Source organism: Neisseria sp. P0021.S007 (genome assembly GCF_051956855.1).
In genome coordinates this window covers 1-55,809 of record NZ_JBQCXA010000002.1, presented here as the reverse complement: position 1 = coordinate 55,809, position 55,809 = coordinate 1, and the positions used below count along the sequence as shown (strand labels likewise).

The 55,809-nt window shown below is 50.8% G+C and carries 56 protein-coding genes and 1 other RNA gene (1 of these 57 only partly in view); 25 read left to right on the top strand and 32 right to left on the bottom strand.

The features are described from left to right. Positions 1–58, top strand: the 3' end of a protein-coding gene (locus tag ACTHUR_RS03300; protein ID WP_004519182.1) for a surface-adhesin E family protein. It extends 383 nt beyond the left edge of the window; only the last 58 of its 441 coding nucleotides appear in the window; its start codon lies beyond the left edge, outside the window; the stop codon is at positions 56–58. A 385-nt stretch (positions 59–443) separates the two neighbouring features. Here ACTHUR_RS03300 and ACTHUR_RS03295 read toward each other — a convergent pair whose 3' ends face one another. Then, positions 444–1,013 (bottom strand): L-threonylcarbamoyladenylate synthase, encoded by a 570-nt coding sequence (locus tag ACTHUR_RS03295; protein ID WP_440361265.1) that lies wholly within the window; start codon positions 1,011–1,013, stop codon positions 444–446. Positions 1,014–1,084: 71 nt separating this feature from the next. Continuing rightward, positions 1,085–2,356, bottom strand: a complete 1,272-nt coding sequence (gene purD, locus ACTHUR_RS03290; protein ID WP_440361244.1) for a phosphoribosylamine--glycine ligase — start codon at positions 2,354–2,356, stop codon at positions 1,085–1,087. 139 nt (positions 2,357–2,495) lie between these two features. Between purD and ACTHUR_RS03285 the strand changes: the two genes are divergently transcribed. Next, positions 2,496–2,807 (top strand): DUF4298 domain-containing protein, encoded by a 312-nt coding sequence (locus tag ACTHUR_RS03285; protein WP_049349195.1) that lies wholly within the window; start codon positions 2,496–2,498, stop codon positions 2,805–2,807. A 54-nt stretch (positions 2,808–2,861) separates the two neighbouring features. On the opposite strand, the gene ACTHUR_RS03280 is transcribed toward ACTHUR_RS03285, so the two are convergent. The 5 genes from ACTHUR_RS03280 to ACTHUR_RS03260 form a co-directional block, all read right to left on the bottom strand. Next, the gene (locus ACTHUR_RS03280) at positions 2,862–3,473 is read right to left on the bottom strand and encodes an IMPACT family protein (RefSeq protein WP_440361243.1); all 612 of its coding nucleotides are present in this window, start codon (positions 3,471–3,473) and stop codon (positions 2,862–2,864) included. Positions 3,474–3,534: 61 nt separating this feature from the next. Then, entirely contained in the window at positions 3,535–4,467 is a 933-nt protein-coding gene (locus tag ACTHUR_RS03275; RefSeq protein ID WP_049335686.1) for an electron transfer flavoprotein subunit alpha/FixB family protein, read from the bottom strand. Between the two features lie 10 nt (positions 4,468–4,477). Continuing rightward, on the bottom strand, positions 4,478–5,227 hold the full coding sequence (locus tag ACTHUR_RS03270) for an electron transfer flavoprotein subunit beta/FixA family protein (RefSeq protein ID WP_003686610.1): 750 nt from the start codon (positions 5,225–5,227) through the stop codon (positions 4,478–4,480). 186 nt (positions 5,228–5,413) lie between these two features. Next, positions 5,414–6,382, bottom strand: coding sequence for a lipopolysaccharide heptosyltransferase I (gene waaC, locus ACTHUR_RS03265; protein WP_049335684.1), 969 nt, complete (start codon positions 6,380–6,382; stop codon positions 5,414–5,416). A gap of 46 nt (positions 6,383–6,428) precedes the next feature. Continuing rightward, positions 6,429–7,064, bottom strand: a complete 636-nt coding sequence (locus ACTHUR_RS03260; RefSeq protein ID WP_049335681.1) for a nicotinamidase — start codon at positions 7,062–7,064, stop codon at positions 6,429–6,431. A gap of 170 nt (positions 7,065–7,234) precedes the next feature. Here ACTHUR_RS03260 and tsaA point away from each other — a divergent pair, with 170 nt between their 5' ends. Next, complete coding sequence (gene tsaA / locus ACTHUR_RS03255) at positions 7,235–7,909, top strand: tRNA (N6-threonylcarbamoyladenosine(37)-N6)-methyltransferase TrmO (RefSeq protein WP_049335679.1); 675 nt, start codon at positions 7,235–7,237, stop codon at positions 7,907–7,909. Positions 7,910–8,004: 95 nt separating this feature from the next. Here tsaA and gap read toward each other — a convergent pair whose 3' ends face one another. Continuing rightward, the gene (gene gap / locus ACTHUR_RS03250) at positions 8,005–9,009 is read right to left on the bottom strand and encodes a type I glyceraldehyde-3-phosphate dehydrogenase (protein ID WP_049335677.1); all 1,005 of its coding nucleotides are present in this window, start codon (positions 9,007–9,009) and stop codon (positions 8,005–8,007) included. 652 nt (positions 9,010–9,661) lie between these two features. On the opposite strand from gap, the gene lpxC reads away from it, so the two are divergent. After that, on the top strand, positions 9,662–10,576 hold the full coding sequence (gene lpxC / locus ACTHUR_RS03245) for a UDP-3-O-acyl-N-acetylglucosamine deacetylase (protein ID WP_049335675.1): 915 nt from the start codon (positions 9,662–9,664) through the stop codon (positions 10,574–10,576). Between the two features lie 237 nt (positions 10,577–10,813). Here lpxC and ggt read toward each other — a convergent pair whose 3' ends face one another. After that, positions 10,814–12,583 (bottom strand): gamma-glutamyltransferase, encoded by a 1,770-nt coding sequence (ggt, locus tag ACTHUR_RS03240; RefSeq protein WP_049335672.1) that lies wholly within the window; start codon positions 12,581–12,583, stop codon positions 10,814–10,816. 482 nt (positions 12,584–13,065) lie between these two features. Between ggt and gnd the strand changes: the two genes are divergently transcribed. Continuing rightward, positions 13,066–14,514: a decarboxylating NADP(+)-dependent phosphogluconate dehydrogenase gene (gene gnd / locus ACTHUR_RS03235; RefSeq protein ID WP_004519195.1), complete on the top strand. Its 1,449-nt coding sequence runs from the start codon at positions 13,066–13,068 to the stop codon at positions 14,512–14,514. 195 nt (positions 14,515–14,709) lie between these two features. Here gnd and ACTHUR_RS03230 read toward each other — a convergent pair whose 3' ends face one another. Then, positions 14,710–15,660 (bottom strand): D-2-hydroxyacid dehydrogenase, encoded by a 951-nt coding sequence (locus ACTHUR_RS03230; RefSeq protein WP_004519196.1) that lies wholly within the window; start codon positions 15,658–15,660, stop codon positions 14,710–14,712. 128 nt (positions 15,661–15,788) lie between these two features. Here ACTHUR_RS03230 and ACTHUR_RS03225 point away from each other — a divergent pair, with 128 nt between their 5' ends. Then, positions 15,789–16,007: a DUF2061 domain-containing protein gene (locus tag ACTHUR_RS03225; protein WP_070826381.1), complete on the top strand. Its 219-nt coding sequence runs from the start codon at positions 15,789–15,791 to the stop codon at positions 16,005–16,007. A 164-nt stretch (positions 16,008–16,171) separates the two neighbouring features. Beyond that, entirely contained in the window at positions 16,172–18,322 is a 2,151-nt protein-coding gene (gene dinG / locus ACTHUR_RS03220) for an ATP-dependent DNA helicase DinG (protein ID WP_049335670.1), read from the top strand. A 68-nt stretch (positions 18,323–18,390) separates the two neighbouring features. On the opposite strand, the gene ACTHUR_RS03215 is transcribed toward dinG, so the two are convergent. Next, positions 18,391–18,846 (bottom strand): GNAT family N-acetyltransferase, encoded by a 456-nt coding sequence (locus ACTHUR_RS03215; RefSeq protein ID WP_440361242.1) that lies wholly within the window; start codon positions 18,844–18,846, stop codon positions 18,391–18,393. Positions 18,847–19,012: 166 nt separating this feature from the next. On the opposite strand from ACTHUR_RS03215, the gene ACTHUR_RS03210 reads away from it, so the two are divergent. Next, the gene (locus tag ACTHUR_RS03210) at positions 19,013–19,279 is read left to right on the top strand and encodes a DUF3079 domain-containing protein (RefSeq protein ID WP_003686685.1); all 267 of its coding nucleotides are present in this window, start codon (positions 19,013–19,015) and stop codon (positions 19,277–19,279) included. 82 nt (positions 19,280–19,361) lie between these two features. Here the strand turns inward: ACTHUR_RS03210 and ACTHUR_RS03205 are convergent, their stop codons facing one another. Then, positions 19,362–19,844, bottom strand: coding sequence for a dihydrofolate reductase (locus tag ACTHUR_RS03205; protein ID WP_049335666.1), 483 nt, complete (start codon positions 19,842–19,844; stop codon positions 19,362–19,364). 197 nt (positions 19,845–20,041) lie between these two features. Here ACTHUR_RS03205 and ACTHUR_RS03200 point away from each other — a divergent pair, with 197 nt between their 5' ends. Next, a complete protein-coding gene (locus tag ACTHUR_RS03200) occupies positions 20,042–20,839 on the top strand; it encodes a factor H-binding protein (protein ID WP_049335665.1) in 798 nt (265 codons plus the stop codon). A gap of 89 nt (positions 20,840–20,928) precedes the next feature. Here the strand turns inward: ACTHUR_RS03200 and asd are convergent, their stop codons facing one another. Further along, entirely contained in the window at positions 20,929–22,044 is a 1,116-nt protein-coding gene (asd, locus tag ACTHUR_RS03195; protein ID WP_049335663.1) for an aspartate-semialdehyde dehydrogenase, read from the bottom strand. Between the two features lie 241 nt (positions 22,045–22,285). Here asd and ACTHUR_RS03190 point away from each other — a divergent pair, with 241 nt between their 5' ends. Both ACTHUR_RS03190 and mltA read left to right on the top strand, forming a co-directional pair. Further along, on the top strand, positions 22,286–22,858 hold the full coding sequence (locus ACTHUR_RS03190) for an RDD family protein (RefSeq protein WP_004519205.1): 573 nt from the start codon (positions 22,286–22,288) through the stop codon (positions 22,856–22,858). 89 nt (positions 22,859–22,947) lie between these two features. Beyond that, positions 22,948–24,270: a murein transglycosylase A gene (gene mltA, locus ACTHUR_RS03185; RefSeq protein ID WP_004519206.1), complete on the top strand. Its 1,323-nt coding sequence runs from the start codon at positions 22,948–22,950 to the stop codon at positions 24,268–24,270. 106 nt (positions 24,271–24,376) lie between these two features. Here the strand turns inward: mltA and rnpB are convergent. From rnpB to ACTHUR_RS03150, 7 genes are all read right to left on the bottom strand, one after another. After that, an RNA gene (gene rnpB / locus ACTHUR_RS03180) (RNase P RNA component class A) lies at positions 24,377–24,738 on the bottom strand. Between the two features lie 53 nt (positions 24,739–24,791). Then, a complete protein-coding gene (locus ACTHUR_RS03175) occupies positions 24,792–25,499 on the bottom strand; it encodes a hypothetical protein (protein WP_049344923.1) in 708 nt (235 codons plus the stop codon). 54 nt (positions 25,500–25,553) lie between these two features. Next, on the bottom strand, positions 25,554–25,787 hold the full coding sequence (locus ACTHUR_RS03170) for a hypothetical protein (RefSeq protein ID WP_049322987.1): 234 nt from the start codon (positions 25,785–25,787) through the stop codon (positions 25,554–25,556). 13 nt (positions 25,788–25,800) lie between these two features. Then, positions 25,801–26,385, bottom strand: coding sequence for a Holliday junction branch migration protein RuvA (gene ruvA / locus ACTHUR_RS03165; protein ID WP_049344922.1), 585 nt, complete (start codon positions 26,383–26,385; stop codon positions 25,801–25,803). Between the two features lie 98 nt (positions 26,386–26,483). Beyond that, positions 26,484–27,203, bottom strand: coding sequence for a septal ring lytic transglycosylase RlpA family protein (locus ACTHUR_RS03160; RefSeq protein WP_150540554.1), 720 nt, complete (start codon positions 27,201–27,203; stop codon positions 26,484–26,486). Positions 27,204–27,251: 48 nt separating this feature from the next. Beyond that, on the bottom strand, positions 27,252–27,716 hold the full coding sequence (gene trmL, locus ACTHUR_RS03155; RefSeq protein WP_049335654.1) for a tRNA (uridine(34)/cytosine(34)/5-carboxymethylaminomethyluridine(34)-2'-O)-methyltransferase TrmL: 465 nt from the start codon (positions 27,714–27,716) through the stop codon (positions 27,252–27,254). 64 nt (positions 27,717–27,780) lie between these two features. Further along, entirely contained in the window at positions 27,781–28,497 is a 717-nt protein-coding gene (locus ACTHUR_RS03150) for a ComF family protein (protein WP_440361241.1), read from the bottom strand. Here ACTHUR_RS03150 and bioH point away from each other — a divergent pair. Together bioH and ACTHUR_RS03140 are read left to right on the top strand one after the other, a co-directional pair. Beyond that, entirely contained in the window at positions 28,496–29,242 is a 747-nt protein-coding gene (gene bioH / locus ACTHUR_RS03145; protein WP_308538594.1) for a pimeloyl-ACP methyl ester esterase BioH, read from the top strand. The genes ACTHUR_RS03150 and bioH overlap by 2 nt on opposite strands. 60 nt (positions 29,243–29,302) lie before the next feature. Beyond that, on the top strand, positions 29,303–30,109 hold the full coding sequence (locus tag ACTHUR_RS03140) for a methyltransferase (RefSeq protein ID WP_049322981.1): 807 nt from the start codon (positions 29,303–29,305) through the stop codon (positions 30,107–30,109). A gap of 67 nt (positions 30,110–30,176) precedes the next feature. Here ACTHUR_RS03140 and ACTHUR_RS03135 read toward each other — a convergent pair whose 3' ends face one another. The 3 genes from ACTHUR_RS03135 to ACTHUR_RS03125 form a co-directional block, all read right to left on the bottom strand. Continuing rightward, positions 30,177–30,425 (bottom strand): BolA family protein, encoded by a 249-nt coding sequence (locus ACTHUR_RS03135; RefSeq protein WP_003686612.1) that lies wholly within the window; start codon positions 30,423–30,425, stop codon positions 30,177–30,179. A 126-nt stretch (positions 30,426–30,551) separates the two neighbouring features. Further along, complete coding sequence (locus tag ACTHUR_RS03130; protein ID WP_094192864.1) at positions 30,552–30,881, bottom strand: FKBP-type peptidyl-prolyl cis-trans isomerase; 330 nt, start codon at positions 30,879–30,881, stop codon at positions 30,552–30,554. Positions 30,882–31,019: 138 nt separating this feature from the next. Further along, positions 31,020–32,195, bottom strand: a complete 1,176-nt coding sequence (locus ACTHUR_RS03125; protein WP_049333127.1) for a cytochrome-c peroxidase — start codon at positions 32,193–32,195, stop codon at positions 31,020–31,022. Positions 32,196–32,590: 395 nt separating this feature from the next. Here ACTHUR_RS03125 and efeU point away from each other — a divergent pair, with 395 nt between their 5' ends. The 3 genes from efeU to efeB all read left to right on the top strand — a co-directional run bounded on the left by efeU (position 32,591) and on the right by efeB (position 35,995). Next, on the top strand, positions 32,591–33,415 hold the full coding sequence (efeU, locus tag ACTHUR_RS03120) for an iron uptake transporter permease EfeU (RefSeq protein ID WP_036492490.1): 825 nt from the start codon (positions 32,591–32,593) through the stop codon (positions 33,413–33,415). A 12-nt stretch (positions 33,416–33,427) separates the two neighbouring features. After that, on the top strand, positions 33,428–34,594 hold the full coding sequence (gene efeO, locus ACTHUR_RS03115; protein ID WP_049335642.1) for an iron uptake system protein EfeO: 1,167 nt from the start codon (positions 33,428–33,430) through the stop codon (positions 34,592–34,594). A gap of 135 nt (positions 34,595–34,729) precedes the next feature. Then, on the top strand, positions 34,730–35,995 hold the full coding sequence (gene efeB / locus ACTHUR_RS03110; protein ID WP_128582165.1) for an iron uptake transporter deferrochelatase/peroxidase subunit: 1,266 nt from the start codon (positions 34,730–34,732) through the stop codon (positions 35,993–35,995). Positions 35,996–36,076: 81 nt separating this feature from the next. Here the strand turns inward: efeB and ACTHUR_RS03105 are convergent, their stop codons facing one another. The 3 genes from ACTHUR_RS03105 to ACTHUR_RS03095 all read right to left on the bottom strand — a co-directional run bounded on the left by ACTHUR_RS03105 (position 36,077) and on the right by ACTHUR_RS03095 (position 38,578). After that, the gene (locus ACTHUR_RS03105) at positions 36,077–36,544 is read right to left on the bottom strand and encodes a CinA family protein (RefSeq protein ID WP_296183990.1); all 468 of its coding nucleotides are present in this window, start codon (positions 36,542–36,544) and stop codon (positions 36,077–36,079) included. A 75-nt stretch (positions 36,545–36,619) separates the two neighbouring features. Continuing rightward, the gene (locus ACTHUR_RS03100) at positions 36,620–37,465 is read right to left on the bottom strand and encodes a mechanosensitive ion channel family protein (protein ID WP_440361240.1); all 846 of its coding nucleotides are present in this window, start codon (positions 37,463–37,465) and stop codon (positions 36,620–36,622) included. A 111-nt stretch (positions 37,466–37,576) separates the two neighbouring features. Continuing rightward, positions 37,577–38,578, bottom strand: a complete 1,002-nt coding sequence (locus ACTHUR_RS03095; RefSeq protein WP_440361239.1) for a thiamine ABC transporter substrate-binding protein — start codon at positions 38,576–38,578, stop codon at positions 37,577–37,579. A 64-nt stretch (positions 38,579–38,642) separates the two neighbouring features. Between ACTHUR_RS03095 and ACTHUR_RS03090 the strand changes: the two genes are divergently transcribed. The 4 genes from ACTHUR_RS03090 to glmS all read left to right on the top strand — a co-directional run bounded on the left by ACTHUR_RS03090 (position 38,643) and on the right by glmS (position 43,102). Beyond that, positions 38,643–39,290 carry a pyrimidine 5'-nucleotidase gene (locus ACTHUR_RS03090; protein ID WP_049333140.1) on the top strand — a complete coding sequence of 216 codons (648 nt, stop codon included), beginning with the start codon at positions 38,643–38,645 and terminating at the stop codon, positions 39,288–39,290. Between the two features lie 61 nt (positions 39,291–39,351). Next, positions 39,352–39,627: a membrane lipoprotein lipid attachment site-containing protein gene (locus ACTHUR_RS03085; protein WP_039861930.1), complete on the top strand. Its 276-nt coding sequence runs from the start codon at positions 39,352–39,354 to the stop codon at positions 39,625–39,627. Positions 39,628–39,725: 98 nt separating this feature from the next. After that, positions 39,726–41,099: a bifunctional UDP-N-acetylglucosamine diphosphorylase/glucosamine-1-phosphate N-acetyltransferase GlmU gene (gene glmU / locus ACTHUR_RS03080; protein ID WP_440361238.1), complete on the top strand. Its 1,374-nt coding sequence runs from the start codon at positions 39,726–39,728 to the stop codon at positions 41,097–41,099. A gap of 164 nt (positions 41,100–41,263) precedes the next feature. Further along, positions 41,264–43,102 (top strand): glutamine--fructose-6-phosphate transaminase (isomerizing), encoded by a 1,839-nt coding sequence (gene glmS / locus ACTHUR_RS03075; protein WP_070624839.1) that lies wholly within the window; start codon positions 41,264–41,266, stop codon positions 43,100–43,102. A gap of 78 nt (positions 43,103–43,180) precedes the next feature. Here the strand turns inward: glmS and ACTHUR_RS03070 are convergent, their stop codons facing one another. The 3 genes from ACTHUR_RS03070 to ACTHUR_RS03060 form a co-directional block, all read right to left on the bottom strand. After that, the gene (locus tag ACTHUR_RS03070) at positions 43,181–43,540 is read right to left on the bottom strand and encodes a DUF2628 domain-containing protein (protein WP_004519228.1); all 360 of its coding nucleotides are present in this window, start codon (positions 43,538–43,540) and stop codon (positions 43,181–43,183) included. A 131-nt stretch (positions 43,541–43,671) separates the two neighbouring features. Then, positions 43,672–44,970: a M16 family metallopeptidase gene (locus ACTHUR_RS03065; protein WP_070695219.1), complete on the bottom strand. Its 1,299-nt coding sequence runs from the start codon at positions 44,968–44,970 to the stop codon at positions 43,672–43,674. Between the two features lie 58 nt (positions 44,971–45,028). Next, complete coding sequence (locus ACTHUR_RS03060; protein ID WP_049335628.1) at positions 45,029–46,378, bottom strand: M16 family metallopeptidase; 1,350 nt, start codon at positions 46,376–46,378, stop codon at positions 45,029–45,031. 195 nt (positions 46,379–46,573) lie between these two features. Here ACTHUR_RS03060 and ACTHUR_RS03055 point away from each other — a divergent pair, with 195 nt between their 5' ends. Beyond that, complete coding sequence (locus tag ACTHUR_RS03055) at positions 46,574–47,752, top strand: phosphoglycerate kinase (protein WP_004519232.1); 1,179 nt, start codon at positions 46,574–46,576, stop codon at positions 47,750–47,752. 167 nt (positions 47,753–47,919) lie between these two features. On the opposite strand, the gene yccS is transcribed toward ACTHUR_RS03055, so the two are convergent. From yccS to ACTHUR_RS03040, 3 genes are all read right to left on the bottom strand, one after another. After that, positions 47,920–50,055: a YccS family putative transporter gene (gene yccS / locus ACTHUR_RS03050; RefSeq protein ID WP_049335626.1), complete on the bottom strand. Its 2,136-nt coding sequence runs from the start codon at positions 50,053–50,055 to the stop codon at positions 47,920–47,922. Positions 50,056–50,220: 165 nt separating this feature from the next. Beyond that, positions 50,221–51,450 (bottom strand): PilT/PilU family type 4a pilus ATPase, encoded by a 1,230-nt coding sequence (locus ACTHUR_RS03045; RefSeq protein ID WP_039861910.1) that lies wholly within the window; start codon positions 51,448–51,450, stop codon positions 50,221–50,223. An 86-nt stretch (positions 51,451–51,536) separates the two neighbouring features. Continuing rightward, positions 51,537–52,583, bottom strand: a complete 1,047-nt coding sequence (locus ACTHUR_RS03040) for a type IV pilus twitching motility protein PilT (protein ID WP_004519239.1) — start codon at positions 52,581–52,583, stop codon at positions 51,537–51,539. Between the two features lie 117 nt (positions 52,584–52,700). Between ACTHUR_RS03040 and ACTHUR_RS03035 the strand changes: the two genes are divergently transcribed. The 4 genes from ACTHUR_RS03035 to dksA all read left to right on the top strand — a co-directional run bounded on the left by ACTHUR_RS03035 (position 52,701) and on the right by dksA (position 55,510). Next, positions 52,701–53,396 (top strand): YggS family pyridoxal phosphate-dependent enzyme, encoded by a 696-nt coding sequence (locus ACTHUR_RS03035; protein WP_039861911.1) that lies wholly within the window; start codon positions 52,701–52,703, stop codon positions 53,394–53,396. Positions 53,397–53,472: 76 nt separating this feature from the next. Continuing rightward, positions 53,473–54,270 (top strand): pyrroline-5-carboxylate reductase, encoded by a 798-nt coding sequence (proC, locus tag ACTHUR_RS03030; RefSeq protein ID WP_004519241.1) that lies wholly within the window; start codon positions 53,473–53,475, stop codon positions 54,268–54,270. A gap of 2 nt (positions 54,271–54,272) precedes the next feature. Continuing rightward, positions 54,273–54,830, top strand: coding sequence for a YggT family protein (locus ACTHUR_RS03025; protein WP_004519242.1), 558 nt, complete (start codon positions 54,273–54,275; stop codon positions 54,828–54,830). Between the two features lie 263 nt (positions 54,831–55,093). Continuing rightward, a complete protein-coding gene (dksA, locus tag ACTHUR_RS03020) occupies positions 55,094–55,510 on the top strand; it encodes an RNA polymerase-binding protein DksA (protein ID WP_004519243.1) in 417 nt (138 codons plus the stop codon). The last annotated feature ends 299 nt before the right edge of the window (positions 55,511–55,809 follow it).

Below are 55,809 nucleotides of genomic sequence, written 5' to 3'. Positions count from 1 at the left end.
CATGAGCGGCACGATTACTGAAAAACAATACGAAACAGTGTGCGGACATAAGCTTTAATCCACACTTATTCACAAAGTTATCCACACTTTAAATATTTAAAAGGCCGTCTGAATGCTTTAAATATCAAGTTTCAGACGGCCTTTTTATGTTTTGATGGAAATTTATCTTCAAATTTATCCACAAAATTTGTTTATTCAAAAATAATTTATTACAGCGATTCATTCACGCTCAAAATTTGCTTCATTCTTTGCAAGGGCATTTCACAAAATACTGCTTTTTACTCTATTTACTGACTTACTATCTACTTAATCGAGCTGTATTTACAGACTACCATGCATCAAACTGGATCTGCGCTAAATGCTTTTCACACAGGTATTCCAATCTTTTGGAAAAAATTTTCTTCTCCAAATAAACACCTTTCCTTTGATGATACAGCCCATCTTTAACGCAGCCTTGCCCCTGTTTCTCCGTCAATAATCTGGCTGGGCGTTTTCTGCTTACCTATCAATCCGCCTACAATCCAAACTTTCCTGCCAAACTGTCTTCTGACTTCTCTTTCTGTTTTGCACGCCCGTTTTCCTGCACGATTGCATGAAGTAGAGACTAAAGGCATTTCCAAAACCTGACACAAACGCCTTGCACCTGCGTGCGCTGGAACCCTGACAGCCAATTTACTGCGTCCTTTTCCTCGTAACGAAGGCAATACTTTTTTGCCGGCCGGCAATAAAAAAGTTTTCGGAGCCGGCCATGCTTCATGCAGCATGGTTTGGATATTTTCAGACGGCCTTTGCAGCAAAGGTTGCAACTGTTCCAAGCTATGGCCAATGACAATCATACCTTTGTGTTGAGGTCGTTTTTTCAGATGAATCAATTGGTTGAGTGCTTTGAGCAAAGTAGGGACACAGCCCAAGCCATAGCAAGACTCGGTAGGATAGGCGACCAAACCGCCTTTTTTAAGATGCGCCTGCAGCTTGCGTTGGGCTGCAGCCGATAAAATTCTGGGGAACATCATCATATACCAAGGTCGTCTGAAACTGCGATTGTCGGACAATCTGTGTTCAGACGGCCTATTTCTATTCATTATTAATGGTTGATGGCTTTATCGGCAATATCTTTACGGTATTGCATACCGTCAAAACGGATGGTTTCCAATGCCTCATAAGCCTTGCTCTTAGCTTGTGCAACATCATCGCCCAAACCGACTACACACAACACACGGCCGCCGTTAGTTACCACTTCGCCTTTTTCATTCGTTGCAGTACCGGCATGGAAAACTTTACCAGTTTGATTGGCCTTATCCAAGCCGAAGATCACATCGCCTTTTTTCGGAGAGCCAGGATAGTTTTGTGCGGCCAACACCACACCTACTGCAGTCTGCGGGTTCCATTCGGCAGCAACACTATCCAGTTTGCCGTCGATTGCCGCTTCAACCAAATCCACCAAATCGCTATCCAAACGGCTCATAATCGGCTGGGTTTCAGGGTCGCCGAAACGGCAGTTGAATTCGATGGTATAAGGCGCACCGGTTTTATTAATCATCAAGCCCGCGTATAAAAAGCCGGTAAACTCATGACCTTCTGCTTTCATACCTGCCACAGTCGGCAAAATAATTTCATTCATCGTGCGCTCGTACACATCAGGCGTTACCACCGGAGCAGGGCTGTATGCGCCCATACCGCCGGTATTAGGGCCTTTGTCGTCATCCAGCAGGCGTTTATGGTCTTGGCTGGTTGCCATCGGTAAAACATGATTGCCGTCCACCATAACGATAAAGCTCGCTTCCTCGCCTTGCAGGAAATCTTCAATCACGACGCGCGCGCCTGCATTGCCCATTTTATTGCCCAACAACATATCGTCGATAGCGGCATGGGCTTCATCCAAAGTCATGGCGACAATCACGCCTTTACCGGCAGCCAAGCCATCCGCCTTAATAACAATTGGCGCACCTTTTTGGTTGACGTAATCATGTGCCGCATCGGCATTTTCAAAGGTTTGGTATTGCGCGGTTGGAATCTTATATTTTGCCATAAATGCTTTAGCAAAATCTTTTGAGCTCTCCAGCTGGGCCGCGTATTGAGTCGGGCCAAAAATCTTCAACCCGGCAGCACGGAAATCATTCACCACACCGGCAGCCAAAGGCGCTTCAGGGCCGACTACGGTAAAGGCAATATTTTCATTACGGCAAAAATCAATCAAATCTTGATGTGCTGTCAACGCTATATTCTGTAGTTTAGGCTCAATTGCCGTTCCGGCATTACCAGGTGCAACAAAGACAGTTTTTACCTTAGACGACTGCGCCAATTTCCAAGCCAGTGCGTGTTCACGTCCACCATTACCAATAACGAGCAATTTCATACCGTCTCCTTGAAGAATAGATGTTGTAAATAAAATTCAATCGATGGAATATTGTTCCATCTTGCATAGCTGTTTCAAATTAAGAATAATATTGCACCAAGACAACCATACTCTAATTTCAAACAACGAAAGGAAAATCATGCAAAAACGTATTGACGAAATTCAAAGCAAATACCGCGAATGGTGCGAATTACTGCCGCAACTGGAAGCAGATATCGCCCGCTGGAAACATGCTGCAAGCCTTATGCAGGACATGGATGAATTCTATACCAACGAATACCAAGCATGCCATCAAGCCATTGAAGAAGGGGCAGATGTTGATTTGCGTACACAGGGCGAATACAGCATTATGAGCGAAGATGCCCTATGGAACGCACTGGGGGAATTTCATCAACTGGCTTGGGAACACCTGCGCTCAAGTGTAAATGCTTTAGACAGATACCAAGGCTAAAACTTCAAAGGCCGTCTGAAACTTTTGATTTCTCAAATATGTTCAGACGACCTTTTATTCAAACGGCTTTTCAGTATCTATTTCAATTTGGCGCGTATTTTTCCAAGCAGCAATACAAGCTTCATAATCGGCCAACGCTATTTTCACTGTCAACTTACAATCCAGTTGCAAATCCTGTTCCACAATATCGGCCTGATATTGTTTGGCAATCCGTATAGCCTCATTCAAAACAGGATATTCACACTTCAACCAAACTATCTTTTCGACATTCTTTTCAACAACTTCAGCTATTGCCAGTGCCTGAGCCGTTGATTCCTTATAAGCATGAATCAAACCGGGAACACCCAATAGCGTACCGCCAAAATAGCGCACAACCACAACTAACACATCCGTTACGCCGACAGAATCAATCTGTCCCAGAATAGGGCGGCCTGCACTTCCGGACGGTTCTCCATCATCGTTTGCGCGAAACTGCATTCCATCCACACCCAATCGATAGGCATAGCACCAATGTCGTGCCTTGTGATGTTCTTCCTTTAATGGGTCTAGATACTTCTTTACATCGGCCAAAGTGCGAATCGGATAGGCGTATGCAATGAAGCGACTACCTTTATCTTTAAATTCAGCCTGTGTCGGTGTGGTAATGGTTTTATAGGTCGTAATCATGCCAAAATATTTTCAGACGGCCTTTGTTATAAAAGGCCGTCTGAACGTTTCACGTGAAACATTAGTTTTTCAGTGCTTCAGTCAGTTGAGGTACAACTTCAAACAAATCACCAACCAAGCCGTAATCTGCCACATTGAAAATCGGAGCGTCAGCATCTTTGTTGATGGCAACAATTACTTTACTGTCCTGCATACCGGCAACGTGTTGGATAGCACCGGAAATACCGATAGCAAAGTACAGTTGCGGCGCAACCACTTTACCGGTTTGTCCGACTTGGGCATCGTTTGGCGCATACTCGGCATCCACTGCTGCACGGGATGCCCCAATCGCCGCACCCAAAACATCAGCCAAAGGAGTCAATACTTCATTGAATTTTTCCGCACTACCCAATGCACGGCCACCGGAAACAATCACTTTTGCCTGAGTCAATTCAGGGCGGTCAGACTGGGAAAGTTGACGGTTTACGAAACGGCTCAGGTTTTGAGCAGGCGTTGCCTCAACATTGACCACTTCTGCATTACCGCCTTGTCCGGCAGCATCAAATGCGGTTGCACGGAAAGTCAGCACCAGTTTTTCAGAATTGGATTGAACGGTTTCAAATGCATTACCGGCATAAATCGGACGGACAAATGTCGAGTTATCCACAACTTCGGTTAAATCGGAAACTTGTGGTACATCCAACAGGGCAGCAACCCGGGGCAACAGATTTTTACCAAACGCAGTTGCAGTCGCAGCCACATAGCGGTAATCCGCAGCCAGTTTAACAACCAAAGGCGCTAATTCTTCTGCCAAACCTTCAGCGTAATAGGGCGCATCGGCTACCAAAACTTTCACTACGCCTGCAACCTGTTTTGCCTCTTCAACCACCGCAGCAGCATTACTGCCGGCAACCAATAAATCTACATTACCAAATTTAGTAGCAGCCGTTACCGCATGCAAAGTGGCAGGATTCAAATGTTGGTTATTATGTTCCGCAATAATCAATACGCTCATTTCATACTCCTTAGATCACTTTGGCTTCGTTTTTCAGCTTTTCAACCAATTCGGCAACATCAGCCACTTTTACACCGGCTTGACGTGCTTTAGGTTCGGCAAATTTCACGGTATTCAAACGTGGAGAAATATCCACAGCCAAATCGGCAGGACTTAATTTTTCCAAAGGCTTTTTCTTTGCCGCCATGATATTAGGAAGTTTGACAAAACGTGGTTCGTTCAAACGCAAATCTGCACTGATGACCGCAGGCAGCTTCAATGCAACAGTCTCTTCGCCGCCGTCAATTTCACGGGTTACCAATGCTTCTTCGCCTTCAATTTGCACTTTTGATGCAAAAGTACCTTGAGCCGCATTCAACAACGCAGCCAGCATTTGGGCAACTTGGTTGGCGTCATCGTCAATTGCCTGTTTGCCCAACAGTAAAATTTGCGGATTTTCTTTATCCGCAACAGCTTTCAGCAATTTAGCAACAGCCAAAGGCTCCAACTTCGCATCAGTCTCAACGTGAACCGCACGGTCGGCACCCATCGCCAAAGCAGTACGCAACGTCTCTTCACATTTTTTCTCGCCAAGAGAAACAGCAACAATCTCGCTTACTTTTCCGGCTTCTTTCAGACGGACAGCTTCTTCTACTGCGATTTCATCAAACGGGTTCATCGACATTTTAACATTACCGATATCCACATCGGAACCATCGGCTTTCACACGAACTTTGACGTTGTAGTCCACTACGCGCTTTACTGCGACCAGTGCTTTCATTCAATTCTCCTAAAAAGAATGTCCATCAAATCAAGCATACTGCTTTTGATACATTCTTTATATAAAATCCAATTCGATCTTTCACCAACATGATAAAACCAAATTTGTATAAATCTTGGCAAATAGAGCGGAATTATATCATTTCTAAAGCATTTACTCAGAAAATAAATCCACCCCCTCCAGCAATTATTTACCGTACGCTGCAATACAATCCATCAAGGTTTGATAAACCTCGTCAACATTGGGAATTTGAGCAATACCACCTAAATTTTTTGCATAAGCCGAAACTTGAACGCCGGTCTTGGCCGGATCTGTATCTGTATAAATTCCTACAACAGGCTTTTCCAACGCATTGGCAAGATGCAACAATCCGGTATCTACGCCAATAATACCCTCTGCGTTTTTCAATAAAAATGCAGCCTGTAATAAATTCATTTTGTCGCAAACCGAAGCAAACGGTAAATCGCTTGCAATCTGTTCGGCACGCATTTTTTCGGTTTCATTTCCCCATGGCAGATACACATTGCATTGTTGTTCTTCATTCAACTTTTTCAATAATGCATACCAGTGTTCTACCGGCCATAATTTACTGTCGCGACTGGTTGCATGCAAAGCAACGTAATAGGGGGATTGCAAATTTTTCAGACGGCCTGATTCAGGAACCAACAAACCAAATACCTGCGTTTCAGGCATTGTATAACCAAATGCTTGGGCGAATAATTCACGGTTTCGCCAGACCGCATTTTTACCTTTCGGTACGGCAAATGTTTTACTGTATGCAAAGGCAGCCAAACTTTCACGCGCGCTGTGTTTATCCAAACCGTAAATAGGGGATTTCGCCATTTTGGCAAAGCATGCGCTTTTAATCAGTCCTTGACTATCTAAAACAAAATCAAAAGATTCAGCCTGTAAATCCGTTTTCAGACGGCCTATTTCACGCCATGTTTCAGCCTGAAAAAGGTGTTTGCGCCACTGCCGCCATTTCATTACATGAACCTTTTTGACAAAAGGATGTAAGCGGGCAATATCTGCAAACCCTGCCTCACACAGCCAATGGAGCTCTACCTCAGGACATTGTCGCGCCAAATCTTCAACTGCGGGCAACGTATGAATTAAATCGCCCATACTGGACAAGCGGACAAGTAAAATCTTCATATTTTGGAAAATGTTTCACGTGAAACAACAGAATTTTAAATATAATTTATTGATTATTAATGTATTTTTTTATTTCTTTGGCGTTTTCTAAAATAATAGCCCCGGCAGAATACATTTCCTGCCATGCTGATTCAACCGTTTCCGGAGCAATGCCGCGACAAGCAGCCTGATTGACGATGACTTTCCAAGCCCCGCCTTTAAGCAACTGTAAAACTGTCGTTTTCACACAATAATCCGTTGCCAAACCGCCGACAATGACTGTATCTGCATTTTGACAGCGCAACCATTCGATCAAACCTGTACTGAGCTTTTCTTCAATATCGTGAAAACATGCGCCGTAAGGATGTAACTCAGGATCGACGCCTTTCCAAACGCAATAATCGTATTCTTTGGCTGAAGGCAGGCCATCCAACAAATCATAGCCATATGTTCCAACCATCGCATGCGATACCCAAGTCAAATCCGCATCGGGTAAACCCGTCGGTTTCAACATATCAACAGGATTATCCACAAGCCATTTTGCCGCGGCATGATGCGCATCTTTCGTCATTACGCGTAAATCCGCCAATGCAGCTTGGGCATTGAGTTCATCCGCAATCAGGTGACCTTCGGCAACGGGCAATTCTTTCGGACACAAAGGCGTAAACGTTTTTTGTGCATCTACATCGATAGAAACAATCATGTATTAATATAACCTATTGATTTTATTTTAAATAATTTAAATTATTCATTTATTGCCCATATACGGACATTTGGAATAAATGCTTTGTATTATAACAAATTACTACTACAAAATGTGGGAAAACATCTGTGATATGATGACAGTTTGCACAGAATATTTATCCACAAATTATGTCCTATTCTATTACGCCTATTGCAACCGTTCATTCCCCCTACAAACAAAAATTCGGCATTGCCCGCCAACCCGGTTTGGTTCCTGCAGCAGAAATTTGCATTGAACTCACTCCTGAATTTACCGCAGACAGCGTTCGGGGCTTGGAAGATTTTGACTATGTGTGGATAAGTTTTATTTTCCACGGCGTATTGGATGAAGGTTGGGCGCAAATGGTGCGTCCGCCACGGCTTGGAGGCAAACAAAAAATGGGCGTATTTGCCACGCGCAGCCCGCACCGCCCCAATCATCTCGGTTTATCCCTGCTGAAACTCAAACGCATCGAAACAGGCAAACCTGTCCGCATCTATTGCAGCGGCGCAGACCTATTAGACGGTACTCCGGTAGTGGATATCAAACCCTACATCCCGTTTATCGAATCCAAACCTGACGCATCATCAGGCTTTGTCAGCGGCAAACCTGAAGAATTGAACGTTGTCTGGGCAGAAAGTACGCTTGCAGAACATTTATCCACAGAAGAAAAACATCTCATTGAGCAAAGCATCGCCCAAGATCCTCGTCCTGCCTATCAAGATATTCCTGAACGGATTTATGTAATGAATATTGCGGATTATGAAGTACAGTTTAGGATAGAAAACAAATGTGCCACTGTGATTAAACTATCCACAATCTGATTGCAAATTGAATCTATCTACAAACAAAAGGCCGTCTGAAATATTCAGACGGCCTTTTAATTATCCACAGACTGATTGATTCAGCCTGTTATCCTTTAGATTTTGCTGGCAAAAAATTCCAAGGTACGAACCAATTGGCAAGTGTAAGACATTTCATTGTCGTACCAAGCAACGGTTTTCACCAATTGTTTGTCGCCAACTGTCATCACACGGGTTTGAGTGGCATCGAAGAGTGAGCCGTATTCAATACCGATAACGTCGGAAGATACGATTTGATCTTCAGTGTAGCCTAAAGCATCGTTGGCGGCAGCTTTCATGGCTGCATTGATTTCTTCTTTGGTAACAGGGCGTTCGAGAACAGAAACCAGTTCAGTCAAAGAGCCGGTGGCTACAGGAACGCGTTGGGCAGAACCATCAAGTTTGCCGTTCAATTCAGGGATAACCAAGCCGATGGCTTTAGCGGCACCGGTGCTGTTCGGTACGATATTCAAGGCAGCGGCACGGGCGCGGCGGAAGTCGCCTTTGCGGTGTGGCGCGTCAAGGGTGTTTTGGTCGCCGGTATAAGCGTGGATAGTGGTCATCAGGCCTTCAACAATACCGAATTCTTTTTGCAATACCGCAGCCATAGGGGCCAGACAGTTAGTCGTACAAGAAGCGGCGGAGATGACGGTTTCGCTGCCATCCAAAATATCTTGGTTTACGCCGTATACGACAGTTTTCACATCATTGCCGCCAGGAGCCGAAATTACAACTTTGCGCGCACCGGCACGGATATGGGCTTCCGCTTTGGTTTTATTGGTAAAGAAACCAGTACATTCGAGGACAACGTCCACACCCAGCTCGCCCCAAGGCAATTCTTCAGGATTAGGATTGGCAAATACTTTGATTTCTTTGCCGTTCACAACAATCGCATCATCTTTCAATTCGGCAGAGCCTTCAAAGCGGCCTTGAGTACTGTCGTATTTAAAGAGGTGCAGCAGCATATCGGCAGGAGTCAAGTCGTTAACAGCAACGACTTCGATACCTTGGGCTTTTTCAATTTGACGTAATGCCAGACGACCGATACGGCCAAAACCATTAATCGCTACTTTAATACTCATTTTGCTACTCCTAATTAGATGGAATGGGAAAAATTTTTCAGTAAGGCCATTGTATCCTGAAATAAAATTACTTTCTAGGATTAAAGATAATTACTTTTAAGTTGTTTGATTTAAATAAAGAAAACATGAAATTCTTGTTTGTAGGAAAATATCAGGTAAATCGAATCAGTCCTGAATTTTGATATTTTATTTCATAAAAACCATTTTCCAATCTTAAAAGTTTCATAAGTTTATGGAAATCATAAACTTAGTTCTATTTCCTCCTTATTTTGCCATTTTTGTGTTGATAATTCAGTGTTTTCTTCAAATTATAATATTTTAATTCTTAAAATGATGATTTTGATGAAGAACCAAACTATCTGTGGATAACAGGATAACTTTCTTTAAAAATAATTTGATAATTCATTTTTATCTTTGAAGCCAACCCCAACTGAATGCCGGAATAAAAAAGGATAGAATCTTAGTTCTTCTATTTTTCTGTGGATAAAACCCAAATTACCCACTTCAATTTCACATGCTATTGTGGATAATTAAAATTTTGAAATTCACACCCGCAAAACATCCATATTGGCAAATACTATTAAAAATGATGGCTTGTTTTTTCCTTTTTAACGTATCATTTGCCCATCAGACTTTTTAAAAGGAAGCAATTATGTTGCAACGGACTTTAGCCAAATCAGTAAGCGTTACCGGCGTCGGCCTGCATTCGGGCGAAAGGGTCGCTCTGACTTTGCATCCTGCCGAAGAAAACAGCGGTATTTCGTTCCGCCGTACTGATTTAAGTGGGGAAATGGGCGAAGTAATCAAATTGAATCCTTATTTGATCAACGATACCCGCCTCTCTTCAACCATCGTTACCGATAAAGGCGTACGCATCGGCACGATTGAACACATTATGTCGGCATTGTCTGCCTACGGCATTGACAATGCCTTGATTGAATTGAACGCGCCTGAAATTCCGATTATGGACGGCTCCAGCCTGCCGTTTATTTACCTTTTACAAGATGCAGGCGTGGTGGATCAAAAAGCCCAAAAACGTTTTTTGAGAATCCTCAAACCTGTTGAAATCAAAGAAACCGGAAAATGGGTACGCTTTACGCCTTATGACGGTTTTAAAGTTACTTTAACCATCGAATTTGACCATCCCGTATTCAACCGCAGCGCACCTACTTTCGAGATTGATTTTGCAGGAAAATCCTATATCAATGAGATTGCCCGCGCCCGTACCTTCGGCTTTATGCACGAAGTGGAAATGATGCGCGCCCATAATCTCGGACTGGGCGGCAATTTGAACAACGCCATCGTGATTGACGACATGGACGTTTTGAATCCGGAAGGTTTGCGCTATCCCAATGAATTTGTCCGCCACAAAATCCTGGATGCAATTGGCGATTTGTACATTGTCGGCCATCCGATTATCGGCGCATTTGAAGGTTACAAATCAGGTCATGCCATCAATAATGCACTGTTGCGTGCCGTTTTGGCAGATGAAAGCGCTTACGAATGGGTTGAGTTTGCCAATGACGAAGACTTGCCCAGCGCTTTTCACGAGCTGCCGGCAGCCTGATAGAAAATAGATAAAGCAGTCCAATGAAAAGACCGTCTGAACCTTTCAGACGGCCTAAATCATGTTGTTTTCCACAAGTAATTATCCACATATTCATCCCTTTTATCTTATTGAAAAATAGAAATATTAAAATTTAATGTTATTCTTATACACATCTTATCCATATATTTTCCCAAACTAAAAAGGCCGTCTGAAACGAAGCTGTTCAGACGGCCTTTTTCATGTCAACCGACAAAATCAATCGCCCATGACTTTGCCTTCACGGCGCGGGTCGGCGCCGCCGAGTAAACCTTCTTTGCCGATCACAATGCCTTGCACGCCGGAATTCAAATCGCGGATTTGAACTTTATAGCCCAATTTTTCCAACGCAGCTGCTTTATCCGCCGCAGCGGTTTTATCCTCGATCTCATACTGGCTGCCGCGATTAAGCATATTCGGCAGAGAGATTGCCGCCTGAATGTCCATGCCCCAGTCGATATGCGCCACCAGCGTTTTGGCAACGAAACCGATGATGCGGCTGCCACCCGGCGAACCGACTGCCATATAAGGTTTTCCGTCTTTCATCACAATGGTCGGCGCCATCGAAGAACGCGGACGTTTTCCACCAGCAACGCTATTTGCCACCGTTTTACCATCCTCTCCGACAGGATTGAAGGCAAAATCGGTTAATTCGTTGTTGAGCAGATAACCGTTTGCCATCAGCCCCGAACCGAACGCGTTTTCAATCGAAGTCGTCATCGATACAACGTTACCGTCTTTATCCACAACCACCAAATGGCTGGTGGACGGCAGCTCGACCGCCATGCCCTGCGCGTATGCTTTGCCAAACTTGCCTGCCTGAATAGTTTCCAATGCCTTGTCAGCCTTGCGGATTTCTTCGGCACGCGGTTTCAAATAAGCTTGAGAAATCATGGCACGGGTCGGAACGTTTACAAACTTGGGATCGCCGACATAATAATCACGGTCGGCAAAAGCAATCCGCGACGCATCGCCTATCCAGCGCCAACTGTGGATATTTTCCGATCCCAACGCTTTCATATCCTGATTCTGCAATACGCCCAAAATCTGCCCCAAAGCGATTGCGCCGGAACTTGGCGCGCCCATGCCGCAAACTTCATATTCACGATACGGCGCACAAACCGGCTTACGCTCGATAACTTGATAGTTTTTCAAATCCGCCATGCTGATTTTGCCAGGATTATCCACAGCACTGGTAACGGCACGAACAATATTCTGCGCCTGCATTCCCTGATAAAACGGCGCACTGCCTTTTTCCGCCAATAGACGTACGGAACGCGCAAATTCAGGGTTTTTCAACACCGTTCCCGCAGCCAAAGGTTTGCCGTCAGGCAGGAAGTAAGCGGCGGTTTGCGGATAACGTTGCAAGGGTTCCAAATTTTGCTCGATGGATTTCGCCATACGCGGAGAAACAGCAAAACCTTGTTCCGCCAAAGTAATCGGTTTCTCAAACAAACTTGCCCACGGTAATTTGCCGTAACGCTTGTGGACATCTTCGAGCAGCTTTGGAATCCCCGGCACACCGACCGAACGGCCGCCGACCACTGCTTTCATAAAGCCCATCGGTTTGCCGTTTTCGTCCAAGAAAAGCCCCGGCGTTGCCGCTTTCGGCGCCGTTTCACGGGCATCAAACGTCGTCAGCTTTTTCGCCTTATTGTCCCAATACACCAAAAACGCACCGCCGCCCAATCCGGAAGACTGCGGCTCAACCAGTCCCAAAGTTGTCTGCATGGCAATCATCGCATCTATCGCACTGCCGTCGCGCTTCAAAATTTCATAACCGGCTTCAGTTGCCAGCGGATTGGCAGACGCCGCCATATAATGTTTGGCGCGGATTAATTTCTGCTCCGTCAGACCTGTTCCTTGCTCCGGCGCATGGTTGTCCACAGATACAGAGGGCAGGGAAACTTGGGGCTTTTGAACCGGCTGTTGCGCACAAGCGGCCAAAATCAAAACGGATAACAGTTTAATACTAAAGGAAAACTTCATATGCACACCCTTATTGACATATTTTCAGACGGCCTTTTCCCAGCTTAAATAAAAGGAAATATGAAAATAGCTTGAAATAAAAAACCATTTGACTATTTCTCTAGTCAATCAGTTCCAATTGGAGAAGTATAAAACAAGCTAAGATTGTGCACAGGCAAAAAGTTACCCACAGAATGGAGCGGCAGGAAAATTTTATCCACATCTGCAAACAAGGCCGACCTTACTTTATCCTCATCAAAAAATATTAGCTAAGTATTTGAAAATTTTTTGTAATCAAAGTTATCAACAATCTGTAGCAGCACTCAATATCATCTTCTATTTATTATTTAAAATCTAAATTATAGTTTATTTTCCTAAAGGCAAAGGCCGTCTGAAACGTAAAGGCATCTTTTCAAAAAATTAAAAAGTTAAGGATTGTTAAAAACGTGTAAATCAGCTAGAGTTACGCTAGATAAAATTAATCAATAACGGAGTTTCACAAAATGAAAGGCGACATTGGCGTAATCGGCCTTGCCGTAATGGGGCAAAACCTGATTCTCAACATGAACGACAACGGCTTTAAAGTTGTCGCATACAACCGGACGACTAGCAAAGTAGATGATTTTTTAAACGGCGCAGCCAAAAATACCAATATTATCGGTGCATATTCACTGCAAGATCTGGTTAATAAATTAGAAAAACCACGCAAAATCATGATGATGGTACGCGCTGGTTCTGTTGTGGACGACTTTATCGAGCAACTTGTCCCGCTTTTGGACCAAGGCGACATTATTATTGACGGCGGCAACGCCAACTATCCCGATTCCACCCGCCGCACCCACGAGCTGGCGGCAAAAGGTATCCGCTTTATCGGTGCCGGTGTATCCGGCGGTGAAGAAGGCGCGCGTCACGGTCCTTCTATCATGCCCGGCGGCGATGAAGCCGCATGGCCTGCCGTCAAACCGATTTTCCAAGCCATCTCCGCCAAAACGCCTCAAGGCGAACCTTGCTGCGACTGGGTCGGCCGTGACGGTGCGGGCCACTTCGTCAAAATGGTGCACAACGGCATCGAATACGGCGACATGCAGTTGATTTGCGAAGCGTACCAATTCATGAAAGACGGTTTGGGCCTGTCTTATGACGAAATGCACCAAATCTTCAACGAGTGGAACAAAACCGAACTGGATTCTTATCTGGTCGAAATTACCGCCGCGATTTTGGGTTACAGAGATGAAAACGGCGAACCTTTGGTCGAAAAAATCCTCGATACCGCAGGTCAAAAAGGTACAGGTAAATGGACCGGCATCAATGCCCTCGATTTGGGTATCCCGTTGACCCTGATTTCCGAAGCCGTATTTGCACGTTGCGTGTCCGCGTTTAAAGACCAACGCACCCAAGCAAACAGCCTGTTTGGCAAAACCATTACCCCGATTGAAGGCGACAAAGCCGCATGGGTCGAAGCCCTACGCCAAGCCCTGTTGGCATCCAAAATCATTTCTTATGCACAAGGCTTTATGCTGATCCGCGAAGCCAGCGAAAACAACGATTGGGCATTGAATTACGGCAATACTGCCCTCTTGTGGCGCGAAGGCTGCATTATCCGCAGCGCGTTCTTGGGCAACATCCGCGACGCATACGAGGCCAATCCTGATTTGGTCTTCTTGGGTTCCGATCCTTATTTCAAAGGCGTATTGGAAATTTGTCTGCCTGCATGGCGTAAAGTGGTGGCCAAAGCGATTGAGTGCGGTATTCCGATGCCTTGCATGGCTTCCGCAATTACCTTCCTTGACGGCTACACTTCCGAGCGTCTGCCCGCCAACCTGCTGCAAGCCCAACGCGACTACTTCGGCGCGCACACTTACGAGCGTACCGACAAACCGCGCGGCGAGTTTTTCCATACCAACTGGACAGGCAAGGGCGGCGATACCGCTTCAACCACATACGATATTTAATTTGCCCGGGCAAACAAAAGGCCGTCTGAGTATTTCAGACGGCCTTTTTATAGGGTTATCCACAATGAAGAATGAAATGATTTAATCTACTTGATAGATAACTTTATGAAATAAATAAAGATAAATAAAGGCCGTCTGAATATTTCAGACGGCCTTTAAAATTGTTCACAACCTTATCAACAGGTTTTCCATAGATTAAACCAGATTTTGCGGATTGCCGGCCACGAAGCGGTTGATGTTATCCAAAAGGATGTCAAACAGGCGGTTTGCGGCTTCTTGGCTTGCCCATGCAATGTGTGGCGTGACGATGAGGTTGGGCAGTCGGGCTTTCAGCAGAGGGTTGCCGTCGCGCGGCGGCTCTTGTGTCAACACGTCAAAACCTGCACCGCCGATTTGGCCGTATTTCAACGCCGCAACCAAAGCGGCTTCATCGACCAAGCCGCCGCGCCCGCAGTTGATGAGGATGGCGCCGGGTTTCATTTGTTGCAATTCGGCTTCGCCTATCATGTTTGCCGTTTGCGGTGTGAGTGGACAATTAAGCGACACGACATCGGCGGAGCGGATGGCTTCGTCAAAGGAAACATAGCCGTCGCGGACGCTTTGGGCATTTTTATGTTCGGCGAACACGACATTCATTTTGAAAGCCTGAGCATAAGTTGCCAGTGTTTTACCGATATTGCCGCGACCGAAAATCGCCAGCGTTTTGCCGTTCAAATCGCGCATCGGTGCGCCGAGGTAGCAGAAAAACGGCGAGTTTTCCCACAAGCCTGCCGCAACGTCGCGCTGGTAGGCAGGCAGGTTGCGCATCAGGGTAATCATCATCATAAACGCGTGTTCCGCCACGGATTCATTGCCGTAAGCGCGGATATTGCACACTGCCGTACCATTTTGTTTGGCGGCCTCAACGTCCACATTGTTGACGCCCGTCGCGGCTAGCGCAATCAGTTTGAGCTGCGGGTTGGCGGCGATGTGTTCGGCGGAAATCACGACTTTGTTGGTAATGATGATGTCCGCACCCCGTATGCGCGCCAGCGTTTCGTGCGCTTCGGTTGTGCCGTAGCTGCTTAATGTGTGTGGAAAATCAAATTCAAACGGGCGATTGACGAGGGTATCGCGGTCGAGGACGACAATTTGGAGCGGATTCATAAAATTCCTATCAAAAATAAAATATCGATTTATAAAATCTAAATTAGGATAAAGGATTTAAAATATACGTGTTAGTTGATAATAATTATTATGTAGCTATTAAAACATCAATGTATCAGGAAAACAGCATGATTAAAACCATTACATTTGCTATTTTGCATTTCAGCGTCGCATTTAGTGTCGCCTATATTCTGACCGGCAGTATCGGCGTTTCCAGCGCGGTGGCTTTGGTCGAACCCATCGTCAATACCGTCGTCTTTTATTTTCATGAAAAAGCGTGGAACCGCTACGAGAAAAACAAATCCGAAAAGCAAAAATTGTGGGTGCCTCTGCATCAGTGCGGCTAAAGTTTCAGACGGCCTTTTGCTTGGTTAAAACCGATTATGGTTTTTCGGTTCGTCCATTGCCATCAAAATGCCAAACCCTAAAATAGAGTAAGACTTTACGAAGGCTTCATTAAGGTAAAAATGCTAAAATACGCTATTCTTGCAAACCCATTCAGACGGCCTCAATGCTCACCGATTTAGAAAAAAACGCCATCCGCGACCATTACCAAAACATTGGCAAAAACCTGCCCGGTTTCCGTCCGCGCGCTTCGCAGCGGGAAATGATTGCGGCGATTGCCAACGCTTTTTCGCGGACGTTGACGCGTGAAGAAGGCGAAGAAGCGCCCAAACGCGAGGGTGAGAGCATTGCCGTGATCGAAGGGCCGACCGGTGTGGGTAAATCGTTGGCCTACCTTTTGGCCGGCGGCATCATGGCGCAAACGCGCGGCAAATGGTTGATCGTCAGCAGTGCGACGGTGGCTTTGCAGGAGCAGTTGGTTGACCGCGATTTGCCGTTTCTGGTCGAAAAAAGCGGTTTGGAGCTGACCTTTGCGCTTGCCAAGGGACGCGGCCGTTATCTTTGCCCCTACAAACTCTATCAACTGACGCAAAACAATGCCCAGCAAAACCTGCTTGGTTTTGAAGCGCCGGAAGTGTTGTGGGACAGCAAACCCAAGCCTGAAGAATTGAACCTGCTGCGCGACATTGCCGATGAATTTTCCGCCCGCCGCTTTAATGGCGACCGCGACACTTGGCCGGAAAAAATCGATGACACGATTTGGCTCAAAGTGACCAACGACCGCCACGGCTGCCTGAAATCCGCCTGTCCCAACCGTCCGGAATGCCCGTTTTACCTGGCACGCGATGTCTTGGAAACCGTCGATGTCGTCGTTGCCAATCACGATCTTCTGCTTGCCGACATCAGTATGGGCGGCGGCGTGATTCTGCCTGCGCCTGAAAACAGTTTCTATTGCATAGACGAAGCGCACCACCTGTCCAAAAAAGCCCTCAGCCGCTTTGCCGCCGAACATTCATGGAATATTGCCGTTTGGACGCTGGAAAAACTGCCGCAGCTTACCGGCAAAATTGCCGCGCTGACCGATAAAGCCGAACTTGCCAACCTTGCTGACGAAGCTGCCACATCCTTGCTCGATAGCCTGCATGAATGGCAGTTCCATTTGGCGGAAGAGCCGTCTTTAAGTCTGGGGTCGTCTGAAAACGACAGGCGGAAACACAACGAACCGACTTGGCTGTGGGAAGACGGCAAAATCCCCGAAGGCCTGGAAACCACAGTTTCCAATACGGCCATTGCTGCGCGCAGCCTGCTCAAACACGTTATCGGCCTGAACGATGCGCTTTCCGCCGCGCGCCGCGAAAAAGAGCAGGACGGCGCGCTCCTCGACCGTCTGACCAGCGAGTTCGGCCTTTTTATCGCCCGTATCGAACAAATCAGCGCGGTTTGGGATTTGCTCTCCACCGTTCCCATTGAAGGCGAAGAGCCGTTGGCGAAATGGATAACCCGCCGTGCCGACGACAAAAACGACTACATTTTCAACGCCAGCCCCATCAGCAGCGCATCCCACCTTGCCAACAGCCTGTGGCGGCACGCGGCAGGCGCAGTGTTGACTTCGGCCACCCTGCAATCGCTCGGCAGCTTCAACCTGATTTTGCGCCAAACAGGCCTATTATGGTTGCCCGAAACCACCACGCTTGCATTGGAAAGCCCGTTTAATTTCGATGCGCAAGGCGAGCTGTATATTCCGCCGGTTCAAGCCAGCCCCAAAGACCCTGATGCGCATACGGCCGCCATTGTCGAATGGTTGCCGAAGCTGGTTTCGCCGGTTGAAGCCATCGGTACGCTGGTGTTGTTTTCCTCGCGCAAGCAAATGCAGGATGTCGCCTTACGACTGCCTGACGAATACTTACCGCTTCTGCTTGTGCAGGGCGAGTTGCCCAAGGCCGTTCTTTTACAAAGGCACCATCAAGCTATTGCCGAAGGTAAAGCCAGCATTATTTTCGGCCTCGACAGTTTTGCCGAAGGCCTCGACCTGCCCGGTACGGCCTGCGTGCAAGTCATTATTGCCAAGCTGCCGTTTGCGATGCCGGACAATCCCATCGAGAAAACCCAAAACCGTTGGATTGAACAACGCGGCGGCAATCCTTTTATCGAAATTACGGTGCCCGAAGCCAGCATCAAACTGATCCAAGCTGTCGGCCGCCTTATCCGTACCGAACAGGATTACGGCCGCGTGACCATCCTCGACAACCGCGTCAAAACGCAACGCTACGGCCAACAATTATTGGCTTGTCTGCCGCCGTTTAAGCGGATAGGGTAGTTGTGGATAATTCAAAGGCAGAGGCCGTCTGAAATCAAATGTTCAGACGGCCTTTTATTCTTTTCAAACTATAAATCCAATTTCATGACGGATACGGTTTCCCCGTTGTGCCAAGTCTGCGTGATTTCTTTCCAGCCGAACTTTTCATACACGGCTTGCACATCCGGCGTATAGAGAAACAGATGCGGCAAACTCAGTTCGCGTGCTTTATCCAGACAAAACGAAACCAGCTGCCTGCCTACGCCCAAACCGCGAAATTGCGGCAAAACGAACACATCGCCCAGCCAATATTCGTGTTCGGGAAAACACGCCATATCAAACCGCTTTAATGCTGCCGAACCCATCAGCCGCCCTTCATTATTCACAGCCGCAAACGCCAGCGGCAAGTTATCCCCATCAAGGCACTGCGCGTAATACGCACGGATTTTGTCCAGAGACGACCACGGCGCAAAATCGTGCCACTCCTCAAACAGCGCGAGGGCTAAAGGCTCGACAAATTCAGGCTTCAGACGGCATATGTTCATATCGGGTCCTTTTGTTGTACCGCGTAGGGATTATTTTTGCAGTATAGGCCGTCTGAAAGGTTAACACATCTTAAAAAATCAGCGTAAAACACGATAAACCCGCCGCCAGTCCCATTCAAATCACTTATAATTCTGCCGTACCGCACACAAACAAAAGAAGAACATCATGGCCAAGAAATTTCCCATTTTCCCGAAAAATCCCGAGCGTATCTGCTGGGGTTGCGACAAATATTGCAAAGAGGACGATTTGCAATGCGGCAACGGTTGCGAGCGTATCCAACATCCCATCGAGTTGGACGGCCGCGACTGGTATAAAAAAGGCGACTGGAGCAATTTGTTGAGCGAAGAGCAGCAAATTGAACTTGGACTGAAAGAAGCGCCCAAGCCGGCCAAACCGCATATCAAACTGCCTTTGAAAAATAAAACAGCTTAAACGGTATGCCGTAAATAAACGAAATAAAAAGGCCGTCTGAAACCTGAAAAACAGGATTTCAGACGGCCTTTGTGCTGTCGGATTATGCCTTCACATAATGCACAAACGCGTATTCGATGCCTTTGGCGGAAACATGGTTTTCCCAAGAAGCTTCTTGCCATGTTTCTGTGGAAAACTCAGGAAAAAACGCATCGCCGTCCACATCCAAACCGACTTCGGTCAAACGCAAATCCGTGGCAATCGGCAGGGCTTGTGCATAAATTTGCGCGCCGCCCATGATGATGACTTCTTCAACCCCCTGACACAAAGCCAGCGCATCTTCCAAAGAGGCCGCCGTTTGCGCGCCTTCGGCCTGATAATCTTGGCGGGTGATGACGATATTTTGACGGCCGGGCAGCGGTTTGCGCGGCAGCGACTCCCATGTTTTGCGGCCCATAATGACGGGTTTGCCGTTAGTGTAGGATTTGAAAAAGGCAAAATCCTCGGGCAAATGCCAAGGCATGGTGTTGTTGATGCCGATACAGCGGCGGGCGGCATAGGCGGCGATAAGGGTGATTTTAGGCATAATGAAATCCGTTTGCAAAATAGAATGATTATAGCGGAAGGGAGGCGGGAAGGACTGAATGCCCGATATTATAAAAATGTTTCAACATTTATAAAATCAATATTCAAAATACTTAATTTTGACAAAAATCATTTATTGTTCATTTTTTTAGGTATATGATAAATATCATATCAAATAAAAAAGGAAAGGAAAAAATGATGAGAACCCTCTGTATTTCTGCTTTGACTGCCTCCCTGTCTTTGATGTTGACTGCCTGCGGCGGCGCAACAAGCGGCTTGTCGAATGCCGTGACCGAGCCGCTCAATCCGCATCCGAAAGGCGTGTTGTCCGTTGAATTGAACGAATCCGTCCCTGAAAACGGTACGTTGGAGCTGACCGCCAACGGTAAAACGCAAACCCTGCAAAAAGGCGGCAAACTCGATACCGGCTTTTTGAAAACCGATAAAGTATCTTCTTACGACTACGCCCAAAAAATCAAGGTAAACGGTCAAGTCATCACTTTGGAAACGGGCGATTTCCAAGTGTATAAACAAAATTATTCCACTGTTGCCGCGCGTTACGCCAAACAAAAAGCCGATGACGCAGGCAAGCTGCAAAACCTCGATACATACATATTTACCGTCGGCGAAGTCCAAGGCGATGAAACAGCGTATCGCAATTTACCCAAACAAGGCAGCTATCAGTATTCGGGGATCGCGTTTAACGGCGACGACCGCAGCGGCCGTCTGAAATACACTGTCGATTTCGATAAAAAACAAGGTTACGGCAAAATCAGCAGCATGGCTTCCCACAATAATGTCGACCTGCTTGCCGCAGGCATTGCCAATAACAACGGAAAAGCCGCCATCAGCGGTAAAACCAGTTTGAACGGTATCGAAAACGGCCGTTACGATTTGAAACTCTTCGGCCCGCAGGCTGAAGAAATTGCCGGTAAGGCGCAAATCAAAGTTGGCGATTCCACCAAAGAAATCGGTTTGGCCGGTAAAAAAGAATAGGAAACAAGGCCGTCTGAAAGGTTCAGACGGCCTTTTTGTGACAAAAAAAGCAACGGCCCAAACCGTTGCTTTTTTCATGCCAACCTAAATTACAGGCTGCCCAAGATAATGCGCAATACGCGGCGCAACGGCTCGGCAGCGCCCCACAAGAGTTGGTCGCCGACAGTGAATGCGCTGATGTATTCGCCGCCCATGCCCAGTTTGCGGATGCGTCCGACAGGGACGGACAGCGTGCCGGTGACTTTGGCGGGCGTCAGCTCGTGGATGCTGGCTTCTTTTTCGTTGGGGATGACTTTCACCCAATCGTTCGCGCCTGCCAAAATCGCTTCAATTTCAGAAACGGGTAGATCTTTTTTCAGCTTCAGGGTGAGGGCTTGGCTGTGGCAGCGCATAGAGCCGATGCGTACGCACAAGCCGTCAATCACGGTCGGATTGTCGCTGCGGCCGAGGATTTTGTTGGTTTCCACGCCGCCTTTCCATTCTTCTTTGGACTGGCCGTTGCCCAAGTCCACGTCAATCCACGGAATCAGGCTGCCGGCGAGCGGTACACCGAAGTTGGCTTTCGGATAATCTTCGCTGCGCAGGAAATCGGACACTTTGCGGTCGATGTCGAGAATCGCGCTGGAAGGATCGGCAAGCTCGTCTGCCACTTTGGCGTGAATCGCGCCCATGCCGTTGATGAGTTCGCGCATGTTTTTCGCACCCGCGCCGGAAGCGGCTTGATAGGTCATGCTGGTTGCCCATTCGACCAAATCGTTTTGGAACAAACCGCCCAAAGCCATCAACATCAGGGAAACGGTACAGTTGCCGCCGATGTAGTTTTTCACGCCGTTTTTGAGGCCGTTGTCGATGACGTTGCGGTTGACAGGGTCGAGGACGATAATCGCGTCGTCTTTCATGCGCAGGGAAGAAGCCGCGTCAACCCAGTAGCCGTTCCAGCCACTGTCGCGCAGGGGTTGGAAGACGGATTTGGTGTAATCGCCACCCTGACAAGTAACGATGATGTCCATTTTTGCCAATTCGGCAACATCGTTGGCATCCAACAATGTTTTGGCTGCCTGACCGAAATCAGGGGCATCGCCGCCGACGTTGGAAGTGGTAAAGAAAAATGCTTCGGGAATGTGGGCGAAGTCGTTTTCTTCTTTCATACGCTGCATCAAAACAGAGCCGACCATACCGCGCCAGCCGACAAAACCTACTTTCATGTGTTACTCCTTACAAAGAAAATCCGGATAAGTTTATAGTGCATTAACAAAAATCGGAACGGCATCGCCTGCCGTTTTGTTCAGACTTTTGTTAACCCACTATAAAAAAGGGGAAAACAAACGTTTTAACGCCGTCTGCGGAAAATGTAAAGGTTTTTATCGAAATTTTTTAGAATGATGGAAAAATAGGTTAAGATGGCAATGAAATTGCATCTCATTAAATAGCACAGAGGAAGATTAAATGAGCGAAATCAATTTGTCGGATTTGCCTAAAACAGAAATAGTAGATGTCCATATTGCTTCGCCGGGGGCGAGGGTTGCGGCATATTTGTTGAATAATCTGTTTACTTTTTTGATATGGTTGCCATTCATCGTGATGGTAGTTTTCACTTTAGATGAAAGCAAAAAATTAGTTTCGGAATCTTCTCTTTTTAATACCCCTGAATATTTTGCCATAACATTTTTTATTTCTTTGGCTGTTTATTTGGTTTTTGGTATTGTCCAACTGTATTACATGAGCCGGGACGGTCAGTCTTTAGGTAAAAAAATTATGGGCATCCGGGTGTTAAAAAATGACGGAAGCAATCCGGGCTTTGAAGGAACGGTTTTAATCCGCGAAGTTGTCTGGGCGCTTGCTGTTGGTGTTGTGGTAACTATTGTATCGTTGGCAATAAGTGACACGGGTGGAAACCTGATTTCTCTGCTTATAGCCTTCATTAACTTCATCATGCTCTTCTCCGTCAAACGCGACCGCCGCACGCTCTACGATATGCTGGCCGATACGGTTGTCGTCAAATTGCCGCCGCGCCGATAAATGGCTTTTTTGTGTTAAAATCAGCACTTTCCAACATAGGCCGTCTGAAAAATAGCTTTCAGACGGCCTTTCGACACGCTATTGATTCCATGAAAAAACATCTGTACCGCATCACGCTCGTCAGTATTGCCGCAGCCATTCTTGCCGCCTGTCCGAGCAAAAGCATTAAAAACCTCCCCGAAACCGACACCAGCGTTATCAAAGGCCCTGACCGCCCCACCGGTACGCCCGATCCCATCGGTACGACAGTGAGTGGGGGAGGAGCAAACTATACCGTAGTTTCCTACAACGAATTGCCGCACTGGGATCTCCAACACTTTACCAAAAGCCTGCAGTCTTTCCGTTTAGGCTGTGAAAAACTTAAAAACCGCCAAGGCTGGCAGGACGTTTGTATCCAAGCCATGCAAACACCGGTGCACCATTTCCAAGCCAAACACTTCTTTGAACGCTATTTCACCGCATGGCGCGTCGATAACGGCGGCAATCCTGCCGGCACCATTACCGGCTATTACGAACCGGTCCTGCACGGCGACGACAAAGCCACAAGCCAATCCCGTTTCCCGATTTACGGCATTCCGAACGATTTTGTTTCCGTTCCGCTGGCTGCAAACTTGAGGGGCAGCAAAGCCACCGTCCGCATCCGCCAAACCGGCCCAAACAGCGGCGTCATCGACAACAGCGGCACATACACGGCCGACTTGTCCAGATTCCCGATTACAGCACGCAGCACTGCGCTGAAAGGCCGTTTTGAAGGCAGCCGTTTTGTTCCTTACCACACCCGCAGCCAAATCAACGGCGGCGCGCTTAACGGCAAAGCGCCGATTTTGGGTTATGCAGATGATCCGGTCGAACTTTTCTTTATGCACATTCAAGGTTCAGGCCGTCTGAAAACACCGTCCGGCAAATACATCCGCGTCGGATTTGCCGATAAAAACGAACATCCGTATGTTTCCATCGGCCGCTATATGGCGGACAAAGGCTATCTGCCGCTGGGTCAGACCAGCATGCAGGGCATCAAGGCCTATATGAAGCAAAACCCCGGCCGTCTTGCCGAAGTTTTGGGACAAAACCCAAGCTACGTCTTCTTCCGCGAGCTGACCGGCAGCAGTGATTCAGGCCCGGTGGGCGCATTGGGTACGCCGTTGATGGGCGAATACGCCGGTGCCATCGACCGTCACTACATCACGCTTGGCGCACCATTATTTGTCGCCACTGCCCATCCGATCACCAAAAAAGCCCTCAACCGCTTAATTATGGCGCAAGATACCGGCAGCGCGATTAAAGGCGCAGTCCGTGTGGATTATTTCTGGGGCTATGGCGACGAAGCAGGCGAAGTGGCCGGTAAAATGAAAACCACCGGCTATGTATGGCAGCTCCTGCCCAACGGCATGAAACCGGAATACCGTCCATAAACAGCGGTTTAAAAAAGGCCGTCTGAAACCAAGATTCAGGTTTCAGACGGCCTTTTTATTTCTATAAAAATGCGGCAGGTTTTAAAAACCTGCCGCGGTATGGGGACATACAGCTCGGACGGTAAGCCGGGTTCTGTCGCGGACAGTCATTCCTCTAGGCACATCATTGCTGGTGTGCTCAAGCAACCTACCCGAACGCTCGGCGAGCAGCGTCATCGCGTTCTGTTTGGTCTTGCTCCGAATGGGGTTTAGCCTGCTGCGCTTTGTTACCAAATGCACGGTGCGCTCTTACCGCACCTTTTCACCCTTACCTGTTTTGCCCGAAGGCAATCATCGGCGGTATTGCTTTCTGTTCCACTTTCCGTCGCGTTGCCGCGCCCGGCCGTTAGCCGGCATTCTGCTCTGTGGAGCCCGGACTTTCCTCCCCGTATGCCTTACGCGATACGCGGCGACTGTCTGTCCGACCTGTATGAGGTGCGGATTATAACACAGCCGCTATAAGGTTCAGACGGCCTAAATATTTATTTTTTCTTTTTAAATGCTATTTCGGTCAAACCCAATTCCTGTGCTTTTTTGCGGACTGCGGATTCGGGCATTTCGCGTGCCAGGCGGCTGGTGCAGTATTCGGTCATGGTGGTGGCGCAGGCTTTGAAGTTGCCGGTAAAGTCGCTGGCGGCACTTAAAAACGGGATGAGGCGGCCGGCCATGATTTCTTCGGCCGGTGCGTCTGTTTGGGCGGATACGCGTCCGGACTCGACCGCCGAGAAGATTTGTTCGGTAAAGCGTCGGACGAAGTTTGCTTCTGTTTGGCAGTCTTGGAAGGCGGTGTTTTCGTGTTGGCAGACGAGGGTAACTTCGCCTTCTGCTTCTTGCAGCGGTTCGGCCAAATCGAGTTTGAGGGTTTGCTTGTCGGTTTGCAGCCAGGCGGTGCGGCCTTGGGTTTTGATGATTTTGCCGTAAACGCCGATGGCATCGTTTTGGGGGATGTTTTTCTGTTCGGCAAGTTGCTGGGCCGAGAATAAGGGGGCTTGTTCGGCAAATGCGCCGCCGGTTTCGTGTTTGAAGTAGGCGGCGAGGTCTTGTTTGATGAGGGCTTGGGTCAACAGTTTTTCGCCTTCGGTCAGGCGGTGTGCGAAGCCGTGTGTTTTGGGGGCGGATGCGGCATCCGTGGTCTTGGCGTCCGGTGTGCAGGCGCTCAGGAGTAAAAGCAGGGGAAGGATGTATTTCATGGTTGGTCTCTCAACAGGCCGTCTGAACCTATGGTTTCAAACGGTCAGCATTGTTTATCGATAACGATAAACCCGGCGGGGATAAACGGGATAGGCCGGGTAATTGCGGACGGGTTCGCTGTCTTGATAGATGACGGTCGTCCCGGGCGGGGCGTTGATGGTCACGGTTTTGTTGACGGTGGTTTGCGCGTGGACGGGCAGGTCTAAGACGGCGGTGCGCCCGTACGGAGTTTCGGTATAAACGCACGCGCTTAGAAGCAAGGCGGCACTCAGGACGGCGGTTTTCATGTTTCAGACGGCCTTATTTGAGCAGGTTTTTTAAGGCCAGGCGCACGCCTTCGCCGACTTCCGTGCCTTTGGGAATGCCTTTGGTGGCGGCTTTGGCTTCGCGTTCGTTGTAGCCGAGGGCAAGCAGGGTGTTGATGATGTCTTGGCTTTCGTCGGCAACGGCATCAGGGGCAAACAGGCCGTCTGAAACGGTATGGGACACGAGTTTGCCGCGCAGTTCCAACACCATGCGTTCGGCGGTTTTTTTGCCGATGCCGGGGGCGGAGGAGAGGCGTTTGACGTCTTCTTCGGCGACGGCTTGCGCCAGCTCGTCGGCATTCATGGCCGACAAGATGCCCAATGCAGTTTTGGCACCGATGCCGCTGACTTTGACCAGTTGGCGGAAGGTGGCGCGCTCCTCGGCCGAGGCGAATCCAAACAGCAAATGCGCGTCTTCGCGGACGACAAGCTGGATGTAGAGATGGACGGTTTCGCCAACGGGGGGCAGGTTGTAGAAAGTCTGCATGGAAACGTCGGCTTCATAACCGACGCCGTTGACGTCGATAACGACCTGCGGCGGATTTTTCTCAATCAATTTACCTGTGAGCCTGCTGATCATGGTGTTCCCCTGTGATTAAAAAAGGCCGTCTGAAACCTTGCAATCGGGTTTCAGACGGCCTTGTATTGTATCAAACTTCAGCGCTAACGCGGACGAAATCAGATGGCGGATACCAGATTCAGATGACGGGCGCGTTCGCCTGCTTCGGCGGCACGTTCTTGGCTGCTGAACGGACCCATTTTGACAACGTATTCGTAGTTGCGTTTTTCCAGCATGACTTTGCTGTCCGACGGCAGGCTTTGTGCGGCTTGGTTCAGATAAGCCTGCGCTTCACGTTGGGTACCGAAGGATTTCAAATCAACAAAAAATTCTTTGTTGTTTGGGGAAATAATGGTTTGAGCGGCGGTTTGGCCGGGGATGATCTGCTCAACTTTGACGTTGGCCGTGCCTTGGTTGATGAAACCCAATTGTTGGGCGGCGGCGCGGGAAACATCGATGACACGGTTGCCGTGGAAAGGGCCGCGGTCGTTGACGCGGACGATGACGCTTTTGCCGTTTTGCATATTGGTCACGCGTGCGTAGCTGGGAATAGGGAGGGTTTTGTGGGCGGCGGAGAGGGCGTTCATATTGTAACGCTCGCCGCTGGAAGTTTTACGGCCGTGGAATTGGTTGCCGTACCATGAGGCTTTACCGGTTTGGCTGAAAGAGGAAACTTGGGTCAGCGGCGTGTAGCGTTTGCCGGCAACTTTGTAACTGCGGTTGGCAGAAGGATGCAGTTTTTCGACTCGAACCACGCTGTCGGCGACGGCGGCATTGATGGAAAGGACGCCGATGGTGGCGGCGGCTAAGGAAAGGAGGTTTTTTTTGGTAAAAGTCAAAACGGGTTCCGTTCTTGAGTTGATAACGCAGCGGTTTCAGACGGCCTGCTATACGCCGCCGGCAAAACCGTTTTGTCGCCATGCTTCAAACAGAATAACGGCGACGGTATTGGAAAGATTCATGCTCCTGCTGCCGGGCATCATCGGCAGGCGGATTTTTTGTCCGGCAGGCAGGCTGTCGAGAACTTCGGCAGGCAGGCCGCGCGTTTCGGGGCCAAACAGCAACACGTCGCCTTCGCGGAAGGAAACTTCGTCGGGGCGGGTAGAGCCTTTGGTGGTCAGCGCGAAAATGCGGCGGCCTTCGAGTGCCTTGAGGCAGTCTTCGAAATTCTCATGTACCGTCAGTTTGGCAAACTCGTGATAATCCAAACCCGCGCGTTTCATTTTGGACGAATCCAAAGGGAAACCAAGCGGCTTGACCAAATGCAAATCGGCACCGGTATTGGCGCACAGGCGGATGATATTGCCCGTATTAGGCGGGATTTCGGGTTGGTACAAAACTATGGTAAACATATAAATCAATCACTTATTGAGTGGCATAATGCCGAAATGTTCCATGGGTGTCAAAAACTTTAAGCTATTTTTTCATTGGCGGACGCGCCAAGCTCCAGCAAAAAATCTTACCTGCGCCTGATTTTTTCAGCGTTTTCGCCAATTCGTCCAAAGTCGAGCCGGTGGTGAAGACATCGTCAATTAACAGAATATTACACGCCTTCGGCAATTCGGCTTTGATTTTAAATGCATTCTTGATATTTCGCCGACGTTCGTCGCTTTTTAGCGTACTTTGCGGCTCGCCATGCCGTCTGAAAACCGCGTGTCGCGGCAGCAGCGTCCAGCCGTAGCGTTTTGCCAAAATATCCGTCAACGCCTCGCTTTGGTTGAATCCGCGCTTGAGCCGCCGCTCTTTGCTCAAAGGCATGGGCAGGACGAAATCGAAGTGTTCTGCCGCCAGCCAGTCCGGTGCGTTTTGGCTCATCAAATCCGCCAGCGGACGGCTCATGCCCAAGTCGGCCAAGTGTTTCAGCTCGCGTATCATGCTGCTGACGGGCGGTTCGTAATACAGCGAGGCCCACATTCTATCAAATGCGGGCGGCTTTTTCTGGCAACCGCCGCACACCGCCCCGCCCGCGACATGGCGGAAACACAAAGGACAGCTTTGTGCCGCGTCGATAAAATATTCCGTCAAATCGTTTGCGCAGCCTCGGCAAAGGCCGTCTGAAACGGAATCGTGGCATAATATGCAACGTCGCGCATTGAGCCGTTTCAAATTGCGCCACCAAGAAAGAACATTCATGCCACACTCCGCCAAAAAAGTTTATCTGATACACGGTTGGGCGGCGAACCGCCATGTATTCGACGATTTGATACCGCGCCTGCCTGCCGGTTGGGACGTCCGCGCGCTTGATTTGCCCGGACACGGCGATGCGCCTTTTACCGAGCCGTTTGATATTGCCGCCGTTGCCGAAGCTTTCGCCGGACAAATCGACACGCCGGCACACATTCTCGGCTGGTCGCTGGGCGGACTGGTTGCCCTGTATCTGACCGCGCTTTATCCTGACAAAATCCGATCGCTCTGCCTGACGGCAAGTTTTGCCCGATTGACTGCCGACACGGATTATCCGGAAGGCTTGGCACAACCTGCCTTGGGCAAGATGGTTGGCGCATTCCAGCAGGATTATGCCAAACATATTAAACAGTTTCTACAACTGCAACTGCTGCACACGCCCCATTCCGGCGAAATCTTAAACCGGGTGCTGCCCGATTTGGCGCGCTGCGGCACGCCTTCCGCCTTACAGGCCGCGCTTGAAGCGGTCAACCATGCCGATGCGCGTCCGTTGTTGCCGCTGATTCAAACGCCGTCATTGCTGGTGTTTGGACAGAAAGACGCCATTACGCCGCCGCGCATGGGCGAATATTTACACCGCCATTTGAGCAACAGCGAGCTGGTCCTTATCGACAAAGCCGCACACGCGCCCTTTTTAAGCCATGCCGACGAATTTGCCGAAATCTACCGCAATTTTGTCGAAAAGGCCGTCTGAAAAAGACTTCAACCATAAAAACAGAATATTGTCGGGCAAAGCCCGCTGACACGACCCACCATGACCGAACAAGACAAACGCTGGCAAATTCACCGCCATCTCGCCCAAGACACCGACGAGCGCCTGCAGCTGGTCCGCAATGCACCCAAACGCATCATGCTGATTGGTGCCGATGCCGACATCAGCCGCAGCCTGCTGGCCGCGCGTTATCCCGACGCCGTGTTTGAAGAATACGATCCGAATGCCGACTTTTTGAAAACCGCCGCCGCCGCGCGCAAAGGCGGTTTCTGGCAGAAGCTGACCGGCAAAACCATTCCGCAACATTGCCAAGCCCTGACCGCGCCGCTGCCTGAAGCCGCCGCCGATATGCTGTGGGCCAACCTCAGCCTCAGCCGCGCCGACGATATTTTGCCGGTATTGAAAAACTGGGCCGCCGCTTTGAAAACCGACGGATTATTGTTTTTCACGCACTTTGGCCGCGACAGTCTGACCGAGCTGACAGGCCGTCTGAACCATGAAGGCATCGAATGCGAAGCGCCCACGCTGATTGATATGCACGACTTGGGCGATATGCTCGCCGACAACGGCTTTTACGATCCGGTAACCGACACGGCCAAGCTTGAATTGAGCTATAAAAAAGCCGGGACGTTTTGGCAGGACATGGAAACCTTGGGATTGTGGAATGCGTTGAAGTTCAGCAATCCGCAAGCGGCTAAGGAATGTGTGGATAAGATTTTTGCCAACGAAGGCCGTCTGAACATCACGCTTGAAACCGTGTACGGCCATGCCGTGAAGAAATTGGTGTTGCCGCAAGGAGAGAACGTGGTGCAGTTTTTCCCGAAAAAACAGATGCAGGCCGGAAGCTGAGGGCTGCTTGGGTTTGAATGCAAAAAGGCCGTCTGAAGTTTCAGACGGCCTTTTGTTTGATTCCGAATTAAGCCTGTTTGGCCGCCCATTCGGCCGGCGTGGCGGCAACGGAAATCGACAGCGCGTGCAATTCGTTGCTTTCGAGTTGCGGCTTGAGACCGTCTTTAATCAGGCGGTGGCGGGCGAGGCGGGCTTTGCCTTCAAATGAGGAGGAAACGATTACGGCGAAGAAGTGATGGCCGTCGCCTTCGACTTCGACGTGTTCGCAAGGGGTAACGCCTTCAATCAGGGTTTTGACTTGTTCGGGTAAAAGCATGGGGGTTCCTTGGGAAATGGTTTGCTTGTAAAAGAGGGCATTATACCGAATCTTGATAAAAACAGGCCGTCTGAAAAACCAAACTTCGGGTTTCAGACGGCCTCGGTCTTTTGAAGCGTCAAATGCTTATTCGTACACTTTCAGCAGCTCGACTTCAAAAATCAAAGTCGCGTGCGGAGGAATCACGCCGCCGGCACCGTGTGCGCCGTAGCCCATTTCGGAAGGAATGGTCAGCTTGCGTTTGCCGCCTTCTTTCATGCCGCCGAAGCCTTCGTCCCAGCCTTTAATCACTTGGCCGACGCCCAGAGTGATGGTCAGCGGTTGACGGCGGTCGAGGCTGGAGTCGAATTTGGTACCGTCTTCCAACCAGCCGGTGTAATGTACGGTGATTTCTTTGCCTTTGACGGCTTCTTTGCCGTGGCCTTCTTGCAAGTCTTCAATAATCAGGCTCATGATGTTCCTTTCGGATGTATGGTGAAAATCGGCTCAAGATTACCATATTGTGCGCAATCGTGAAACAAAGCTGCCCATATGGCCGGCAGCAAAAAGGCCGTCTGAAACGGATTTTCAGACGGCCTTGTTTTATGCTAACCCTTATTTGTTGTCAGGTTGGGATTTGACATCGTGGGAGACGGGCAGCTCAGGCATGGTTCGGGCAGACTCCGGAACATTGCCGGAAAGGGCTTTCAAGAAGGCAACGATGTTTTCAGTGTCTTCCGGAGCCAGGGTTTTACCCAATTGAGCTTTCGCCATGATGTTGACGGCTTTATCCAATTCCCAAACGCTGCCGTTGTGGAAGTATGGATAGGTACGTTCAACGTTTCTCAAGCCGGGAACACGGAAGAAGAATTCGTCTTCGGCTTTTTTGGTTACGTCCGCACGGCCTTTGTCGTGTTTAGGATCGTCGATGTGTTTCCAGTAAGGACCATCCACCAAACCGAATTTTTGGAACATGGTACCGCCCAAGTTGACGCCGTTGTGACAAGCGATACAGCCGTTGTCCATAAATGCGCGTACGCCTTTGCGTTCTTGTTCGCTCAGGGCAGATACGTTGCCTTTCAGGTAGTCGTCCCAACGGGTCGGAGTCAGCAGGGTACGTTCAAACGCGCCCAATGCAGTGGTGATGTTTTTAAAGGAAACCGCGCCGTCTTCAGGGAATGCGGCTTTGAATTTTTCTTGGTATTCAGGGATACCGGCGATTTTGGCGGCGGCATCGGCTTCGGTCGCGTTGGCCATTTCAACCGGGTTGAGCAATGGGCCGCCGGCTTGTTCTTCCACATCGGCGGCACGGCCGTCCCAGAATTGGCTTCCCAACAAGGCGGCATTCAGGGCAGTCGGGGGGTTACGGGCGCCGAATTGGCTTTTGTGGCCCGCGCTGGTCGGCATGTTGTCTACGCCAGCAGTTGCCAAGTTGTGGCAGGAGTTACAGCTGACGGTGTTGCCTTTGGACAGGCGGGTTTCGTACCAAAGTTGTTGGCCGAGTTTGACCTGCTCTTCGGTAAACGGACGGATTTTTTGCATTTCGGCCGCATCAGGCAAAGGTTTGAACACGGTTTGCGCGCGTTCCAACAGGGCTTTGTCTTCGGCAGAAACATCGGCGGAATTTTGAGGGGCCGAAACAGCGGCGGTGCTTGCGGCAGCATCGGCAGCGCTCGCGGCAGAAGCCGCTTGAGGGGTTTCGGTTGTTTGAGCCGTTTTCTCGCCGCAGGCGGTCAGCGCGGCAGAAACGGCCAAAGCCAAAGCGATTTGGTGGAGTTTTAAACGTGGCATAGGAGGGTTCCTTTGTTATGCGTTTGTTATGTCATGGATTGCTGATTGCACCAGCAATATGCCAACTATAAAAGATAAGGCGGTTTTAATTTTTGTTGTAAATCAACCTTTTAAATTTGATAAATTCTGAAAATATCACTGATAGGGAAATTTATACTATGGAACTTTTTTATTATTTATTTACAATTGCTTAGATAAATTAAGGCCGTCTGAAAAAATAAAATTCAGACGGCCTTATTCAGACGGCCTTTTAGTTTTTATTGATTACGTCCGTTATTTTATTTTAAAAAATCTTAATAAATATGGGGTTATTAAAAAATAAAAATAATTTGCGTTATTAAGCATAAAGCGTTATAAATGCGTTAACAAATGAACATTTCACTTTAGAGTTTTTTATGCTGATTGCTTTATTGATTATGCTGCGCGAGGGCATCGAAGCCGCCCTGATCGTCGGCATTGTTGCCAGTTTTTTGAAACAGTCGGGACACAGCGAGCTGATGCCGAAGGTTTGGCTGGGCGTGTTTTTGGCTTCGGTCATGTGTTTGGGTATTGGTTACGGCATTCATTCCGCTACCGGCGAGATTCCGCAAAAAGAACAGGAATTGGTGGTCGGCGCCATCGGCCTGGTGGCTGTGGCGATGCTGACGTACATGATTTTGTGGATGAAGAAGGCCGCGCGTTCGATGAAACAGCATCTTCAGGATTCTGTTCAGTCGGCCTTAAACCGCGGCAGCGGCCAGGGTTGGGCCTTGGTCGGCATGGCGTTTTTGGCTGTGGCGCGCGAAGGTTTGGAGAGTGTGTTTTTCCTGCTGGCCGTGTTCCAGCAAAGCCCGACGTGGTCTATGCCGATAGGCGCGGTGTTGGGTCTGTTGGTGGCGGTTGTCATCGGTACGCTGATTTATCAGGGCGGTATGCGCCTGAACTTGGCGAAGTTTTTCCGTTGGACGGGCGCGTTTTTGATTGTGGTAGCGGCCGGTCTGTTGGCCGGTTCATTTCGCGCGCTGCATGAGGCCGGCGTATGGAATGTGATGCAGGATATTGCTTTCGACACATCGAAATATTTGCATGAAGACAGCCCTTTAGGCGTGCTGCTCGGCGGTTTCTTCGGCTATACCGACCACCCGACCGAAGGCGAAGTCCTGATTTGGCTGCTGTATCTGGTTCCCGTCATGATTTGGTTTTTGCGCGGCAGTGCGCCAGCAAAAACGTTAACTAAATAAGAAGGAAGTAAAATGAAAAAATTCAATCTGACTGCTTTGTCTGTAATGCTGGCTCTGGGTTTGACCGCGTGTCAGCCGCCTGAAGCCGAAAAAGCCGCGCCTGCCGCTTCAGGCGCATCCGCTGCCGCCAATGCCGACGGTTCGGTCAATATCGGTGTGAACGATACTGCCTGCGAACCGATGGAATTGACCGTCCCCAGCGGCCAAGTCGTGTTCAACATTAAAAACGACAGCGGCCGCAAGCTGGAATGGGAAATCCTGAAAGGCGTGATGGTGGTGGACGAGCGTGAAAACATCGCCCCGGGTTTATCCGACAAAATGACCGTTACCCTACTGCCGGGCGAATACGAAATGACTTGCGGCCTGTTGACAAATCCGCGCGGTAAGCTGATTGTTACCGACAGCGGCTTCAAAGACACTGCCAACGAAGCGGATTTGGAAAAACTGTCCCAACCGCTCGCCGACTATAAAGCTTACGTTCAAGGCGAGGTTAAAGAGCTGGTGGCGAAAACCAAAACCTTTACCGAAGCCGTTAAAGCCGGCGACATTGAAAAGGCCAAATCCCTGTTTGCCGCCACCCGCGTCCATTACGAACGTATCGAACCGATTGCCGAGCTTTTCAGCGAACTCGACCCCGTCATCGATGCGCGTGAAGACGACTTCAAAGACGGTGCGAAAGATGCCGGATTTACCGGCTTCCACCGTATCGAACACGCCCTTTGGGTAGAAAAAGACGTATCCGGCGTGAAGGAAATTGCAGCCAAACTGATGACCGATGTCGAAGCACTGCAAAAAGAAATCGACGCATTGGCGTTTCCTCCGGGTAAGGTGGTCGGCGGCGCGTCCGAACTGATTGAAGAAGTGGCCGGCAGCAAAATCAGCGGCGAAGAAGACCGTTACAGCCATACCGACTTGAGCGACTTCCAAGCCAATGTGGAAGGCTCCAAAAAAATCGTTGATTTGTTCCGTCCACTGATCGAAGCCAAAGACAAAGCGTTGTTGGAAAAAACCGATGCCAACTTCAAACAGGTTGAAGACATTTTGGCGAAATACAAAACCCCGAACGGTTTCGAGCTGTATGACAAACTGAGCGAAGAAGACCGCAAAGCCCTGCAGGCGCCAATTAATGCCTTGGCAGAAGACTTGGCCAAACTGCGCGGCATTTTGGGTTTGAAATAAGATAACGCGTTTTCAGACGGCCTTTGGATATTGAAAGGCCGTCTGAATCTTATTGTCGCCCACACAAAATATGCTTGAAAACCGACCTTACTTCACACGATTGCAATCTTTCCGTTCCCTGCCAAGGAGCAGACCATGAGCCAAAACAAACAACCGGAGCAACCCGAAAAACGAACCCTTTTCAAAACTGCCCTTGCCGCCGGCGCCATCGGCGTTGCCGGTTATTTTGCCGGTAAAAAACAAGGCGAAGCCGCCGCCGAAACCCAAAACAACCAACATTCCGAGCTGGCCTATCCGTGTTATGGCGAGCATCAGGCAGGCATCGTTACGCCACACCAGCTCTTCGGCATCATGTGTGCCTTTGATGTTACCGCCAAAGACGCCAAACAACTTGAAAACCTGTTCCGCGCCCTGACCGCCCGCATCGAATTCCTCACCCAAGGCGGCGAATACCAAGACGGCGATGACAAGCTCCCGCCTGCAGGCAGCGGCATTCTCGGCAAACAATTCCGTCCCGACGGGCTGACGGTTACCGTCGGCGTCGGCAGCAGCCTCTTTGACGACCGCTTCGGCCTCAAAGACAAAAAGCCGAAACACCTGCAGGAAATGCGCGACTTCCCCAACGACAAACTCCAAAAATCTTGGTGCGACGGCGACCTCAGCCTGCAAATTTGCGCATTCTCCCCCGAAACCTGCCAAGCCGCCCTGCGCGACATCATCAAAAACACCGCCCAGTTTGCCGTCATCCGCTGGAGCATAGACGGTTGGCTCCCTAAAGCCGAACCCGGCGCCATTGCCGCGCGCAATCTTTTAGGTTTCCGCGACGGCTCCGGCAATCCCAAAGTCGAAGATCCCAAAGTCGCCGATCAAGTCCTGTGGACGGGCGTTGCTGCCAACAGCTTGGACGAACCGGCATGGGCGAAAAACGGCAGCTATCAGGCCGTCCGCCTTATCCGCCACTTTGTCGAGTTTTGGGACCGCACCCCGATGCAGGAACAAACCGATATTTTCGGCCGGCGCAAATACAGCGGCGCGCCCATGGACGGTAAAAAAGAGGGCGACACCGCCGATTTTGCCAAAGACCCCGACGGCAAAATCACGCCCAAAGACAGCCATATGCGCCTTGCCAACCCGCGCGATCCGGAGTTCATGAAAAAACACCTGCTCTACCGCCGCGCCTTCAACTATTCGCGCGGCCTTGCCGCCAACGGCCAGCTCGATGTCGGCCTGATTTTCATCTGCTATCAGGCCAACCTTGCCGACGGCTTCATCTTCGTGCAAAACCTGCTCAACGGCGAGCCTCTGGAGGAATACATCAGCCCGTTTGGCGGCGGCTATTTCTTCGTCCTGCCGGGTGTCGAAAAAGGCAGCTTCCTCGGCAAAGAACTTTTGGGCGTATAAATCTGCCGATGGTTTAAATAGATAATAAAAAGGCCGTCTGAAACCTGATTTCCAGATTTCAGATGGCCTGTATTTTTTCTATCAAACCAAATGTTCCGCCAAGAAAGCCAATGCGTATTCGACAGCTTGCGCCCTTACTGCTTCGCGATCGCCTGGGAAAAGCGCGGTTTGCTCAAACGAGCCTTCGGGCGTGGCCAGGCCGAACCAGACTGTGCCGACCGGTTTGGCCGCGCTGCCGCCGCCGGGGCCGGCGATGCCGGAAATACTCAAGGCGTAATCTGCCTGCGCCACGGCCTTTGCGCCGCGTGCCATTTCATAGACGGTCTCGCGGCTGACCGCGCCGTGTTTCAGCAAGGTATCGGGCATGACGCCGAGGCGGTCTTGTTTGGCTTGGTTGCTGTATGTGACGAAGCTTTGATGAAACCATTGCGAGCTGCCGGAGAGGGAGGTCAGCGCACCTGCAAGCAGGCCGCCGGTGCAGGACTCGGCGCAGGTAACGGTTTGACGGCGGCTGGTCAGGTGATCGGCGATGGTTTGCAGATGGGACATGGCGGCTCCTTATGGAAATGGTGGAATGGGGCGGGCGTTTGACCCGCCGGGTTTCAGACGGCCTGAAAGCTGAAATCAGTCTTTCGGCTGAATGAGGTGGACATCACATTGTGGGAATGGGATGTTGATGTTGGCTTCGCGCAGGTTTTCAACCACTTGCTCGTTCAGGGCGAATCGGAACGGGCCGAGATTTTCTTCTTGCGTCCACGCCCAAAGGGTAATTTCGATGGCGCTGTCGCCAAGGTTGGTAATGTATACGACGGCAGGTCGTTCTTCGGTTTGAACACACAATGGATGCTCGGTTGCCGCTCTCAATACGGCGGCTTTGGCGGCTTTCAAGTCGCAGGCGTAATCGACGCCGACAACGACTTGGGCGCGGCACAGGGGCAGGGAGGAGCGGTTGGTGATGCTGTTAGTCATGACCACGCTGTTGGGTAGGACGACTTCTTCGTTGTCCGGCGTGCTCAAAGAGGTCTGCACCATTTTGATTTCTCGGACGATACCTTCAAAACCGTTGACGCGGATAAAGTCGCCGACTTTAAACGGGCGGAACAGGATAATCAGCACGCCGGCGGCGAAGTTGGACAGTTGGTCTTTCAAAGACAAAGCCACGGCCAAGCCTGCGCCACCGATCAAGGCGGTCACGGAAGTGGTCGGAATACCGAGTTTACCCAGTGCGGCGATGATGATGAGGATCAGCAGGCCGATGTTGGCGACGTTGCCGAGGAAGCTGACCAGCGTTTTATCGACTTTGGCGCGCGTCAGTGCGGTTTTCATCAGTGTCACCACGCGCGTGGTGACCCAGCGGCCGATAAAGAAGATGGCCAAGGCGGCCAGCAGGTTCGTGCCGAAAGACATGCCGGTTTGGGCGAGTTGTTCCCAACCGGAGAAGGGGGAGAGGGATTGAAGATCGAAATTCATAATTGTGTATGCGTGTGAAGTTGTTTAAAAGGTCATTGTAAAACAAGGCCGTCTGAAAAACTAATGATTTGTTTTTTCAGACGGCCTTGATGTGTTTTTAAGTTTTTCGGTTTAACGTAAAACGGTTTTGCTCCAACGGCTCACCCATTGTTTTTGTTTGGTGTTGATGTCGGCACGGTTGGGGGAATCGCTGTGTTTCGGGGTTTGGGCAAACTCGAATACTTTGGGCAGCGGCGTGTTTTTGACTGCCGGATAGACCCACATTTCGGCAGGCAGGGCTTTTTGCACTTCGCCGCTTTGCAGCCAGCTCACCAGTTTGGCTGCCAGCTCGGGTTGTTTTGCGCCTTTCAAAACGGCCGCGCCTTCAACTTGGCGGAATGTGCCACCTTTGAGGAAGAGGTTGCCGGTGGGCGGGGTGCTGTATTTGCCTTTGGAGTAGTGGACTTCGGCCGCCGGGCTGGTGGCATAGCTGACCACGAGGGGGTAGGCGCCGCCGTTTTGGGTGAAGTCGGTGTAGTAGGCTTCGCTCCAACCTTTGGCGACTTTCACGCCGTTTTGGCGCATTTGCGCCCACCATTTGAACGCGCCTTCTTCACCCATGCCGCCGATGTTGGCCAAGAGGAAGGAGAGGCCGGGCGATGATGTGGCGGGAGACGGGGTCACCAGAAGGTTTTTATATTCCGGTTTGGTCAGGTCTTGCAGGGTTTGCGGCAGAGGCAGTTTTTTCTGTTCAAACCATTTTTTGTCGTAGTTGATGGTGACATAGGCGTAATCGACGGCCAGCGCATCGGGCAGGGACGCGGTTACGGGCGCGGATTTGGGTTGGCTGGCGGCGAGGATGCCGGCGGCTTTGGCTTTGCCGATGTTGGCGTTGTCCAAACCGTAAACCGCATCGGCAATCGGGTTGGCTTTGCTCAAAATCAGCTTGTTGAGCATTTCGTTGCCACTGCCTGCCTTGATGACGGACACTTTGGCATCGTTGGCTTTTTCAAATTGCGCGATGACGGATTGGGGCAGGCTGAAGGATTTGTGCACGGCCAGACGCACTTCGGTTTGGGCGTACAGGTTTGCCGAAGCCAGCAACAGGGCGAGGGCGGACAATTTCAGTTTCATTCTCTTTCCTTTGTACGGGTAAAATACGAAATATCATAACAAAATCTGCATATCAAGGCACGATATGAATCATTCCCCCGTTTGGCTGTTTGACCTCGACAACACTTTGCACAATGCCGAAGCCGGCATTTTCTACATCATCAACCGCGCCATGACCGAATACATGGCAGGCCGTCTGAAACTTTCCGAAGAAGCCGCCTCCCACCTGCGCCAAGATTATTGGCACCGATACGGCGCGACGCTTGCCGGTTTGCAAATCCACCATCCCGAAGTCGATATCGATGAATTTTTGCGTGAAAGTCACCCGCTTAAGCAAATTTTGGCAAAGGTGGAGGGTATGGATGGAACTGATGACGTTTTAGGCCGTCTGAAAGGGCGAAAAGCCGTATTTTCCAACGGGCCTTCGTTTTATGTCCGCGCATTGGTTGAAGCATTGGGCTTGGAAGCGCATTTTGACGGCTTGTTCGGCACGGACGACTTCGGCCTGCTCTACAAACCCAATCCGCAAGCCTATCTCAACGTCTGCCGCCTGTTGGGCGTCAAACCCGAACAGTGCATTATGGTGGACGACAGCGCCGACAATCTGCACCAAGCCAAAGCCTTGGGCATGAAGACCGTTTGGTACGGCGAAAAAGCCCATCCGTTGCCATTTGCCGACGGCATAGCGAAAGATATGCAGGGTTTGCTTGAATTTTGCACAAAACTGCCGTGAAATTTTTAAAAATCAAGTACAATACACGGTATTGACGACATTTAAAAACAAGGACAACATCATGCGTAAACTCGCTTTAATCCTGACTGCCGCCGCCGTTTTGGCCGGTTGTTCTTGGGAAACCTACACCAACGAATCCGGCCGTACCGCCGTACGCCAAAAATATGCTACCGGCACGCCTATCGTTTATCAGGATGGTACTTATTCTAAAAACATGAATTACAACCAGTTCCGCCCAGAGCGCCGCGCCGTCCAATCCAATCAAGCGGAACACGCTGAACGCGGCCAAAACTGGCAAAAACCGCAATTTGCCAACCAACAGCCAGCAACCGAATAACAATATCCCCAAGGCCGTCTGAAACGGAGTGAAAAACAATCAACACTTGTTGCCCCACTTTTCAGACGGCCTCAAACAACGACAACGGAAACCGTATCATGGCTCAGACAGCTTTAAATATCGTCATCCTCGCCGCCGGCAAAGGCACGCGCATGTACTCCAAAATGCCCAAAGTGCTGCACCGCATCGGCGGCCTTCCCATGGTTGAGCGCGTTATCGACACTGCCGCCTCCCTGAATCCCCAAAACATCTGCGTCGTCATCGGCCACGGCAAAGAGCAAGTCTTGGACACCGTCAAACGCGATGTCGTTTGGGTTGAACAAACCGAACAGCTCGGTACCGGCCACGCCGTCAAAACCGCCCTGCCGCACCTTGCCGCCGAAGGCCGCACGCTGGTGTTGTACGGCGACGTCCCCCTGATTGACGCCGCCACCCTCGAAACCCTGCTCGAAGCCGCAGGCAACGAAGTCGGTCTGTTGACCGACGTGCCCAACGATCCGACAGGTTTGGGCCGCATCATCCGCGACAGCAACGGCAACGTAACCGCCATTGTCGAAGAAAAAGACGCCGATGCCGCCCAAAAAGCCGTGAAAGAAATCAATACCGGCATTTTGGTTCTGCCCAATGCCAAACTCGAAGCTTGGTTGAACAGCCTTTCCAGCAACAATGCCCAAGGCGAATACTATCTGACCGACCTCATCGCCAAAGCCGTTGCCGACGGCATCAAAGTTCATCCCGTCCAAGTGCGCGCCTCCCATCTGGCCGCCGGCGTGAACAACAAACTCCAACTGGCCGAACTCGAGCGTATTTTCCAAACCGAACAGGCGCAAGAATTGCTCAAAGCAGGCGTCACCCTGCGCGATCCAGCACGTTTTGATTTACGGGGCCGTCTGAAACACGGACAAGATGTCGTGATTGACGTCAACGTCGTCATCGAAGGCGAAGTCGAACTCGGCGACAACGTCGAAATCGGTGCCAACTGCGTGATCAAAAACGCCAAAATCGGTGCCAACACCAAAATCGCGCCATTCTCCCATTTTGAAGGTTGCGAAGTGGGCGAAAACAACCAAATCGGCCCATACGCCCGTTTGCGTCCGCAAGCCAAACTGGCCGACGACGTACACATCGGCAACTTCGTCGAAGTCAAAAATGCCTCCATCGGCAATGGTACCAAAGCCAACCACCTCACCTACATCGGTGATGCCGAGATCGGCAGCAAAACCAACTTCGGCGCCGGCACGATTATTGCTAACTACGACGGCGTGAACAAACACAAAACCGTCATTGGCGACGAAGTGCGCATCGGTTCAAACTGCGTACTGGTTGCCCCCGTTACCCTCGGCAACAAAGTGACGACAGGCGCGGGCAGCGCGATTACCCGCAACTGCGAAGACGGCAAACTCGTTCTCGCCCGTTCGCGCCAAACCGTCATCGAAGGCTGGGTGCGTCCGGAAAAAGGCGATAAGAAGTAAGGCCGGTCTTTTATTTGTTTTCAGACGGCCTTGAGAAACATAAAAGGCCGTCTGAAACCTAGATTTGCCATTTCAATGAATATAAAACGGCGTTTTCCGACTGCCGCTTTCGGGAGCCGGAGCAGCAGTCATTTTCTCAAACTTTTGATACTAAGGAACTTAATATGTGCGGTATCGTAGGTGCTATTCGCGCCAATCACAATGTAGTCGATTTTCTGACCGACGGTCTCAAACGCCTTGAATACCGAGGCTACGATTCGTCGGGTATCGCCGTCAACATGGACGGCAAAATCAAACGCGTCCGCCGTGTCGGCCGCGTGCAGCTGATGGAAGATGCGGCACGCGAAAAAGGCGTGTTCGGCCATATCGGCATCGGCCACACCCGTTGGGCAACCCACGGCGGTGTAACCGAGCCTAATGCCCACCCTCATATTTCCGGCGGCATGATCGCGGTTGTCCACAACGGCATCATCGAAAACTTTGAAGCCGAACGTGAACGCCTGAAAGCGTTGGGTTACACCTTCGAATCGCAAACCGATACTGAAGTCATCGCCCACAGCGTCAACCACGAATACACACAAAACGGCGGCAAACTGTTTGAAGCCGTCCAAGCTGCGACTGCCCGTTTCCATGGTGCATACGCCATTGCCGTTATCGCACAAGACAACCCTGAACAAATGGTTGTTGCGCGCATGGGCTGCCCGCTGTTGGTAGCCTTGGGCGACCAAGAAACCTTTATCGCTTCCGACGTATCCGCCGTGATCGCCTTTACCCGCCGCATCGCTTACTTGGAAGACGGCGACATCGCCCTGTTGAACGCAAACGGTATCGAAAAATTGCTCGATAAAACCGGTGCGCAAACCGAACGCGCGGTTAAAGTATCCGAATTGTCTCTGGCTTCTTTGGAGTTGGGCCCATACAGCCACTTCATGCAAAAAGAAATCCACGAGCAACCCCGCGCCATCGCCGATACCGCCGAAGTCTTCCTTGATGGCGGCTTCGAACCTGAAAACTTCGGCGCCAACGCCCGCGAAGTGTTCGACGATATCCACAGCATCAAAATTCTTGCTTGCGGTACGTCCTACTATGCCGCGCTGACCGCCAAATACTGGTTCGAATCCATCGCCAAAGTGCCGACCGACGTGGAAATCGCCAGCGAATACCGCTACCGCGACGTGATTGCCGATCCGAAACAATTGGTCATCACCATTTCCCAATCCGGCGAAACTTTGGACACCATGGAAGCCCTAAAATACGCGCAATCCTTGGGACACAAACACAGCCTGTCTATTTGTAACGTGATGGAATCCGCCCTGCCGCGTGAAAGCGAATTGGTACTGTACACACGCGCCGGCGCAGAAATCGGCGTTGCCTCTACCAAAGCATTCACGACCCAACTGGTTGTCCTGTTCGGCTTGGCCGTTACCTTGGGCAAACAACGTGGTCTGGTTTCCGATGAACAGGCGCGTGAATACGTTGAAGAATTGCGTCAACTGCCGGGCAGCATTCAGCACGTTCTCAACCTTGAGCCACAAATCGCCGCTTGGGCGCAAAAATTTGCCAAGAAAACCAGCGCACTCTTCTTGGGTCGCGGTATCCACTTCCCAATCGCCCTTGAAGGCGCATTGAAGCTGAAAGAGATTACCTATATCCACGCCGAAGCTTATCCTGCGGGTGAGCTGAAACACGGTCCGTTGGCCTTGGTGGACGAGAACATGCCTGTTGTCGTGATTGCCCCGAACGACAGCCTGTTGGACAAAGTGAAAGCCAATATGCAGGAAGTCGGCGCACGCGGCGGCGAACTCTTCGTCTTCGCCGACCTCGACAGCAACTTCAACGCCACCGAAGGCGTGCACGTTATCCGCGCCCCACGCCACGTCGGCGTACTCTCGCCGATTGTGCACACCATCCCCGTGCAACTCCTGTCTTACCACGCCGCCCTTGCACGCGGTACAGATGTGGACAAACCGCGCAACTTGGCTAAATCAGTAACGGTTGAATAAGTAATTGACCGGTTAAAAAAGGCCGTCTGAAACCTGAGATTTGGGTTTCAGACGGCCTTTTCATTTTAAGAATCCGATTTATTTTTCGTATTCAGAAATGTATTGTGCAACAGCAGCTTCAGGATTGCTGGCCTGAATGACTTTAGGCGCTTCTTGATAGCCACGTTTTCTCAGATTTCCTTCACGCAATTTGTTGCCTTGTAAGCCAAGTACAATGCCTACACCGAAGCCAAGTGCGCTGACAAGGCTTCCCATGGCCTGATTGTCACCGGCGATTAAATTCAAAATTATAAATACAACAAAGATTCCGATACCCAAGCCCCATATTTTTTTCACGCATGCCCAGATGCCGCCAAAGAAAAATGCAGGCCAAGACCAACCTTGTTTGACAGCTTCATATTGACCTGTCGGATTTTTGAATATTTTGTAAGTTTTCATAAAATATATTCCTTTTACGATCAAAAATTGAAAAAACAAGTGATTGTATCACGATAACATAAACGATTTGAATAATTAAGAAAACAGGCTGTCTGAAAAATCTTTCAGACGGCCTGTTGTTTTAAAGCGTTTTATTCTGCACCGACAACGACGGTGTTGAGGTCTTTGAATTTGATGCGGCGTTGCCATGCGTCGCGGACTTGTTCGACGGTCAGGCTGTTGATGGCTTTGGGGTAGGCTTCCAAGTAGTCGTTGGGTAGGTCGTAGAGGCCGATCAGGCTCAGGTAGTTGAGCAGTTTGTCGTTGGAGTCGTAGCGCAGGGGAAAGCCGCCGACGATGTTGGCTTTGGCCTGTTTCAGCTCGGCTTCGGTCGGGCCTTCGGCGATAAACTGCTCAATGACGGCTTGGGTGTCGGCCAGTGAGGCTTTGGTGTTTTTCTTTTGGGTGGAGTAGGAAACGGCAAACGTGCCTTCTTCTGTCGCCGGGGCGAGGCTGCTGTATACGCCGTAGGTGTAGCCGTGTTGGTCGCGCAAAACTTTCATGAGGCGGCTGTCGAAACCGCCGCCGCCGAGGATGTAGTTGCCGGCAACGAGGGCGTAATAGTCGGGGTCGTGGCGTTTGAAGAGGGAAGTGCCGAGCAGGACTTGTGCCTGTGTGCCGGCAAAGGGGATGTCGCGGCGTTGGGCGGTTTGTTTGGGAACGGGCGGGATGGCATGGGTTGCGGTGGCTTTGGCCGGCAGGTCTTTGAGGACGCGTTCGACCAGTTGCTCTGCCTGTTTGCGGTTGAGGTCGCCGACGATGGCGACGATGGCGTTGTCTTTGCCGTAGTGGGTGCGGTGGAAGGCGCGGATGTCGTCCAGACTAACTTGTTTAAGGCTGTCGACGGTTATGTTTGCGCCACTGCCGTAAGGGTGATTCGGGTAGATGAGCTTGGTCAGTTCGCGCGTAGCGGTGTAGTCGGGGGTGGTTTCCTGTTGTTGCAAGCCGGTAATGGATTGGATTTGACGGCGGCGGAAAACGGCTTCGTCAAAGCGCGGACGGGTCAGCGAGTGGTTGAGCAAGTTGGCGGCTTTGTCGCGGATGTCGGCTTTGCTGAGGCTGCGGAAGCCTGCGGATGCGCTCTCGGCATTGCTGTCGCTGCTGATTTGTGCGCCGATGTTGTCGGCTTCGGCATTGAAGGCTTCTTCGTCCAGCTCTTGGGTGCCGTCGGTCAGGAGAGCGGCGGTAAATTCGGCAACTTGGCTTTTTCCGTCCGGATTGGCGATGCTGCCTGCGCCCTTGAAGCTGACTTCAAGGTCGATGATGGGGTTTTCGTGGCGTTCGACAAGGAGGATTTGGGTGCCGTCGCGGTTGCGCCAACGCTGGATGTCGGTGGCGGCTTGGATGCTTAAGGGCAGGAGTAGGGCAAGGGCGAGCAGGGTGGGTTTCATGTTGTGGCTTTCTGTTAAGGCCGTCTGAAAGGGTATGGGCTTTCAGACGGCCTGATGTTTATCGGCGTTTGGCAGCTTTTTTGCTTGGCGCGGCGGCAGGTTTTTGCGGCTCGATGATGACGGTGCTCATGCGCTCGTCGGTCAACATTCGGGCGGCGGCCTGTACTTCTTGTGCGCTGACTGCCTGTAAGCGGCGGTGGATTTCTTGTTCGTCGGTATATTGGAAACCGCGCGCTTCGAGGCGGCCCATCATGGAGGCTTGGGAAGACATGGAGTCTTTGGCGTAGATTTCGCTGACCGCTGCCTGGGTTTTGACGCGCTGCAATTCTTCTTCGGAAACGCCGTGGTCGGCAATGTCTTTGATTTCTTGGCGCAGCTGGGCAATCAAAGTATCGGTTTTCACGCCTTCGGCAGGCATGGCCATCACGCTGAACAGCGGAATTTCACGGCTGATGATGTCGTAATGCGTTCCTGCGTTCAATGCGGTTTGCTTGCCACGCACGAGGTTTTTATCAAAACGGCTGGACGCGTTGCCTGCCAAAATATCGGAGAGGATGTCGAGGGCGAAAGGCATCGTGTCATCGAGTTTTTGGAGTTTCGGTACACGGAAGTTGATGGCAATCAGCGGCTGGTGTGTAACCGGAGAAGTGGCTTTGACCGTAACAGGCTTGCGCAAATAGGGTTCGGTATGGAGTTTGTTGCGCGGCGGCTGGGCTTTGGCGGGAATATCGCTAAAGAGTTTGGCGGCCGTCTGAAGCGTTTGTTTGGCATCGACATCGCCGACAATGACCAATACAGCATTGTTGGGCGCGTAATATTGTTTGTACCACGTGCGCAGGTCATCGGCTTTGAGGGTGTGCAAATCTTTCATGTAGCCGATGACGGAGGCGCGCATGGACGGTTGGGTAAAGGCGGCAAGATAGGCTTGTTCCCACATTTTGCCGTCGGCTGTGTCTTCCGTGCGTTGGCGGCGTTCTTCGCGGATGACGTTCATCTCGTTGAGGAATTCTTTGTCACTGAAGTTGAGGTTGTGCATTCGGTCTGCCTCGAGCTTCAGGATCTCAGGCAGGTTGGCGGCGGCGACGTTTTCGTAATACACCGTTTCATTTCGGTTGGTATAGGCATTGTTTTGTCCGCCCAGCTCGGACACGCGGCGGTTGAATTCGCCGGAGGGAACGTCTTTCGTGCCTTTAAACATCATGTGTTCCAAAGCGTGGCTCAGGCCGCTTTTGCCCGGTTTCTCATCCACGCTGCCGATTTTGTACCAAATTTGCGAAACGGCCACAGGCGCGCGGTGGTCTTCTTTGACGATGATTTTCAGACCGTTGGGCAGGGTTTCAGAAAGCGTCTGCGCCCATGAGGCGGCAGGCAGCGTGAAGGCAAGCATTAAAGCAATTCGGCGTAACATGGTTCAATCCGTAAAATGAAAATCAATCGCCAAAGTATAGCGGAAAATCTGCAAAGATAGGCCGAATGTTTCAGACGGCCTGCGGCCTTATCTGCTGATTCACATCAAGCGCGGCCGTTGCCAATCTTTACCGTCGCGCCTCATTCGCGGATAATCCCAAACATTCCCGTTTCCAACCATCACAAAGGAATCATCATGGCATTTTTGAAACTGACCGAACAAAATGTTCAAGGCAAAACCGTTCTGATCCGCGCCGATATGAACGTACCGTTTAAAGACGGCAACATCAGCGACGACACCCGTATCCGCGCTTCGCTCGCATCCATCAAATACTGCTTGGACAACGGCGCGTCTGTGATCGTGATGACCCACCTCGGCCGTCCGACCGAAGGCGAATTCCATCCTGAAGACGATGTAGCGCCTGTTGCCGCACATTTGGGCAAACTGTTGGGCAAAGACGTGAAAGTATTGAACGACTGGCGTGAAAACAAACCGACTTTGAACGCCGGTGATGTCGTGATGCTGCAAAACGTGCGCATCAACAAAGGCGAGAAGAAAAACGACTTGGAGCTGGGCAAAGCCTATGCTTCTTTGTGCGACGTGTTCGTCAACGACGCATTCGGTACCGCCCACCGCGCCCAAGCTTCGACTGAAGCCGTTGCCCAAGCCGCACCGGTTGCCTGCGCCGGCGTGTTGATGGCGGGCGAACTCGACGCTTTGGGCAAAGCCCTGAAACAACCGGCTCATCCGATGGTTGCCATCGTTGCCGGCAGCAAAGTGTCCACCAAACTGACCATCCTCGAATCTTTGGCCGACAAAGTCGACCAACTCATCGTCGGCGGCGGCATTGCCAATACCTTCCTGTTGGCAGAAGGCAAAGCCATCGGCAAATCTTTGGCCGAACACGATTTGGTGGAAGAATCCAAAAAAATCATGGCGAAAATGGCGGCTAAAGGCGGCTCTGTTCCGCTGCCGACCGACGTGGTTGTCGCTAAAGCCTTTGCCGCCGATGCGGAAGCTGTGGTGAAAGACATTGCCGACGTTGCCGAAGACGACATGATTTTGGACATCGGCCCTAAATCCGCTGCTGCTTTGGCCGATTTGCTCAAAGCTGCCGGTACGGTCGTATGGAACGGCCCGGTCGGCGTGTTTGAGTTTGACCAATTTGCCGGCGGTACCAAAGTATTGGCCGAAGCGATTGCCCAAAGCGATGCGTTCTCGATTGCCGGCGGCGGCGACACTTTGGCGGCGATTGCCAAATTCGGCGTAACCGATCAAATCAGCTACATCTCTACCGGCGGCGGCGCGTTCCTTGAGTTCTTGGAAGGTAAAGAGTTGCCTGCTGTTGCTGCTTTGGAAAAACGCGGCGCATAATCGGTTTTAATATCGATTGTTAAAAATAAAGGCCGTCTGAAATCTGGAAATCAGGTTTCAGACGGCCTTTTGTTTTTTGGTTTTTATTTGAGGAAGTGTTTAGCTGGATTCAACGCCGATGGTTGGCAGACTTGTTGCTAAACAGTCTGGAAAGCGTCCGGCTCTTTTCAGACGGCCTCTACGTCGGCCTGTCGGTGCAATGCCTGATAGCACGGGGTAAGCTGGCGGATGATCAGGTCGAGCTGGTGTTTGAGGATGTGGTCTTGCTGCGCTTGTGTGTTTTGTTCAAGCTCGGCAAATTCCTGACGGATTTGGGTCATGGCCGTTTCAAAAGCCTCGGGGTCGGTTTGGGGCATTTGGGTCAGCAACTCGGCGATGTGGTGGGTCAGCTTGGCATAGGGCGCAAAGCCGTCGTTGCCGTCGATTCGGACTTGGTCGCGGTATGCGCCGAGCGCGGAAATGTGGCCGGTCAGTGCATAGCTGGTTTTGAGCAGGGTAAAACCGTCTTGCAGGCGGTCTTGGTATTTTTTCGGGTTGCTGCTCATGTCAGACAGGGTGCTGCTGAGGGCGGCGGTGCTTTCATGGGCTTGGCGGCGGGTAAGGCGGTAGTCGACATCGTCGCGGCTGCCGTTTTGCAGCTGGTCGAGGATGGCGTCGAGATAACGGCCGTTGGCAGTAATGGTTTGGGCGGCGGTATGGCTGAGGGTGAGGTAACGCCAATCAGGCCAGAGGTAGGTGGCGGCAGCCCATGCTATAACGGAACCGACGATGGTGTCGATGATGCGGATGGGCATGGCGTGGTACACGTCCAAACCGGCAAGCGAGAGGCTGGTCAGGGCTTGGATGGTGATGAAGAAGGTGGAGAAGCTGTATTTGTAGCTGCGGGTCATGAAGAACAGGGTGGTGCTGGCGATAACAATCCAGAGCTTGGTTTCAACGGACGGGGTGAAGTAGGGGACGAGCGAACCGACAATCACGCCGAGAATCGTACCGGCAATGCGTTGGTACACGCGGCTTTTGGTGGCGGTGTAGTTGGGTTGGCAGACGAAAAGGGCGGTCAGCAGAATCCAGTAGCCGAGGTTGAGATGGAGGATTTCGACGATGATGCAGGCCGCGGCCACGACGATGGAGAGGCGGGTGGCATGGCGGAAGACGCCGGAGTCGAAATTGAGTTGGCTGATGACGGTTTCGCCGATATTGCGGAACTTGGTGTTTTCAAGGGCGGCGATGCGGGTGTCGGTGTTGTCGTTTTCGGCAAGGGACGCATCGTTTTGCAGTTGCCGCAGTTGGTAATCGACACTGCTGAGGTTGTCGAGCAGGCGGCGGATATTGTGGAGGTTGGCATTGTCGGCGTGGGTCTCGGCAAAATGGCCGAGGGACTGGCGGCAGCCTTCCATGGCGCGGCCGAGGCGTTTGCTGTATGCGTAGGGTTTGTTGTTGCGCAGGGTGGCGGCAATGTTGCGGCATGCCTGACCCTGCATTTCGAGCAGGCGGCGGATGCGGAAGATGAGGTCGGTGTTTTTGAGCTGCTCGGCCATTTCGCTGTAATCGACGTGGGCGGAGCTGATGCGTTCGTGCATGTCTTGCGCGCTGAGGTAGTAGCGCAGCATTTTGGCGGTACGCGGATGGCGGTGTTGGCCGCGCAATCGGTAGAAAAGTGCGCCGCGGCATTGGTTGAAGGCGGTAATCACGCCGGTGTTGCTCATGGCCAAGTCGATTTGGCGGTTGCCCAACCATGCGGCTTCGTCGGGGTCGAAAAAGTCGGCTTTGGCATCGAAGTAGTTGCTGAGTGCGTCGTAGGCGTTGGCAACGGTTTCTTGGACGGGGCGGTGGGGCAGGATGATTTGGAAGATCAGGGTGTTGACGCTGTATAGGACAGTGCCCAACAGAATCATGACGGGGTTGGTCAGCCAGTAGGTCTCGGGTGTGTAGGTCAGCGTGGTGTAGGTGGCGACGGCGAGCGCACCGAAAGCGAAGGTGCGGTATTTGAGGCCGACGGTGCCGAGGATGGTGAAGCCGAAAGTCATCAGGGTCATGGCCAAGATGAAGGGAACGCCTGTGCCGATGGTGCTTTGGGCAAGCAGTGAGGAGAGGGTGAACAGGGCAACGGTGATGACGATGTTTTTCAGACGGCCTGTGAGGCGGTTGTCCAAGTCGACCAAACCGCCGGCAATAATGCCGAGTACGAAGGGCATGACGAGCTTAGGCGTGTTGAAGTGCCAAACGAGGGTGGCGGCGATGAACACGCTGGCGAAGACGGGCAGGGAGGCAATGATCAGAGGTTTGAGCGGCGGAGTGTTCATGATGGTGTTGTTTATTATTCGTTATGAGGTGAATGATTGGATTTTAACAGGATTTTCAGTCGGTTTCAGAATGTTTGAAATAGGATAAGGCCGTCTGAACGGATACGGGGAAATACTTGATTTCGTTTCCACATTTGTTCAGACGGCCTTTTTTGGCTTGCGCCATCAGGTCATCAGGTTGAGGTCGCTGATGCGGTCGTAGAGACGCTCGGTATTGTTGCCCTCGTCGTGCATTTGAATGCGCAGGCGCAAATCGTTGGCGGAAACTGCTTGGCGCAGGGCTTCGCTGAGTTCGATTTGGCCCTGTGCGTAGAGGTTGAAGAGGTTTTGGTCGAACGTCTGCATGCCGTTGCTGCCGGAGCGTGCCATCAGGTCGCGGATTTCCAGCAATTCGCCTTTGAAAATCAGGTCCTGCATGGCCGGAGTGTTGAGCAGGAGGTCGGTAACGGCCGTGCGTTGGCGGTTTTTCTTGATGGTGAGGCGTTGGCCGATGATGCCGACGAGGTTTAACGCCAAATCCATCAAAACTTGTTGGCGGCGGTCTTCCGGATAGAAGTTGATAATGCGCTCGATGGTTTGGGAGGCCGTACTGGCATGGATGGTGAAAACGCACAGATGGCCGGTTTGAGCCAGTTGAAGGGCGTATTCCATGCTTTCTTCGCTGCGGACTTCGCCGATACAGACGACATCGGGTGCTTGACGCATGGCGCTTTGAACGGCAATTTTCCAGTTGTCGGTATCGATGCCGATTTCGCGCTGGGTGAAGATGCTGCGGCAAGGTTTGTAGATAAACTCGATGGGATCTTCGATGGTGACGATATGGCCGGGCAGCTTTTGGTTGCGGTAGTTGAGCATGGAGGCCATGGTGGTGGACTTACCCGAACCGGTCGGGCCGGCGAGGATCAGCAGGCCGCGTGGCGCGAGTGCAAGCTCTTGGAGCTTTTCGGGCAAACCGAGGGTTTTCATCTCGGGAATGTCTTGGCTGACGCGGCGCAATACCATGCCGACGCGGCCTTGCTCGTGGTAGGCGTTGACGCGGTAGCGTGTGTTGCTGCGCGATTGGACGGAATAGTTGATTTCCCAGTCGCGGTTGAAGGCTTCGAGTTGGTCGGGGTTCATGGTGGATTCGGCGATGGCGGCGGTGTCCGCGCCGGTCAGCGCTTTGTGGGGCATGGGCGTGAGGGTGCCGCCGACTTTAATGGCAGGAGGAAAGCCTGCGCTGATGAAGATGTCGGACGCGTTGCGTTTTTCGGCCTCTTCACACATGCGGTCGAGCAGGGGATGAAGATGTGTGCCGATTTCGGCCGGGGTGGGGATGTGCGGTGCTTGGTTTTTTTGTGAGTAGGCTTGCACCATTTCGCTTAACAGGTCGTGCAGAGGGGCGAGGTCGCTCATGATGATTCTCTTTAAAACGGGTATTCGGTCAGGCTCAAAGGCCGTCTGAAAACGGGATGATGGGGTTCAGACGGCCTGGGTATGGTTTAGAAAACAGAGAGGTTTTCGATGTTTTGCGCCTTGCTGCGTGCCAGCTCGGGGCTGATGGTGCCTTGGCGGACAAGGGTTTGCAGGGCTTGATCGAGGGTTTGCATACCGTGGGCCTGACCGGTTTGGAGGGCGGCGTTGATTTGGGCGATTTTGTTCTCGCGGATGAGGTTGCGCACGGCCGGTGTGGAAATCAGGATTTCGTGTGCGGCGACGCGGCCGTTGCCGTCGCGGGTTTTCAGCAGGGTTTGGGAAATGATGGCGCGCAAGGATTCGGACAACATGGAGCGCACGATTTCTTTTTCGCCTGCAGGGAATACGTCGACAATACGGTCGATGGTTTTGGCGGCGCCTGTTGTGTGCAGCGTGCCGAAAACCAAGTGGCCGGTCTCGGCGGCGGTCAGGGCGAGGGAGATGGTTTCAGGGTCGCGCATCTCACCGATCAAAATCACGTCTGGGTCTTCGCGCAGGGCGGAACGTAGGGCGTTGGTGAAGCTGTGGGTGTGCTGATGCAGCTCGCGCTGGTTGATGAGCGCTTTTTTGCTTTGATGGACGAACTCAATCGGGTCTTCGATGGTCAGAATGTGGGCCGGTTGGGTTTCGTTGATGTAGTTGACCATCGCCGCCAGCGTGGTGGATTTACCCGAACCGGTCGGGCCGGTTACCAAGACCAAACCGCGCGGATTTTCGGCAATTTTTTGGAAAATGCGCGGCGCACGCAATTCTTCCAGCGTCAGGACGGTGCTCGGAATGGTACGGAATACGGCGGCCGGGCCGCGTTCGGTCATAAAGGCGTTGACGCGGAAACGGGCAACATTAGGCAGCTCAAATGAGAAATCGACTTCAAAATCCTGTTGATAGAGCTTGCGCTGGTGGTCGTTCATGACCGAGGTAATCATGGTGCCGACTTCTTCCGAGCTCATCTCGGGCAGGTTGATGCGGCGGATGTCGCCGTGTACGCGTATCATGGGGGAAATGCCCGAACTCAAATGGAGGTCGGAGGCTTTGTTTTTCACGCCGAACGCGAGTAAGTCGGTAATCTGCATAATGTGGCCTTGTTTTGGTTTAGAATAATAAAATCGCTTTATTTTAAATAGATAAATCCGTTCGACCAAGTAAAATTTTCAAAATGCCGAGTGATGAACGGGTTAAAGGAGAAAACCATGTCGGTATTGCAACAAAACTATCAGGACGTATGCCGGGCGGTTGAACAGGCGGCTGAGGCTGCAGGACGGTCTGCGGATGCGGTGAAGCTGGTGGCGGTCAGCAAGACGTTTCCAGCAGACGATATTCGCGAAGTGTATGCGGCCGGTCAGCGCGATTTCGGCGAGAACTATATTCAGGAATGGTTTGAAAAAACGGAAACGCTGGCCGATTTGCCGGATATTGTTTGGCACGTTATCGGCGATGTGCAGTCTAATAAAACCAAATTTGTGGCCGAACGCGCACATTGGGTGCATACGATAGGCCGTCTGAAAACGGCGCGGCGCTTGAGTGAACAAAGGCCGTCTGAAATGCCGCCGTTGCAGGTGTGCATTGAAGTGAACATTGCCGCGGAAGAAGCAAAACACGGCGTAGCGCCCACTGAAGCGGTTGCGCTGGCCCTTGAAGTGGCCAAGTTGCCGAATATTAAAGTGCGCGGATTGATGTGTGTGGCCAAGGCCGACAGCAGCGATGATGAGTTGCGCAGCCAGTTTCATACCATGCAGCGGCTGTTGGCTGAGTTGAACGCGGCAGGCGTCGAAGCAGATGTTTTGTCTATGGGGATGTCCGGAGATATGCCAATCGCGGTAGAATGCGGCGCAACCCATGTCCGCATCGGCAGCGCGATTTTCGGCAAGCGGCATTATCCTCAATAAAAGTAATAGGCCGTCTGAACAGGGCAGACAGCAGTTTCAGACGGCTTGATCGATATCACAAAGGAGTGACATATATATGAATATCTATTTTCTCGGCGGCGGCAATATGGCGACTGCCATTGCAGGCGGTTTGGTCAAACAAGACGGCTATCGTGTCCACATTGTCGAACGCGGCGCCGAAAGACGGGAGCAACTGGTACAAGAATTGGGCGTAGCCACTTCTGAAAACCTGCCCGAATTGAGTGCGGACGATGTCCTCATTCTCGCTGTTAAACCGCAAGACATGCAGGCAGCCTGTCAAAACATCCGTTTGAATGGCGCGCTGGTGTTGTCCGTAGCGGCAGGTTTGTCCATCGATACCCTCAGCCAGTATCTGGGCGGCACACGCCGTATCGTGCGCATCATGCCCAATACGCCGGCCAAAATCGGTTTAGGCGTATCCGGTATGTTTGCCGATGCAGGCGTTTCAGAAGCTGACCGTACAGCCGCCGACGGCATCATGCGCTCTGTCGGTACAACCGTTTGGCTGAACGAGGAAGATCAACTCCACAATATTACCGGCATCAGCGGCAGCGGCCCCGCCTATGTTTTCTATCTTTTGGGCGCGCTCCAAAATGCGGCTTTGGCACAAGGTTTCAACGAACAAGACGCACGCGAACTGAGCCTTGCTACATTTAAAGGCGCAGTGGCTTTGGCCGAACAGACCGGCGAAGCATTTGCACAATTACAGCAAAACGTGACTTCCAAAGGTGGCACGACACACGAAGCCATCGAAACCTTCAAAGCCCGTCACGTTGCCGAAGCCATCGAACAGGGCGTAGAAGCCTGCGTCAAACGTTCGCAAGAAATGGCGCAACAATATAAGGCCGTCTGAACATGCGCGGCGACTTGCTCTTATTATTGGCAGACGCTATTGCCATCCTGTGTATCACGCGCTTTTTGCTCCGATACGCAGGATTGGCAGCAGAACACCCCCTGCTCAAATTCAGCATACAGGCAACAGGCTGGCTGACCAAACCTTGGCAAAAAGCATTCCCATCCGGCGAGAAAACCGATTGGTACTGCCTGCCCGCAGGTTTTCTGGTGTACTACCTTGCCTGTACCGCCATTATTTTCATCTCGCCGGCGCTGTCCATCAGCAATAAGCTGATTTTGGCAAACTTCTGGTTTGCCGCACTCCATATGCTGAAAGCCGCGGCCTATACATTACTTATTGGTCTGATTATTAGAATGGTGAGCAGCATACAGGGCCGCTATTCCCCGTTGGCTTATGCCATCGAACGAATTCTGCAGCCATTGCTCAAACCGTTTTCCTTCTTACGCGCAGGACGATACGATTTTTCAGGCAGTCTGTTGGCACTCTTATTATGGTTGTGGCTGGCCCGATGGTTTCCCCAACTTATCCAGCAAACCAACCTATGTTTGCTTCAATAGGCCGTCTGAAAGCGCAGCAGGTATTAACGACCAAAAATACAACGTCCTAAAAAGCGTATTAATATATTTAGGCGTAAGGTAGTGCAAAAAAGTGCAAATCGAAATATAAAGAACAAATGAATAGGTAAAACATGATATGATTCGCCCAATTTCCAAAACGGAAATTCAAGAAAACCCAATAAAAGCAAACCCAATAAAAGCAAACCCAATAAAAGCAAACCCGTAGCATCCAAATCATTAACAACAAACCGAAAGCAGACACCATGGCAAAGCTGACAGAACAAGATATTTTAAACTGGGATGGTCCTGAAGAGGACTACATGAACAGCGACCAATTGGCCTTCTTCCGCGAACTACTGGTTAAAATGCAAGAAGAACTGATTGAAAATGCAAACACCACTACCGGCCATCTTCAAGAGCACGAATCCGCTCCCGATCCAGCCGACCGAGCTACTCAAGAAGAAGAATACGCTTTAGAACTGCGCACCCGCGATCGCGAGCGTAAACTTCTCAATAAAGTGCAAGCGACTCTCCGCAGTATTGACGAAGGCGATTACGGTTTCTGTGCCGATACCGGCGAACCCATCGGCCTCAAGCGCCTGCTGGCACGTCCGACCGCGACATTGTCCGTAGAAGCGCAAGAGCGACGCGAACGAATGAAAAAACAGTTCGCCGACTAAAATATAGATATAGAAACCTCAAAAGGCCGTCTGAAAGAGCATTTCAGACGGCCTTTAGTTTGTATTTTTTTGTATGTATGGATAGTGTGGGAGTTTGATAGTATTTTTTTAGAAATAAAAACCCTGTTAAAACAGGGAAGTGATTAAATTTCAGAAAATAATTTTGTGAAATGTGTTGACTGGTTTTGTAGGTAGGCGTATAGTTCGGTTCTTCGCTGCTGACGCGGTGAAGAAAACGAAGCAGACAGTATAACACAGTTAGTTAGAATTTTCGATAATTTTAGTTGACATTTGCTAAA

What these genes read in the sequence shown, in the direction of transcription:
- ACTHUR_RS03295 (WP_440361265.1), bottom strand. Translation starts at nt 1,013, where the DNA reads ATGATGTTCCCCAGAATTTTATCGGCTGCAGCCCAACGCAAGCTGCAG.
- purD (WP_440361244.1), bottom strand. Translation starts at nt 2,356, where the DNA reads ATGAAATTGCTCGTTATTGGTAATGGTGGACGTGAACACGCACTGGCT.
- ACTHUR_RS03285 (WP_049349195.1), top strand. Translation starts at nt 2,496, where the DNA reads ATGCAAAAACGTATTGACGAAATTCAAAGCAAATACCGCGAATGGTGC.
- ACTHUR_RS03280 (WP_440361243.1), bottom strand. Translation starts at nt 3,473, where the DNA reads ATGATTACGACCTATAAAACCATTACCACACCGACACAGGCTGAATTT.
- ACTHUR_RS03275 (WP_049335686.1), bottom strand. Translation starts at nt 4,467, where the DNA reads ATGAGCGTATTGATTATTGCGGAACATAATAACCAACATTTGAATCCT.
- ACTHUR_RS03270 (WP_003686610.1), bottom strand. Translation starts at nt 5,227, where the DNA reads ATGAAAGCACTGGTCGCAGTAAAGCGCGTAGTGGACTACAACGTCAAA.
- waaC (WP_049335684.1), bottom strand. Translation starts at nt 6,382, where the DNA reads ATGAAGATTTTACTTGTCCGCTTGTCCAGTATGGGCGATTTAATTCAT.
- ACTHUR_RS03260 (WP_049335681.1), bottom strand. Translation starts at nt 7,064, where the DNA reads ATGATTGTTTCTATCGATGTAGATGCACAAAAAACGTTTACGCCTTTG.
- tsaA (WP_049335679.1), top strand. Translation starts at nt 7,235, where the DNA reads ATGTCCTATTCTATTACGCCTATTGCAACCGTTCATTCCCCCTACAAA.
- gap (WP_049335677.1), bottom strand. Translation starts at nt 9,009, where the DNA reads ATGAGTATTAAAGTAGCGATTAATGGTTTTGGCCGTATCGGTCGTCTG.
- lpxC (WP_049335675.1), top strand. Translation starts at nt 9,662, where the DNA reads ATGTTGCAACGGACTTTAGCCAAATCAGTAAGCGTTACCGGCGTCGGC.
- ggt (WP_049335672.1), bottom strand. Translation starts at nt 12,583, where the DNA reads ATGAAGTTTTCCTTTAGTATTAAACTGTTATCCGTTTTGATTTTGGCC.
- gnd (WP_004519195.1), top strand. Translation starts at nt 13,066, where the DNA reads ATGAAAGGCGACATTGGCGTAATCGGCCTTGCCGTAATGGGGCAAAAC.
- ACTHUR_RS03230 (WP_004519196.1), bottom strand. Translation starts at nt 15,660, where the DNA reads ATGAATCCGCTCCAAATTGTCGTCCTCGACCGCGATACCCTCGTCAAT.
- ACTHUR_RS03225 (WP_070826381.1), top strand. Translation starts at nt 15,789, where the DNA reads ATGATTAAAACCATTACATTTGCTATTTTGCATTTCAGCGTCGCATTT.
- dinG (WP_049335670.1), top strand. Translation starts at nt 16,172, where the DNA reads ATGCTCACCGATTTAGAAAAAAACGCCATCCGCGACCATTACCAAAAC.
- ACTHUR_RS03215 (WP_440361242.1), bottom strand. Translation starts at nt 18,846, where the DNA reads ATGAACATATGCCGTCTGAAGCCTGAATTTGTCGAGCCTTTAGCCCTC.
- ACTHUR_RS03210 (WP_003686685.1), top strand. Translation starts at nt 19,013, where the DNA reads ATGGCCAAGAAATTTCCCATTTTCCCGAAAAATCCCGAGCGTATCTGC.
- ACTHUR_RS03205 (WP_049335666.1), bottom strand. Translation starts at nt 19,844, where the DNA reads ATGCCTAAAATCACCCTTATCGCCGCCTATGCCGCCCGCCGCTGTATC.
- ACTHUR_RS03200 (WP_049335665.1), top strand. Translation starts at nt 20,042, where the DNA reads ATGAGAACCCTCTGTATTTCTGCTTTGACTGCCTCCCTGTCTTTGATG.
- asd (WP_049335663.1), bottom strand. Translation starts at nt 22,044, where the DNA reads ATGAAAGTAGGTTTTGTCGGCTGGCGCGGTATGGTCGGCTCTGTTTTG.
- ACTHUR_RS03190 (WP_004519205.1), top strand. Translation starts at nt 22,286, where the DNA reads ATGAGCGAAATCAATTTGTCGGATTTGCCTAAAACAGAAATAGTAGAT.
- mltA (WP_004519206.1), top strand. Translation starts at nt 22,948, where the DNA reads ATGAAAAAACATCTGTACCGCATCACGCTCGTCAGTATTGCCGCAGCC.
- ACTHUR_RS03175 (WP_049344923.1), bottom strand. Translation starts at nt 25,499, where the DNA reads ATGAAATACATCCTTCCCCTGCTTTTACTCCTGAGCGCCTGCACACCG.
- ACTHUR_RS03170 (WP_049322987.1), bottom strand. Translation starts at nt 25,787, where the DNA reads ATGAAAACCGCCGTCCTGAGTGCCGCCTTGCTTCTAAGCGCGTGCGTT.
- ruvA (WP_049344922.1), bottom strand. Translation starts at nt 26,385, where the DNA reads ATGATCAGCAGGCTCACAGGTAAATTGATTGAGAAAAATCCGCCGCAG.
- trmL (WP_049335654.1), bottom strand. Translation starts at nt 27,716, where the DNA reads ATGTTTACCATAGTTTTGTACCAACCCGAAATCCCGCCTAATACGGGC.
- bioH (WP_308538594.1), top strand. Translation starts at nt 28,496, where the DNA reads ATGCCACACTCCGCCAAAAAAGTTTATCTGATACACGGTTGGGCGGCG.
- ACTHUR_RS03150 (WP_440361241.1), bottom strand. Translation starts at nt 28,497, where the DNA reads ATGAATGTTCTTTCTTGGTGGCGCAATTTGAAACGGCTCAATGCGCGA.
- ACTHUR_RS03140 (WP_049322981.1), top strand. Translation starts at nt 29,303, where the DNA reads ATGACCGAACAAGACAAACGCTGGCAAATTCACCGCCATCTCGCCCAA.
- ACTHUR_RS03135 (WP_003686612.1), bottom strand. Translation starts at nt 30,425, where the DNA reads ATGCTTTTACCCGAACAAGTCAAAACCCTGATTGAAGGCGTTACCCCT.
- ACTHUR_RS03125 (WP_049333127.1), bottom strand. Translation starts at nt 32,195, where the DNA reads ATGCCACGTTTAAAACTCCACCAAATCGCTTTGGCTTTGGCCGTTTCT.
- efeU (WP_036492490.1), top strand. Translation starts at nt 32,591, where the DNA reads ATGCTGATTGCTTTATTGATTATGCTGCGCGAGGGCATCGAAGCCGCC.
- efeO (WP_049335642.1), top strand. Translation starts at nt 33,428, where the DNA reads ATGAAAAAATTCAATCTGACTGCTTTGTCTGTAATGCTGGCTCTGGGT.
- efeB (WP_128582165.1), top strand. Translation starts at nt 34,730, where the DNA reads ATGAGCCAAAACAAACAACCGGAGCAACCCGAAAAACGAACCCTTTTC.
- ACTHUR_RS03105 (WP_296183990.1), bottom strand. Translation starts at nt 36,544, where the DNA reads ATGTCCCATCTGCAAACCATCGCCGATCACCTGACCAGCCGCCGTCAA.
- ACTHUR_RS03100 (WP_440361240.1), bottom strand. Translation starts at nt 37,465, where the DNA reads ATGAATTTCGATCTTCAATCCCTCTCCCCCTTCTCCGGTTGGGAACAA.
- ACTHUR_RS03095 (WP_440361239.1), bottom strand. Translation starts at nt 38,578, where the DNA reads ATGAAACTGAAATTGTCCGCCCTCGCCCTGTTGCTGGCTTCGGCAAAC.
- ACTHUR_RS03090 (WP_049333140.1), top strand. Translation starts at nt 38,643, where the DNA reads ATGAATCATTCCCCCGTTTGGCTGTTTGACCTCGACAACACTTTGCAC.
- ACTHUR_RS03085 (WP_039861930.1), top strand. Translation starts at nt 39,352, where the DNA reads ATGCGTAAACTCGCTTTAATCCTGACTGCCGCCGCCGTTTTGGCCGGT.
- glmU (WP_440361238.1), top strand. Translation starts at nt 39,726, where the DNA reads ATGGCTCAGACAGCTTTAAATATCGTCATCCTCGCCGCCGGCAAAGGC.
- glmS (WP_070624839.1), top strand. Translation starts at nt 41,264, where the DNA reads ATGTGCGGTATCGTAGGTGCTATTCGCGCCAATCACAATGTAGTCGAT.
- ACTHUR_RS03070 (WP_004519228.1), bottom strand. Translation starts at nt 43,540, where the DNA reads ATGAAAACTTACAAAATATTCAAAAATCCGACAGGTCAATATGAAGCT.
- ACTHUR_RS03065 (WP_070695219.1), bottom strand. Translation starts at nt 44,970, where the DNA reads ATGAAACCCACCCTGCTCGCCCTTGCCCTACTCCTGCCCTTAAGCATC.
- ACTHUR_RS03060 (WP_049335628.1), bottom strand. Translation starts at nt 46,378, where the DNA reads ATGTTACGCCGAATTGCTTTAATGCTTGCCTTCACGCTGCCTGCCGCC.
- ACTHUR_RS03055 (WP_004519232.1), top strand. Translation starts at nt 46,574, where the DNA reads ATGGCATTTTTGAAACTGACCGAACAAAATGTTCAAGGCAAAACCGTT.
- yccS (WP_049335626.1), bottom strand. Translation starts at nt 50,055, where the DNA reads ATGAACACTCCGCCGCTCAAACCTCTGATCATTGCCTCCCTGCCCGTC.
- ACTHUR_RS03045 (WP_039861910.1), bottom strand. Translation starts at nt 51,450, where the DNA reads ATGAGCGACCTCGCCCCTCTGCACGACCTGTTAAGCGAAATGGTGCAA.
- ACTHUR_RS03040 (WP_004519239.1), bottom strand. Translation starts at nt 52,583, where the DNA reads ATGCAGATTACCGACTTACTCGCGTTCGGCGTGAAAAACAAAGCCTCC.
- ACTHUR_RS03035 (WP_039861911.1), top strand. Translation starts at nt 52,701, where the DNA reads ATGTCGGTATTGCAACAAAACTATCAGGACGTATGCCGGGCGGTTGAA.
- proC (WP_004519241.1), top strand. Translation starts at nt 53,473, where the DNA reads ATGAATATCTATTTTCTCGGCGGCGGCAATATGGCGACTGCCATTGCA.
- ACTHUR_RS03025 (WP_004519242.1), top strand. Translation starts at nt 54,273, where the DNA reads ATGCGCGGCGACTTGCTCTTATTATTGGCAGACGCTATTGCCATCCTG.
- dksA (WP_004519243.1), top strand. Translation starts at nt 55,094, where the DNA reads ATGGCAAAGCTGACAGAACAAGATATTTTAAACTGGGATGGTCCTGAA.